This window comes from Streptomyces sp. NPDC031670, from assembly GCF_055580545.1.
This window is the reverse complement of the sequence record NZ_JBVILC010000006.1, coordinates 1-55729: the sequence shown is the minus strand read 5'-3', so window position 1 is coordinate 55729 and position 55729 is coordinate 1. Positions and strand designations below refer to the sequence as shown.

Annotated in this window: 50 protein-coding genes and 1 riboswitch (1 of these 51 cut by a window edge); of the genes, 23 read left to right on the top strand and 27 right to left on the bottom strand. The window is 73.7% G+C overall.

The genetic code is table 11. The features are described 5' to 3' along the window. On the bottom strand, positions 1 to 253 hold the 5' end (the start) of the coding sequence (locus ACZ5ID_RS13620; RefSeq protein WP_468897046.1) for a pyridoxal-phosphate-dependent aminotransferase family protein. Its footprint begins 845 nt before the window's first position; only the first 253 of its 1098 coding nucleotides appear in the window; it begins with the start codon at positions 251 to 253; its stop codon lies off the left edge, out of view. 89 nt (positions 254 to 342) lie between these two features. Here ACZ5ID_RS13620 and ACZ5ID_RS13615 point away from each other — a divergent pair, with 89 nt between their 5' ends. Together ACZ5ID_RS13615 and ACZ5ID_RS13610 are read left to right on the top strand one after the other, a co-directional pair. Continuing rightward, positions 343 to 1434 carry an amidohydrolase family protein gene (locus tag ACZ5ID_RS13615; protein WP_468897044.1) on the top strand — a complete coding sequence of 364 codons (1092 nt, stop codon included), beginning with the start codon at positions 343 to 345 and terminating at the stop codon, positions 1432 to 1434. A 350-nt stretch (positions 1435 to 1784) separates the two neighbouring features. Then, the gene (locus tag ACZ5ID_RS13610) at positions 1785 to 2732 is read left to right on the top strand and encodes an SCO1860 family LAETG-anchored protein (protein ID WP_468897042.1); all 948 of its coding nucleotides are present in this window, start codon (positions 1785 to 1787) and stop codon (positions 2730 to 2732) included. Positions 2733 to 2885: 153 nt separating this feature from the next. Here ACZ5ID_RS13610 and cobC read toward each other — a convergent pair whose 3' ends face one another. Genes cobC through cobM form a run of 6 tightly spaced genes read right to left on the bottom strand, consistent with a single transcriptional unit; the run spans position 2886 to position 9275 of the window. Next, on the bottom strand, positions 2886 to 4001 hold the full coding sequence (gene cobC, locus ACZ5ID_RS13605) for an Rv2231c family pyridoxal phosphate-dependent protein CobC (protein WP_468897040.1): 1116 nt from the start codon (positions 3999 to 4001) through the stop codon (positions 2886 to 2888). Further along, entirely contained in the window at positions 3973 to 4884 is a 912-nt protein-coding gene (locus ACZ5ID_RS13600; protein WP_468897038.1) for a sirohydrochlorin chelatase, read from the bottom strand. Before ACZ5ID_RS13600 ends, cobC begins: the two co-directional genes overlap by 29 nt. Then, complete coding sequence (locus tag ACZ5ID_RS13595) at positions 4881 to 5477, bottom strand: precorrin-8X methylmutase (protein WP_468897036.1); 597 nt, start codon at positions 5475 to 5477, stop codon at positions 4881 to 4883. The genes ACZ5ID_RS13600 and ACZ5ID_RS13595 overlap by 4 nt, the downstream gene beginning before the upstream one ends. Next, positions 5474 to 7186, bottom strand: a complete 1713-nt coding sequence (gene cobJ / locus ACZ5ID_RS13590; protein WP_468897034.1) for a precorrin-3B C(17)-methyltransferase — start codon at positions 7184 to 7186, stop codon at positions 5474 to 5476. Before cobJ ends, ACZ5ID_RS13595 begins: the two co-directional genes overlap by 4 nt. Beyond that, entirely contained in the window at positions 7183 to 8442 is a 1260-nt protein-coding gene (gene cbiE, locus ACZ5ID_RS13585) for a precorrin-6y C5,15-methyltransferase (decarboxylating) subunit CbiE (RefSeq protein WP_468897032.1), read from the bottom strand. The genes cobJ and cbiE overlap by 4 nt, the downstream gene beginning before the upstream one ends. Next, positions 8439 to 9275: a precorrin-4 C(11)-methyltransferase gene (gene cobM / locus ACZ5ID_RS13580; protein WP_468897030.1), complete on the bottom strand. Its 837-nt coding sequence runs from the start codon at positions 9273 to 9275 to the stop codon at positions 8439 to 8441. The genes cbiE and cobM overlap by 4 nt, the downstream gene beginning before the upstream one ends. 77 nt (positions 9276 to 9352) lie before the next feature. Here cobM and ACZ5ID_RS13575 point away from each other — a divergent pair, with 77 nt between their 5' ends. Beyond that, complete coding sequence (locus tag ACZ5ID_RS13575) at positions 9353 to 10072, top strand: ZIP family metal transporter (RefSeq protein ID WP_406555371.1); 720 nt, start codon at positions 9353 to 9355, stop codon at positions 10070 to 10072. Positions 10073 to 10113: 41 nt separating this feature from the next. Here the strand turns inward: ACZ5ID_RS13575 and cobI are convergent, their stop codons facing one another. The 9 genes from cobI to ACZ5ID_RS13530 form a co-directional block, all read right to left on the bottom strand. Next, entirely contained in the window at positions 10114 to 10842 is a 729-nt protein-coding gene (cobI, locus tag ACZ5ID_RS13570) for a precorrin-2 C(20)-methyltransferase (RefSeq protein ID WP_468897028.1), read from the bottom strand. Next, entirely contained in the window at positions 10839 to 12287 is a 1449-nt protein-coding gene (locus tag ACZ5ID_RS13565) for a cobyrinate a,c-diamide synthase (protein ID WP_468897026.1), read from the bottom strand. Before ACZ5ID_RS13565 ends, cobI begins: the two co-directional genes overlap by 4 nt. Then, positions 12281 to 12883: a cob(I)yrinic acid a,c-diamide adenosyltransferase gene (cobO, locus tag ACZ5ID_RS13560; RefSeq protein WP_468897024.1), complete on the bottom strand. Its 603-nt coding sequence runs from the start codon at positions 12881 to 12883 to the stop codon at positions 12281 to 12283. The genes ACZ5ID_RS13565 and cobO overlap by 7 nt, the downstream gene beginning before the upstream one ends. Then, complete coding sequence (locus ACZ5ID_RS13555; protein WP_468897022.1) at positions 12883 to 14889, bottom strand: putative cobaltochelatase; 2007 nt, start codon at positions 14887 to 14889, stop codon at positions 12883 to 12885. Before ACZ5ID_RS13555 ends, cobO begins: the two co-directional genes overlap by 1 nt. After that, complete coding sequence (cobN, locus tag ACZ5ID_RS13550; RefSeq protein WP_468897020.1) at positions 14886 to 18539, bottom strand: cobaltochelatase subunit CobN; 3654 nt, start codon at positions 18537 to 18539, stop codon at positions 14886 to 14888. The genes ACZ5ID_RS13555 and cobN overlap by 4 nt, the downstream gene beginning before the upstream one ends. Continuing rightward, complete coding sequence (locus ACZ5ID_RS13545; RefSeq protein WP_468897018.1) at positions 18536 to 20068, bottom strand: cobyric acid synthase; 1533 nt, start codon at positions 20066 to 20068, stop codon at positions 18536 to 18538. Before ACZ5ID_RS13545 ends, cobN begins: the two co-directional genes overlap by 4 nt. Beyond that, entirely contained in the window at positions 20065 to 20994 is a 930-nt protein-coding gene (locus ACZ5ID_RS13540) for a cobalamin biosynthesis protein (RefSeq protein WP_468897016.1), read from the bottom strand. Before ACZ5ID_RS13540 ends, ACZ5ID_RS13545 begins: the two co-directional genes overlap by 4 nt. Positions 20995 to 21050: 56 nt before the next feature. Then, a riboswitch (cobalamin riboswitch) is annotated at positions 21051 to 21247 on the bottom strand. A gap of 106 nt (positions 21248 to 21353) precedes the next feature. Then, positions 21354 to 21578: a hypothetical protein gene (locus tag ACZ5ID_RS13535; RefSeq protein ID WP_468897014.1), complete on the bottom strand. Its 225-nt coding sequence runs from the start codon at positions 21576 to 21578 to the stop codon at positions 21354 to 21356. 28 nt (positions 21579 to 21606) lie between these two features. Beyond that, entirely contained in the window at positions 21607 to 22866 is a 1260-nt protein-coding gene (locus ACZ5ID_RS13530) for an inorganic phosphate transporter (protein ID WP_468897012.1), read from the bottom strand. 232 nt (positions 22867 to 23098) lie between these two features. Between ACZ5ID_RS13530 and ACZ5ID_RS13525 the strand changes: the two genes are divergently transcribed. The 3 genes from ACZ5ID_RS13525 to ACZ5ID_RS13515 all read left to right on the top strand — a co-directional run bounded on the left by ACZ5ID_RS13525 (position 23099) and on the right by ACZ5ID_RS13515 (position 26639). Beyond that, a complete protein-coding gene (locus ACZ5ID_RS13525; protein ID WP_468897010.1) occupies positions 23099 to 23758 on the top strand; it encodes a class II aldolase/adducin family protein in 660 nt (219 codons plus the stop codon). 75 nt (positions 23759 to 23833) lie between these two features. Continuing rightward, positions 23834 to 24958, top strand: a complete 1125-nt coding sequence (locus tag ACZ5ID_RS13520) for an alpha/beta hydrolase (protein WP_468897008.1) — start codon at positions 23834 to 23836, stop codon at positions 24956 to 24958. A gap of 361 nt (positions 24959 to 25319) precedes the next feature. Further along, on the top strand, positions 25320 to 26639 hold the full coding sequence (locus tag ACZ5ID_RS13515) for a hypothetical protein (protein ID WP_468897486.1): 1320 nt from the start codon (positions 25320 to 25322) through the stop codon (positions 26637 to 26639). Positions 26640 to 26684: 45 nt separating this feature from the next. Here ACZ5ID_RS13515 and ypfJ read toward each other — a convergent pair whose 3' ends face one another. After that, the gene (gene ypfJ / locus ACZ5ID_RS13510; protein ID WP_468897006.1) at positions 26685 to 27578 is read right to left on the bottom strand and encodes a KPN_02809 family neutral zinc metallopeptidase; all 894 of its coding nucleotides are present in this window, start codon (positions 27576 to 27578) and stop codon (positions 26685 to 26687) included. 98 nt (positions 27579 to 27676) lie between these two features. On the opposite strand from ypfJ, the gene ACZ5ID_RS13505 reads away from it, so the two are divergent. From ACZ5ID_RS13505 to ACZ5ID_RS13490, 4 genes are all read left to right on the top strand, one after another. Then, positions 27677 to 28375, top strand: a complete 699-nt coding sequence (locus ACZ5ID_RS13505) for an outer membrane protein assembly factor BamB family protein (RefSeq protein ID WP_468897004.1) — start codon at positions 27677 to 27679, stop codon at positions 28373 to 28375. Between the two features lie 184 nt (positions 28376 to 28559). Beyond that, the gene (locus ACZ5ID_RS13500) at positions 28560 to 30158 is read left to right on the top strand and encodes an ABC-F family ATP-binding cassette domain-containing protein (protein WP_406555730.1); all 1599 of its coding nucleotides are present in this window, start codon (positions 28560 to 28562) and stop codon (positions 30156 to 30158) included. A gap of 347 nt (positions 30159 to 30505) precedes the next feature. Further along, on the top strand, positions 30506 to 30727 hold the full coding sequence (locus ACZ5ID_RS13495; RefSeq protein ID WP_067157635.1) for a helix-turn-helix domain-containing protein: 222 nt from the start codon (positions 30506 to 30508) through the stop codon (positions 30725 to 30727). Between the two features lie 144 nt (positions 30728 to 30871). Next, positions 30872 to 31663 (top strand): enoyl-CoA hydratase/isomerase family protein, encoded by a 792-nt coding sequence (locus ACZ5ID_RS13490; protein WP_468897002.1) that lies wholly within the window; start codon positions 30872 to 30874, stop codon positions 31661 to 31663. A 164-nt stretch (positions 31664 to 31827) separates the two neighbouring features. Here the strand turns inward: ACZ5ID_RS13490 and ACZ5ID_RS13485 are convergent, their stop codons facing one another. After that, positions 31828 to 32460 carry a nucleopolyhedrovirus P10 family protein gene (locus ACZ5ID_RS13485; RefSeq protein WP_468897000.1) on the bottom strand — a complete coding sequence of 211 codons (633 nt, stop codon included), beginning with the start codon at positions 32458 to 32460 and terminating at the stop codon, positions 31828 to 31830. A gap of 94 nt (positions 32461 to 32554) precedes the next feature. On the opposite strand from ACZ5ID_RS13485, the gene ACZ5ID_RS13480 reads away from it, so the two are divergent. From ACZ5ID_RS13480 to amaP, 5 genes are read left to right on the top strand one after another with little or no spacing between them, the layout of a single operon-like run. Then, positions 32555 to 33061 (top strand): Asp23/Gls24 family envelope stress response protein, encoded by a 507-nt coding sequence (locus tag ACZ5ID_RS13480; RefSeq protein WP_468896998.1) that lies wholly within the window; start codon positions 32555 to 32557, stop codon positions 33059 to 33061. 48 nt (positions 33062 to 33109) lie between these two features. Beyond that, a complete protein-coding gene (locus tag ACZ5ID_RS13475; protein ID WP_358831983.1) occupies positions 33110 to 33301 on the top strand; it encodes a hypothetical protein in 192 nt (63 codons plus the stop codon). A gap of 9 nt (positions 33302 to 33310) precedes the next feature. After that, positions 33311 to 33709, top strand: coding sequence for an Asp23/Gls24 family envelope stress response protein (locus ACZ5ID_RS13470; RefSeq protein ID WP_468896995.1), 399 nt, complete (start codon positions 33311 to 33313; stop codon positions 33707 to 33709). Continuing rightward, the gene (locus ACZ5ID_RS13465; protein ID WP_468896993.1) at positions 33706 to 34425 is read left to right on the top strand and encodes a DUF6286 domain-containing protein; all 720 of its coding nucleotides are present in this window, start codon (positions 33706 to 33708) and stop codon (positions 34423 to 34425) included. The genes ACZ5ID_RS13470 and ACZ5ID_RS13465 overlap by 4 nt, the downstream gene beginning before the upstream one ends. Positions 34426 to 34428: 3 nt before the next feature. Continuing rightward, complete coding sequence (gene amaP / locus ACZ5ID_RS13460) at positions 34429 to 35007, top strand: alkaline shock response membrane anchor protein AmaP (RefSeq protein WP_468896991.1); 579 nt, start codon at positions 34429 to 34431, stop codon at positions 35005 to 35007. Positions 35008 to 35241: 234 nt separating this feature from the next. On the opposite strand, the gene ACZ5ID_RS13455 is transcribed toward amaP, so the two are convergent. From ACZ5ID_RS13455 to ACZ5ID_RS13430, 6 genes are all read right to left on the bottom strand, one after another. After that, positions 35242 to 35997, bottom strand: a complete 756-nt coding sequence (locus ACZ5ID_RS13455; protein ID WP_468896989.1) for an SDR family oxidoreductase — start codon at positions 35995 to 35997, stop codon at positions 35242 to 35244. A gap of 4 nt (positions 35998 to 36001) precedes the next feature. Beyond that, positions 36002 to 37783 (bottom strand): glycoside hydrolase family 15 protein, encoded by a 1782-nt coding sequence (locus ACZ5ID_RS13450; protein WP_468896987.1) that lies wholly within the window; start codon positions 37781 to 37783, stop codon positions 36002 to 36004. A gap of 106 nt (positions 37784 to 37889) precedes the next feature. Then, a complete protein-coding gene (locus tag ACZ5ID_RS13445) occupies positions 37890 to 38681 on the bottom strand; it encodes an SURF1 family cytochrome oxidase biogenesis protein (protein ID WP_468896985.1) in 792 nt (263 codons plus the stop codon). A gap of 56 nt (positions 38682 to 38737) precedes the next feature. Continuing rightward, positions 38738 to 38971, bottom strand: a complete 234-nt coding sequence (locus ACZ5ID_RS13440; protein WP_266991763.1) for a hypothetical protein — start codon at positions 38969 to 38971, stop codon at positions 38738 to 38740. Between the two features lie 53 nt (positions 38972 to 39024). Next, a complete protein-coding gene (locus ACZ5ID_RS13435; protein ID WP_468896982.1) occupies positions 39025 to 40011 on the bottom strand; it encodes a DEDDh family exonuclease in 987 nt (328 codons plus the stop codon). A gap of 40 nt (positions 40012 to 40051) precedes the next feature. Beyond that, complete coding sequence (locus ACZ5ID_RS13430; protein ID WP_468896980.1) at positions 40052 to 40723, bottom strand: TetR/AcrR family transcriptional regulator; 672 nt, start codon at positions 40721 to 40723, stop codon at positions 40052 to 40054. A 74-nt stretch (positions 40724 to 40797) separates the two neighbouring features. Here ACZ5ID_RS13430 and ACZ5ID_RS13425 point away from each other — a divergent pair, with 74 nt between their 5' ends. The 5 genes from ACZ5ID_RS13425 to ACZ5ID_RS13405 are packed head-to-tail and all read left to right on the top strand — an operon-like array spanning position 40798 to position 45785. Beyond that, positions 40798 to 41595, top strand: a complete 798-nt coding sequence (locus ACZ5ID_RS13425) for an acetoacetate decarboxylase family protein (RefSeq protein WP_468896978.1) — start codon at positions 40798 to 40800, stop codon at positions 41593 to 41595. After that, positions 41595 to 42479: an SDR family NAD(P)-dependent oxidoreductase gene (locus ACZ5ID_RS13420; protein WP_468896976.1), complete on the top strand. Its 885-nt coding sequence runs from the start codon at positions 41595 to 41597 to the stop codon at positions 42477 to 42479. Before ACZ5ID_RS13425 ends, ACZ5ID_RS13420 begins: the two co-directional genes overlap by 1 nt. A gap of 18 nt (positions 42480 to 42497) precedes the next feature. Next, a complete protein-coding gene (locus ACZ5ID_RS13415; RefSeq protein ID WP_468896974.1) occupies positions 42498 to 43811 on the top strand; it encodes an amidohydrolase family protein in 1314 nt (437 codons plus the stop codon). After that, positions 43808 to 45037, top strand: a complete 1230-nt coding sequence (locus ACZ5ID_RS13410) for an amidohydrolase family protein (protein WP_468896972.1) — start codon at positions 43808 to 43810, stop codon at positions 45035 to 45037. Before ACZ5ID_RS13415 ends, ACZ5ID_RS13410 begins: the two co-directional genes overlap by 4 nt. Positions 45038 to 45062: 25 nt before the next feature. Next, positions 45063 to 45785 (top strand): VIT1/CCC1 transporter family protein, encoded by a 723-nt coding sequence (locus ACZ5ID_RS13405; RefSeq protein WP_468896970.1) that lies wholly within the window; start codon positions 45063 to 45065, stop codon positions 45783 to 45785. Between the two features lie 6 nt (positions 45786 to 45791). Here ACZ5ID_RS13405 and ACZ5ID_RS13400 read toward each other — a convergent pair whose 3' ends face one another. Continuing rightward, on the bottom strand, positions 45792 to 48875 hold the full coding sequence (locus tag ACZ5ID_RS13400; RefSeq protein WP_468897484.1) for an NACHT domain-containing protein: 3084 nt from the start codon (positions 48873 to 48875) through the stop codon (positions 45792 to 45794). A 189-nt stretch (positions 48876 to 49064) separates the two neighbouring features. Between ACZ5ID_RS13400 and ACZ5ID_RS13395 the strand changes: the two genes are divergently transcribed. Then, positions 49065 to 50108, top strand: a complete 1044-nt coding sequence (locus ACZ5ID_RS13395; RefSeq protein WP_468896968.1) for a zinc-dependent alcohol dehydrogenase family protein — start codon at positions 49065 to 49067, stop codon at positions 50106 to 50108. A gap of 47 nt (positions 50109 to 50155) precedes the next feature. On the opposite strand, the gene ACZ5ID_RS13390 is transcribed toward ACZ5ID_RS13395, so the two are convergent. Further along, positions 50156 to 51703 (bottom strand): S8 family serine peptidase, encoded by a 1548-nt coding sequence (locus ACZ5ID_RS13390; protein ID WP_468896966.1) that lies wholly within the window; start codon positions 51701 to 51703, stop codon positions 50156 to 50158. Between the two features lie 95 nt (positions 51704 to 51798). Further along, entirely contained in the window at positions 51799 to 53319 is a 1521-nt protein-coding gene (locus ACZ5ID_RS13385; protein WP_468896964.1) for a S8 family peptidase, read from the bottom strand. Between the two features lie 314 nt (positions 53320 to 53633). On the opposite strand from ACZ5ID_RS13385, the gene ACZ5ID_RS13380 reads away from it, so the two are divergent. Together ACZ5ID_RS13380 and ACZ5ID_RS13375 are read left to right on the top strand one after the other, a co-directional pair. Next, positions 53634 to 53999 (top strand): DUF485 domain-containing protein, encoded by a 366-nt coding sequence (locus tag ACZ5ID_RS13380; RefSeq protein ID WP_468896962.1) that lies wholly within the window; start codon positions 53634 to 53636, stop codon positions 53997 to 53999. After that, positions 53996 to 55630: a solute symporter family protein gene (locus ACZ5ID_RS13375; protein ID WP_468896960.1), complete on the top strand. Its 1635-nt coding sequence runs from the start codon at positions 53996 to 53998 to the stop codon at positions 55628 to 55630. The genes ACZ5ID_RS13380 and ACZ5ID_RS13375 overlap by 4 nt, the downstream gene beginning before the upstream one ends. Positions 55631 to 55729: the final 99 nt, after the last annotated feature.

The window sequence follows — 55729 nt, the reverse complement described above, 5'->3', positions numbered from 1 at the left end:
CCAGATCGACCACGCGGGCACCGCAGTCCCGCAGCCAGTCGCCGAAGGTCTGGCCGTACGGGCCGGTCACCACGTTCAGCGCGGTGGAGCCCGGGTGCGCGGCGCCCCGGATGCAGCCCTCCAGCGGCAGCAGCGCCTCGCCCTGGGTGATCACCACGTCCTGCTCGGTGGCGAGGAGCGCCGCCACCCGCCGCTCGATGGCCGCGAAACGGGCGGCGGTCAGCGGGGGCAGATCGAGGAACGGGTGCGTCACAGCGGTGCCTTCTTCACATCAGGGGGTGCTCGGGTGCCCGGGTGGGTGTACCCGGTCGAGGGTACCCAGCGCCTCGTACAGTGCTGACCATGAGCGATCACGTGGTGCTGCATGTGAAGGGGCGGGTGCTCGTCGGCCCGGAGGAGGTGCGGGACGAACTGTGGGCGGTGGACGGCCGGATCACCTACGAGCGTCCGCCGGGCGCGGTGGACGCCGTCACGGTCACCGGCTGGGCGCTGCCCGGTCTGGTCGACGCGCACTGCCACGTCGGGCTCGACCGGCACGGCCCGGTCGACGACGAGACCAGCGAGAAGCAGGCGCTGACGGACCGGGAGGCGGGCACCCTGCTGCTGCGCGACGCCGGCTCGCCCTCCGACACCCGCTGGATCGACGACCGCGAGGACCTGCCGAAGATCATCAGGGCGGGCCGCCACATCGCGCGCACCCGCCGCTACATCCGCAACTACGCCCATGAGATCGAGCCCGGCGACCTCGTCGCGTACGTGGCCCGCGAGGCGCGGCGCGGTGACGGCTGGGTGAAGCTGGTCGGCGACTGGATCGACCGCGAGGTGGGCGACCTCGCGCCGTGCTGGCCGCGCGGGGAGGTGGCGGCGGCGATCGCCGAGGCGCACCGGCTGGGCGCCCGGGTGACGGCCCACTGCTTCGCGGAGGACTCCCTGCGCGACCTGGTCGAGTCGGGCATCGACTGCGTCGAGCACGCGACGGGGCTCACCGAGGACACCATTCCGCTCTTCGCCGAGCGGGGCGTCGCCATCGTCCCGACCCTGGTCAACATCGCCACGTTCCCGCACCTCGCGGACGGCGGGGAGGCCAAGTTCCCCCGGTGGTCGGCCCATATGCGCCGGCTGCACGCCCGCCGCTACGACACCGTCCGCTCGGCCTTCGACGCCGGTATCCCCGTCTTCGTCGGCACCGACGCGGGCGGCTCGATGGCGCACGGCCTGGTCGCGGCGGAGGTCGCGGAGCTGGTGAAGGCCGGCATCCCGCCGGTCGAGGCCCTTTCCGCCACGGCCTGGGGCGCCCGTGCCTGGCTGGGCCGCCCGGTCCTGGAGGAGGGCGCTCCGGCGGACCTCGTGGTGTACGAGGGGGACCCGCGGGCGGATGTCCGGGTGCTCGCGGCGCCGAGCCGGATCGTGCTGAACGGGCGGATCGTGGGATGACGGGAGCCGGTGCCGGGAGTTGACGCGGAGGGTGACGGTCCGGACGGCGGCTCGTTATGGCTTCTTCGGCCACATTGGCGCGTACGCCGGTACGGGCCACCGGCGTACGCCGCGAGGGGGACGGGCCCGCCCCGGTGCGGGAACGGATGCGCGAGGGAAGTCGAACGGATGGCTGGTCCGACCCCCCTTGGGGTGAACTGACGTCACGTAGCCGCCGTTTCACTCTCCGTGCGTAAAGATTCCGGTGTCTCCAGTCACCGGCGCGCCCCTGACTCACGTGAGTCCCACGAGTCCCCGTGGGAGGGCGCGCGCCGGTGACGGCTCATGTCTCCCGTGGGGGTTCCACCACCGTGAACACGATCAACTTCCGCCTGCCCGTACACACCTCGGCCGCACTGGCCCTGACGCTCGGCTCCCTGGCCCTCGCGACGCCCGTCCCGGCGTACGCGACGGGCGGGGGTCCGGGGCCGGGCACCGGTACGGGCGCGGTCGCGGCCACGGGCGGCGGCCAGGGCCGGGCGAGCGCGGTGGTGCTGCGCACCGGCCTGGACGTGTCGCTCCTGAACAAGACGGTCGACATCCCTCTGAAGGCCACGCTCAACGAGGTCCGGGCACCGGCCGGTTCGGGCACCGCGGGGAAGACGGCGCTGGAGGTGAAGCTCGACGGCGTGGAGAAGGGCCGGCCGGTGAACGTCCTGAAGGCGGACGTGGCGACCGCGACGGCGACGGTGGGGGCGGGCCGGGCTGAGGGCACCGCCCGTCTGCTCCACGCCCGGCTGCACGTCCCCGGTCTGCCGCTGCTGTCCCTGGTGGAGGTCCAGGACGTGACCTCCAGGGCGGTCTGCGCGGCGGGCGCGCGTCCGGAGGCGTCGTCCAACCTGCTGGGCGGTGTGACGGTCCTGGGCAGGAAGCTGACCCTGACCACGGGCGGGACGACGCGGGTGGCGGTGCCGGGAGTGGGCGAGGTGACCTTGGACCTGTCGTCGACGCGCACGACGTCGCGGACGGCGGCGGCGACGGCGCTGCGGCTGCGGGTGTCGGTGAACCCGCTGAAGCTGAACGTGGCGGAGGTGGAGGGCGAGGTGACGCTCGGGGAGGCGACCTGCGAGTCCCCGACCCCGGCGCCGGCCCCCGCCCCGGTCGCCCGTACGTCGAGTACGGAAGTGCGGACGCAGACGGCGGCGGAAACCGAGCTGGCGGAAACGGGCGGGAGTTCGTCGACGGGCTATGTGGTGGGCGGGGCGGTCGTGCTGGTGGCGCTGGGCGGGGCGGGGGTGGTGCGGGCGCGTAGGGGGTAACGGGTTTTGCCCCCGCCCCGCCCCTTCCCGAAACCCTCCGGGGGACGCTGTGCGTCTGCGGGCTGGTGGGGGCTTGTCGCGCAGTTCCCCGCGCCCCTACTACCCAGGGGCGCGGGGAACTGCGCGGCAACCACCCCTCCTGGCCCCTGCGTCCTACCCGGGCAACTCGGGAAGGGGCGGGAGAGAAGCTGGGCCCCCGCCCGCCGATGCCAGCGTCAGTGCCTGGTCCAGTGCCTGGAGGAAGCGGTTCGTCGTCGCACGGTCGCGGACCGCCAGCCGCAGCCACTCCGGGCCGAGGCCCGGAAACGTGTCGCCGCGCCGCGCCAGAAAACCCAGCCCCCGCAGCCGCGCCCGCACCTCCACCGCCGCGTCCATCCGGACCAGTACGAACGGCCCCTCGGCCGCCTCCACGACCCGTACCTCCTCGAACTCCCCCAGCCCCGCCACCAGATGCGCCCGGTCGGCGGCGAGGCGCTGGGCCGCCTCCTCGGCCTCCGCCAGCGCCCGTGGCGAGACACACGCCTCCGCCGCCACCAGGGCGGGCGTGGAGACGGGCCACAGCGGCTGGGCCCGGGACAGCGCGGCCACCAGCGACGGTTCGGCCAGGACGTAGCCGATCCGCAGGCCCGCCAGGCCCCATGTCTTGGTGAGGCTGCGCAGGACCACCAGGCCCGGCACGTCCGTACGCCCCGCCAGCGCCTCCCGCTCGCCCGGGACCGCGTCCATGAACGCCTCGTCCACCACCAGCGTCCGGCCGGGCCGGGCCAGCGCGGCGACGAGGCCGCCGGGGTGCAGCACCGACGTGGGGTTGGTGGGGTTGCCCAGAACGACGAGGTCCGCCTCCTCGGGGACGGCCGCCGGGTCGAGCCGGAAGCCGTCCCGCGGACGCAGCAGGACCCGCCCGACCTCGTGCCCGGCGTCCCGCAGCGCCGCCTCGGGCTCGGTGAACTGCGGATGCACCACCACCGGGTGGCGGACCGGGAGCGCCCGCGCGAGCAGCACGAACGCCTCCGCCGCCCCCGCGGTGAGCAGCACCCGCTCCACCGGCAGCCCGTGCCGCTCCGCGACCGCCGCCCGCGCCGCCCGCCCGTCGGGGTAGGCGGCGAGCCCGGTCAGGGACGCGGCGATCCGCTCCCGCAGCCACTCCGGGGGAGTGTCCGCCCGTACGTTGACCGCGAGGTCGGTCAGACCCGCGCCGGCGTCACGGACCTCCGCGTCCCCGTGGTGGCGCAGATCGTGCTCAGTGATGTGCGTGCGCATGGCTGCCATGGTGGTGATGATGCTGGCCGTCGTCGTCCGGGTGGAAGTGGGGCTGCTGGGGCATTCCCACCTTGTCCTCGAATCCGGGCAGCGCGATCCGGTAGACGCAGGAGTCGCAGTTCATCCGCAGGTCCCCCTTCACCGCCTCCTCGTACCGCTCCATGACCAGCGCGTGCAGCTCCTCGGCCGCGCCGATGACGTCGGCGGAACGCACGTCGAGCGCGGGGTGCGCCGCCGCCCACTCCTCGGTCTGCTGCCGCACCCGGTCCGGCAGGATGCCGGTGAAGAGGAAGTACGGCAGGACGACGATCTTCCGCGCGCCCAGCTTCTCGCAGCGGTCGAGACCGGTCGGCACGTCCGGTGCGGCGAGCGAGACGAAGGCCGTCTCCACACCCGCGTAACCGCGCCCCTCCCAGAACAGCCGGGCCGCCTTGTGCACCTCGGAGTTGGCGTCGGGGTCGGTGGAGCCCCGGCCGACGAGGAGGACCGTCACCTCGGAGCGGTCGAGGCCGTCGATGACCTCGTCGACCCGGCGCTCCAGGACCGCGAGCAGCGAGGGGTGCGGCCCGAGCGGGCGACCGTAGGTGTAGGAGATGCCGGGGTGGCGCTCCTTCTCGCGGGTGAGCGCGGCCGGGATGTCGCCCTTGGCGTGCCCGGCCGACACCAGCATCAGGGGCACCGCCGCGAACCGCTTCACACCCTGCTCGACGAGCGCGGTCACGGCCTCGCCCAGCGGCGGCGGCGACAGCTCGATGAAGCCGCCCTCGACGGGCAGTTCGGGGTTGCGGCGGCCGAGCTCCTCGACGAACGCGCGGAACGCCTCGGCCCCGGCGTCGTCCCGGGTGCCGTGCCCGGCGATGAGCAGGGCGGGCTTGGTCTGGGGGGTGGTCACTGCTTCTCCTTGGCGAGGGGGTGGTACAGAAGGGCGTTGAGCGCGGCGGAGGCCACCGCCGAGCCGCCCTTCTCGGAAACGTTGCTGACTGCGGGCAGGCCGCTCTCCCGCAGTGCCTGCTTGGACTCGACGGCTCCGACGAAGCCGACCGGAAGCCCGATCACCAGCGCGGGCGCGGCATCGAGGGTGAGGAGCTCCTCCAGAGCGGTGGGCGCGTTGCCGATCACCCAGAGCGCGCCGGGGCCCACCTCCTCGTACGCGAGCCGGATGGCGTGGGCCGAACGCGTCAGGCCGGGGCCGGACTCGGCGTCCCTGAGCCGGCAGACCGTCTCGCGCCGGGTGATCCCGGCCGCGACCATCTCCACATCGGTGACGACCGGCGCCCCGGCGTGCAGCGCCGCATGGGCCTTCACCAGCGCGTCCTCGTCCATGACTAGGTCCGTGGCGTAGCCGGGGTCGGCGGCGGAGTGGACGACCCGCTCCACCACGGCCCTCGTCAGCGGCGCGAGGTGGGAGGTGTCGAGGCGGGCGCGCATCCGCCGGTACGACTCCACCTCGATGGGGTGGACCGTACGCTCCCATGGCCGGTTCACCGGGCCTCCCCGGGGGCGGAGGTCTGCCACCGGTAGCCGCGCGGCGTCACCATACGGCCGGCGATCTCCCGGGTGGCCGTGTTGCCCACGGTCACCACGGTCATCATGTCCACGGTCGCCGGGTCCAGCGTGCCGAGCGTGGTCAGCCGGCTGCGCTCGTCGGGGCGCGAGGCGTTGCGCACCACGCCGACCGGGGTGTGCGGGGCGCGGTGCTCGGCGAGGATGCCGAGCGCCTTGGGCAGCTGCCAGTCGCGGCCCCGGCTGCGCGGGTTGTAGAAGGTGACCACGAGGTCCGCCTCGGCCGCCGCCCGGACGCGGCGCTCGATGACCTCCCACGGCGTGTGCAGGTCCGAGAGCGAGATGGAGACGTGGTCGTGGCCGAGCGGGGCGCCCAGGATCGCGGCGGCGGCCAGCGCGGCCGTCACGCCCGGCACGCCCACCACGTCGATGTCGTCGGCCGCCTCGGCGAGCGCGGGCGACGCCATCGCGTACACCCCCGCGTCGCCCGAGCCGATCAGCGCGACCGCGTGCCCGGCGCGCGCCTGGGCGACGGCGGTACGGGCCCGCTCCTCCTCGGCGCCGAGCCCCGACTCCAGGACCGTGGTGCCGGGCCGCAGCAGATCGCGGATCTGGTCCACGTACTGGTCGAGCCCGACGAGCACCGAGGCCCGCCGCAGCTCGTCCCTGGCGCGCGGGGTGAGCAGGTCCCGGGCGCCGGGCCCGAGCCCGACGACCGCGAGCCGTCCGCGCGGAGCGCGCCGGACCACCGCGCAGGTGGCCATCGCGGCCCGCCCCCCGGGGCTCGACTTCCGCTTGGGCACCAGCAGTTCGCCCCCGCCCGCGAGCGCGGCGGCCTCCGCGACGCTCGGCGTCCCGACGGCCTCCAGCGGCGCGTCCGAGGGGTTCGGCACCTCGATCCCGGCGAGCTCCTCGGCGCTGTACGTGGTGAGGGGCACCCCGAGCCGGGAGGCGGCCTCCACGATGCCCGGCTCCCCGGACTTCGCGTCCACGGTGGCCAGCGCCGCCACGCTCAGCGCGCTGAGCCCGGCGTCCGCGAGGGTGTCCTCGATCAGGCCGAGCACCTCCTCCACGGGGGCGCCCTTGGACGCGCCGACGCCGACGACCAGGGACTTCGGCCGCAGTACGGCCTCGTCCCGGCCCGGTTCCAGCAGCCGGTCGGTGAGGTGGAGCGCGGCGGGGCCCTCGGCGTCGGGGCGCACGTTCGGCGGGAGGGCCGGCAGCGGCCACACCCCGTCCGCCCGCAGCGCCACCGGCGAGCCGTCCAGCACCGCGCGCGAGACCGCGGCCACCGCGCCCTCGACGGGCAGGCCGAGGGTGTCCAGGCCCGGTACGCCCACCGCGTCCGTCGCCGTGGTCACCACCGGCGTACAGCCGAGGACTTCGGCGACCTCGTCGGCCAGCGCGTTGGCGCCGCCCCCGTGGCCCCCGAGCAGGGAGACCGCGAAACGCCCGGCCTCGTCCACGCAGACCACACCCGGGTCGGACGCCTTGTCCGCCAGGAGCGGGGCGAGCAGCCGGACCGTGGCACCGGTGGCGAGGAAGCACACCAGCGCCTCGCACTCGGCGAAGGCCTGCCCGACGGCCTCCCGCACGGGTCCTTCGTACACCCGGACCCGGCCGGGCCAGGCCGCGGCCAACCGGTCGCGGGCGGTGGCGCCCGCCGCGGTGGCGGAGATCAGGCCGATCACTGAACAGCTCCTTCGACAACCGATACAGCAGAGGGTGCGGGGCGGTCGCCCCACAGCAGGAAGACGGGGTTGGCGGCGGCGAGCCGGGTCACATCGCCGGGCAGCGGCGCGAGCCGCGAGGCCTGGAGCAGCACCCCGTCGGTCTCCAGACCGGCCCCGGCCAGCGCCGCCCGCACCGCCGGAACACGGTCGAGGGCGGCCAGCGCCACCACCACCGTGCGCCGGGCCCGGCGGGCGCAGGCGGTCACGATCGCGGGCAGCTCGCCGCCGCCCCCGCCGATGAACACCGCGTCCGGATCGGCGAGGTCCGACAGGACCGTGGGCGCCGCGCCGTGCACCACCCGCACGTCCACGTGGTGCGCCGCCGCGTTGGCCCGGACGTGCTCGCAGCCCTCGGCGGTCTTCTCGACCGCGACCGCCGCCGCGCCGAACCGGGCGCACTCCACGGCCACCGAGCCCGAGCCGGCCCCTATGTCCCAGACCAGATCACCGAGGCGCGGGCCGATCCGGGCCAGCGCGAGGGCCCGGACCTCGGCCTTGGTGATCATCGAGTCGCGGTGGGCGAACGCGCTCTCCTCCAGCGCCCAGCGGTCGGGCGTGGCACGGCCGCCCGCGACCGTGCGCAGCGGCGAGAGCACCTGCTCCTCGTCCAGGCAGAGGATCACACTGACCGCGTCCCACTCCCGGGCCGCGGCCTCCGCCGGGGTCACCCGCACCAGCCGCTCCCGGCGCGGGTCGCCCAGGGCCGACGCGACCACGAGGACACGCTCGGGCGCCCGGCGGGCGAGCTCCGCGCCGAGCTCGGCGGGTCCGGCTCCGGGCCCGGTGAGCACCGCGGTCTTGGGGTGCGCCCGGCACACGTTGGCGGCCGTCCGCAGGTCCCGGCCGTGCGCGCTGACCACCAGCGCGTCGTCCCAGGGCAGCCCCAGCCGGGCGAAGGCGACCGCCACCGACGCGGTCCCCGGCCGTACGTCCAGCTCACGCGGCCCGAACCGCTCGGCGAGCGCCCGGACGATCCCGAAGAACCCGGGGTCGCCGGAGGCCAGCACCACGACCCGGCCGCCCCGCTCGCGGTGCTCGGCGATGGCGTCGAGGGCGGGCGCCAGCGGACCGAGCACCACCTGCTTGGCGCCCGGCGGGACCTCGGCCGCCGCGAGATGGCGGGCCGCGCCGGTGACCAGCGTGGCCTCGGCGAGCGTCGCCAGGGCGTCCGGGGCCAGCGGCGCGCCCGTCCCCGTACCGATGACGGTGATCATGACGGGGAGCGCTCGGTCTTCTCGGCCTTCTCCGCCTTCAGCGCGCGCCGGGCCGCCGGATCGGCCCGGCGGAAGCCGTGGAAGTGGCCCGGGTGGTAGAGGTGCGAGCGGGTGCCGGAGGCCGACAGGGCGGGGCCCACCAGGAAGAGCGTGTGTTTCCAGAGCTTGTGCTCCTTGACGGTCTCCTCCAGCGTGCCGATCGTGCAGCGCAGCACCAGCTCCTCGGGCCAGGTCGCCTGGTACGCCACGACGACCGGGGTCGAGGTCGGGTAGCCGCCCTCCAGCAGCTCCTCCACCAGCTGCCCGGAGCGGGCCGCGGACAGGAAGACGGCCATGGTCGTGCCGTGCCGGGCGAACTCGCGCACCTCCTCGCCGGGCGGCATCGGCGTCTTGCCGCCGCCCAGGCGGGTGAGGATCACGGACTGGGCCACCTCGGGGACGGTCAGCTCGCGCTGCGCGATGGCCGCGACCGCCGAGAACGAGGAGACGCCCGGGATGATCTCGACCTCCAGGCCCAGGCCCGCCACCCGGTCGAGCTGCTCCTGGGTGCCGCCCCACAGCGCCGGGTCGCCGGAGTGGATGCGGGCGACCTTCAGGCCCTCGCGGGCGGCCCGCTCGTAGACGCCGACGACGTCCTCCAGGGACATCGCCGCCGAGTCCAGGATCTCGGCGCCTTCACGCGCGTGGTCCAGGACCTCGGCCTGCACCAGGCTCGCGGCCCAGATGACCACATCGGCCTCGGCGATCGCCCGGGCGGCACGGAACGTCAGCAGGTCCGCGGCGCCGGGGCCGGCGCCGACGACGGTCAGCCTGCCGGTGGGGGCATCGGCCATGGGAGGGGTCCTCTCGTACGTCACACAGTCGGTAAAGCGAAATGCGCGGGGGTGGGTCAGTCGGTTAGCAAGGGCGCATGGTGGTGATCGTGGCGCTCGGCGCCTTCCTGATGACACTGGTCGGCGGCTGGACGGCCCAGCGCGTCACCGACCGGCGCCATCTGGTGCTGGGACTGGCGGGCGGCCTGATGCTCGGGGTGGTCGGGCTCGACCTGCTGCCGGAGGCGCTGGACGCGGCCGGCGACGACGTCTTCGGCGTACCGGCCGCGCTGCTGCTGTTCGTGGGCGGCTTCCTCCTCGCCCACCTGGTGGAACGCCTGCTGGCGGTGCGCCGGGCGGCCCACGGGGCGGACGAGAGGGCGCCGCAGGTGGGCCTGACGGCCGCCGCGGCGATGGTCGGGCACAGCCTGATGGACGGCATCGCGATCGGCGCCGCGTTCCAGGTCGGGAGCGGGATGGGGGCGGCCGTGGCGGTCGCGGTGATCACCCATGACTTCGCCGACGGCTTCAACACGTACACGATCACCAGCCTGTACGGGAACGAGAAGCGCAAGGCCGTGGCCATGCTGGTCGCGGACGCGCTGGCTCCGATGGCCGGCGCCGCGTCCACCCTGCTGTTCACCCTTCCGGCCGAGCTGCTCGGCGGCTATCTGGGCTTCTTCAGCGGGGTGCTGCTGTACCTGGCCGCCGCCGAGATCCTGCCCGAGGCCCACCACGACCACCCGGCCCGCTCGACCCTGCTGTGCACGGTCGCGGGCGTGGCCTTCATCTGGCTGGTGGTGGGCATCGCGGGGTGAGCCCGCCGGGCGCCGGGCCGGGGGCAGGGGCGGCGGCGGGGTCACAGCTTGCCGCCGCGTCCGCCCTCGCGCCGCGCGGGCGCGATGAGCGTCGAGAGGTAGGGCAGTGCGCGGCCGTCCAGCTCGGCGGCCGGGCTGATGAGCTCCTCGTCCAGGCCCAGCGCCGAGCCCCACACCGCGTCGTCGATCCGCCCGGTCGCCCGCAGCGCCGCCGCCACCTCTCCGGCCTGGCGGCCGAACTTGTACGCCACGACCGTGCCGGGCCCCTCCAGCGCGTCCTTGAGCACGGTCGCCCCGGCGGTGACGGGGACCAGGGTGAGCGGCTCCGTGCCTTCGGTGAGCACGGCGCCCGAACGCGCGGCGAGGTCCTGCATCGCGGTGATCCCCGGCACGGTGTCGATCTCCGTGCCCGGCACCAGCTCGGTGATGGTCTGGGCGAGGTAGGTGAAGGTCGAGTACACGTTGGGGTCGCCGATGGTCGCGAAGGCGACGCGCTCGTGCGCGCGCAGCAGCGCGGCGACGGTCTCGCCCGCCGCGTCCCAGGCCGCCTGGCGCCGGGCGTGGTCGGTGCGCTCGTTGAGCGCGAAGACGACCCGGACGACCTTGGCGCCGTCCACGTAGTGGAGCACGGTCGCCTCGGCGCGACCGCGCTCCCCGGTGTCCATCACGGGCACGACGACCGCGTCGGCGGCCTGGAGCGCCTTGACGCCCTTGACGGTCACCAACTCCGGGTCGCCGGGCCCCACTCCGACTCCGACCAGCTTGCTCATTGCGGGCACCTCTCGACGAACCGACGGGCGATGGTGGGCCGGGCGGCCCAGTGCGTGTGCAGATAGCTCGCGTGCACGCCCTGCTGTACGAACCCTTCGACCCGGCGCTCCGGGTGCACCAGACCCCACGCGGGCGCGGGTCCGGCCCCCGGGTCGAGGACGGTCCGGTGGAACTCGTGGCCGCGCAGCCGGGTGCCGGCCTCGGCCAGGCAACTGTCGCCCACGGCCACGGCTTCGCGGTACCCGAGTGTCAGCCGTTCCGTCATCCGCGCGTCGGCGTCCAGGACGCCGCACATCGGCTGTCCGTCGAGCGAACGCGCCAGATAGAGCAGCCCGGCGCACTCGGCCGCGACGGGCGCCCCCGACCGCGCCAGCTCGCCGACGGCCTTGCGCAGTGGCTCGTTGGCACTGAGCCCGGCGGCGTAGACCTCGGGGAAGCCGCCGCCGATGACGAGCCCGGCGGCGCCCTCGGGAAGCGCCTCGTCCCTGAGCGGATCGAACACCACGACGTCCGCCCCGGCGGCGGCGAGCAGTTCGGCGTGCTCGGCGTACGAGAAGGTGAAGGCGGGGCCGCCGGCGAGGGCGACGACGGGGCGCGGCCCTGAGCCCGGTGTTCGTCTGCGGGCAGTCTGTGGCTGGTCGCGCAGTTCCCCGCGCCCCTCAAGGGCACCTTCCCCCGCCCCCGGAGGGTTCAGGGAAGGGGCGGGGTGGGGGAGCAGCGCCGCCGCCGCGTCCCACGGCCCGCAGCCCAGGTCCGGCGCCGAGCGGGCCAGCGCCACCAGCGCGGCCAGATCGCAGCCCCGCCGCACCTGCTCCGCCATCGCCGCCACCGCGGCCACCGCGTCGGCGCGCCGCTCGGCCACCGGCACCAGGCCCAGGTGGCGCGAGGGGGTCGACAGCGGAGCCGCGCGGCGCAGGGCCCCGAGCACGGGGACGCCGGACTCGTCCAGCGCCTCCCGCAGCAGCGCCTCGTGCCGGTCGGAGGCCACCTTGTTGAGGATCACCCCGCCGATCCGCACCCCGGGATCCCAGGACGCGAAGCCGTGCACCAGCGCCGCCACCGACCGCGACTGCGAAGACGCGTCGACGACCAGGACCACCGGCGCCCGCAGCAGCTTCGCCACCTGGGCGGTGGAGGCCAGCTCACCGAGCCCGGCCGCCCCGTCGTACAGCCCCATCACGCCCTCGACCACCGCGATGTCGCACCCCCGCGCCCCGTGCGCGAACAGCGGAGCCACCAGCGGCTCCCCGCACAGGTACGCGTCGAGGTTGCGCCCCGGGCGCCCCGTGGCCAGGGCGTGGTAGCCGGGGTCGATGTAGTCGGGGCCGACCTTGTGCGGGGACACGGTCAGCCCGGTCGCGGCGAGCGCGGCCATCAGGCCCGTCGCGACCGTGGTCTTCCCGCTGCCCGACGAGGGGGCCGCGATGACGAGACGTGCTACCACTCGATGCCCCGCTGCCCCTTCTGGCCGGCGTCCATCGGATGCTTGACCTTGGACATGTCGGTCACCAGGTCCGCGAAGTCCACCAGCTCCCGCGGGGCGTTGCGCCCCGTGATCACCACGTGCTGGGTGCCGGGACGGTCCCGCAGCACCGCGACGACCTCGGCCGTGTCGATCCAGCCCCAGTGCATCGGGTAGGCGAACTCGTCGAGCACGTACAGCTGGTACGTCTCGGCCGCCAGGTCCCGCTTGACCTGCTCCCAGCCCTCGCGGGCCTTCTCCTCGTTGGTCGAGTTGTCGAGGTCGCGCTGGACCCAGGACCAGCCCTCGCCCATCTTGTGCCAGGCGACGCTGCCGCCCTCGCCGGAGGCGCCGAGCACCTTCAGCGCGTTCTCCTCGCCGACCTTCCACTTCGCCGACTTGACGAACTGGAACACCCCGATCGGCCAGCCCTGGTTCCAGGCCCGCAGCGCGAGCCCGAAAGCGGCCGTCGACTTGCCCTTGCCGATGCCCGTGTGGACCACGACCAGCGGCCGGTTACGCCGCTGGCGGGTCGTCAGGCCGTCCTCCGGCACCACACTCGGCTGTCCCTGCGGCATCAGGCGGCCCTCCTGTTCGTCCCCTGTACGTCCTTGACCAGACCCGCGATCGAGTCGGCCCGCAGCTCGTCGAGCGTCACCGCCGGGCCGCCCAGCTCGCGCGCCAGCTCCGCCGCGAGCCCCAGGCGCACCGCGCCCGCCTCGCAGTCCACGACCACCGACGCGACTTTCTCCGCCGCCAGCAGCCGGGCCGAACGGCCCGCCAGCGCCACCGGGTCGACACCGCCGGTGGCCCGCCCGTCCGTCACCACCACGAGCAGCGGCCGGCGCGACGGATCGCGCATCCGCTCCACGCGCAGCACGTCGTGCGCCTTCAGCAGTCCGGCCGCGAGCGGGGTGCGCCCGCCCGTCGGCAGCGTCTCCAGCCGGGCCGCCGCCGCTTCCACCGACGACGTCGGCGGCAGGGCCACCTCCGCGTCCTTGCCCCGGAAGGTGATCAGTCCGACCTTGTCCCGCCGCTGGTACGCGTCGAGCAGCAGCGACAGGACCGCGCCCTTGACCGCGCCCATCCGCTGCCGGGCCGCCATCGACCCCGAGGCGTCGACGACGAAGAGCACCAGATTGCCCTCGCGGCCCTCCCGGGTCGCCTGGCGCAGATCGTCGCGCCGGACGACCAGGCCGCGCCCCGAACGCCCGCGCGCCCGCTGGTGCGGCGCGGCTGCCTGGACCGTCGCCGCCAGGTGCAGCTTGGTCAGCGCGCCCTGGGGGCGGCGGGCGCCGGTGGTGCGCCCGTGCGCCGTGCGGGCCCGCGAACGGCGTCCGGCCGCGCCCTCGCCGAGGCCCGGCACGCTCAGCGTCTTCGTACGGAACGGCTCACCCGCCCGGACGGCCTGCTGCTCGCCCGCGCCCGACGGCTGCGGCTCGCCGCCCTCGCCCGCCTCGGGGCGCGCCGGGGTGTCGCCCGCGCCCGCCTCCGGCGTGGGGCCGCCGTCCCGCGGGGGCTGTCCGCCTCCGCCGCCCGGCCCGTCCGGGTCCGGGTCGTCGTCCTCGCCCGTGTCCCCGAACTCCTGGAGCGTGTCGTCGAGCTTGTCCTCGTCCAGGCCCGGGGCGTCGAACGGATTGCGCCGGCGGCGGTGCGGCAGCGCCAGCAGCGCCGCCTGCCGGACGTCCTCGGCGAGTACCTCCTCACGCCCCGCCCAGGCGGCCAGCGCCGTCGCGGTGCGCGCCATCACGATGTCGGCCCGCATCCCGTCGACCTCGAAGGCCGCGCAGGTGGCCGCGATCTGGCGCAGCGCGCCGTCGCCGAGCCGGACCCGGGGCAGCAGCGCCCGCGCGGCGACGATCCTCGCCCGTACCGCGCTCTCCTCGTCGGCCCAGCGCGCCGCGAACGCGGCCGGCTCGTCGTCGTACGCCAGGCGCCTGCGGACCACCTCGACCCGCTGGTCCGGCTCCCGGGACGCCGAGACCTCCACGGTCAGCCCGAACCGGTCCAGGAGCTGCGGCCTGAGCTCGCCCTCCTCCGGGTTCATGGTCCCCACCAGCAGGAAGCGCGCGGCGTGCCGCACGGAGACACCCTCGCGCTCCACGTACGAGGCGCCCATCGCGGCGGCGTCGAGCAGCAGGTCGACCAGGTGGTCGTGGAGGAGGTTGACCTCGTCCACGTAGAGGATGCCGCGGTGCGCGTGGGCGAGCAGTCCGGGCTCGAAGGCCTTCACGCCCTCGGCGAGCGCCCGCTCGATGTCGAGCGCGCCCACGAGACGGTCCTCGGAGGCGCCGACCGGCAGCTCCACCATCCGGGCGGGCCGGGCGGCCCCGGTCCCCGCCTCGTGCGGCCCGTCGGGGCACGCCGGGTCGGGCGCGGCCGGGTCGCAGGAGAACCGGCAGCCCGTGACCACCTCGACCTCGGGCAGCAGCGCGGAGAGCGCCCGTACGGCCGTCGACTTCGCGGTGCCCTTCTCACCCCGGACGAGGACACCGCCGACGGCGGGACTCACCGCGTTCAGCAGGAGGGCCAGGCGCAGATCGTCCTGACCGACGATCGCGGTGAACGGATAAGGCGTGCTCATGCGTCGTCACCCTCCAGGTCGCCCTCAAGCTGCAGATAGGTCGCGCGGAGCTGCTCCAGCGTCTCCGCGTCCGGTTCGGCCCACAGGCCGCGGTCGGCGGCCTCCAGCAGCCGTTCCGTGATGCCGCGCAGCGCCCAGGGGTTGGACTTCTTCATGAAGTCCCGGTTCGTCTCGTCGAACACGTACTCGGCGCTGAGCTTCTCGTACATCCAGTCGTCGACCACGCCCGCCGTCGCGTCGTACCCGAACAGGTAGTCCACGGTCGCGGCCATCTCGAAGGCGCCCTTGTAGCCGTGGCGCCGCATCGCCGCCATCCAGCGCGGGTTGACCACGCGCGCGCGGAAGACGCGGTGGGTCTCCTCGCCCAGGGTGCGGGTCTTGATCTGGTCGGGAGTGGCCGAGTCGCCCACGTACGCCTCGGGCGACTCGCCCGTCAGATGGCGGACCATGGCGACCATGCCGCCGTGGTACTGGAAGTAGTCGTCGGCGTCGACCAGGTCGTGCTCGCGGGTGTCGACGTTCTTCGCGGCCACCGCGATCCGGCGGAACGCCGTCTCCATGTCGCCGCGCGCCGCGCGCCCGTCGAGACCGCGTCCGTACGCGTAGCCGCCCCACACCGCGTACACCTCGGCGAGGTCGGCGTCGCTGCGCCAGTTGCGCGCGTCGATCAGGGGGAGCAGACCCGCCCCGTACGCCCCCGGCTTGGAGCCGAAGATACGGGCCGTGGCGCGGCGCCGGTCGCCGTGCTCGGCGGTGTCCTCGTCGGCGTGCGCCCGGACGTAGTTGGACTCGGCCGGCTCGTCCAGCTCCGCCACCGTCCGCACCGCGTCGTCGAGCAGCCCGACCACGTGCGGGAAGGCGTCCCGGAAGAAGCCGGAGATGCGGACCGTCACATCGATACGGGGACGGCCCAGCTCCGCGACCGGGACCACCTCGAAGCCGGTGACGCGGCGGGACGCCTCGTCCCACACCGGACGGCAGCCCAGCAGCGCCAGGATCTCGGCGATGTCGTCGCCCTGGGTGCGCATCGCGGAGGTGCCCCACACGGTGAGGCCCACCGACTTCGGGTACGCCCCGGTGTCCGCCAGATAGCGCGCCACCAGCGAGTCGGCGAGCGCCTGGCCGACCTCCCAGGACAGCCGCGAGGGGATGGCCTTGGGGTCCACCGAGTAGAAGTTGCGGCCGGTCGGCAGGACGTTGACCAGACCCCGGGTGGGGGAGCCGGACGGGCCCGCCGGGACGTAGCCGCCGTCGAGCGCCCGCAGGATGTGGGTGATCTCGTCGGTCGTGCGCGCCAGGCGCGGCACCACCTCGCGGCAGGCGAACTCCAGCACCGCCACCGCGTCCGGCAGCTCGGCGCCCAGCACCTCGGCCACCAGCGGGCCGCACGCCGGCACCGACCAGCCGCGCTCCTCCATGCCCTCCGCCAGACGGCGGCACAGGTGCTCCAGCAGGTCGATCGTGTCGGCCGCGGTACGCGCGGGGCCCTCGACCAGGTCGGTGAGCTCCACCGGGACCTTCACCGGCGCGCCCGGCTCGGCCAGCAGCTCCTTCTCCACCAGGCCGAAGTGCTCGGCAAGGGAGGCGCGCAGACCGGGCAGCGCGTTGGCCTGACCGCCCCACACCTGGGAGGCGCGCAGCACCGCGAGCACCAGGTTGACCCGGGGCTCGGCCTCGGGGCCGCCGCCCAGGATGTGCAGGCCGTCGCGGATCTGGACGTCCTTGATCTCGCAGAGGTAGCCGTCGATGTGCATGACGAACTCGTCGAAGTCGCCGTCGTCCGGCTGCTCGTCGACGTGCAGGTCGTGGTGGAGCTCGGCGGCCTTGACCAGCGTCCAGATCTGGGCCCGCACCGCCGGGGCCTTCGTCGGGTCGAGGTCGCTCACCAGCGCGTACTCGTCGAGGAGCTGCTCCAGTTTGGCCAGGTCGCCGTAGGTGTCGGCGCGGGCCATCGGCGGGACGAGGTGGTCCACGACCGTGGCGTGGCCGCGCCGCTTGGCCTGGGTGCCCTCGCCCGGGTCGTTGACGATGAACGGGTAGACCAGCGGAAGGTCGCCCAGGACCGCGTCCGGGCCGCAGCCCGAGGAGAGCCCGAGGCCCTTGCCGGGCAGCCACTCCATGGTGCCGTGCTTGCCCATGTGGACGATCGCGTCGGCGCCGAAACTGTTCTCCAGCCAGCGGTAGGCGGCCATGTAGTGGTGCGAGGGGGGCATGTCCGGGTCGTGGTAGATCGCGATCGGGTTCTCGCCGAAGCCGCGCGGCGGCTGGATCATCACCACGACGTTGCCGAACTGCAGGGAGGCGAGCACGATCTCGTCGCCGTCCACGTACAACTGGCCCGGGGGCTCGCCCCAGTGCTCCAGCATGCCGTCGCGCAGCTCCGGCTCCAGCTTCTCGAACCAGGCGCGGTAGTCCGCGAGCGGCACGCGCGCGGGGGCCGCCGCGAGCTGCTCCTCGGTGAGCCACTCCACGTCGTGGCCGCCCGCGTTGATCAGCCGGTGGATCAGCTCGTCACCGTTGTCCGGGTGGCCCTCCACCCGGTAACCGGCGTCCCGCAGCGCGTCCAGGACGCGGACGGCGGAGGCGGGGGTGTCCAGACCCACCGCGTTGCCGACGCGCGAGTGCTTGGTGGGGTAGGCGGTGAAGACCAGCGCCAGCTTCTTCTCCGCGTTCGGCTTGTGCTTCAGACGGGCGTGGCGCACCGCGATCCCGGCCACGCGCGAGGCCCGCTCGGGGTCGGCGACGTAGACCGGCACCTCGTCGGGGCCCTGCTCCTTGAAGGAGAACGGGACGGTGATCAGCCGGCCGTCGAACTCGGGGATGGCGACCTGCATCGCCGCGTCCATGGGGGAGAGCGCCGCGTCCGAGGCCTCCCAGGCGGCCTTGGAGGAGGTGAGGCAGAGCCCCTGGAGCACCGGCACGTTCAGGTCGGCCAGGGCGCCGATGTCCCACGCCTCCTCGTCGCCGCCCGCGCTCGCCTGCGAGGCGGTGGTGCCGCCCGCCGCCAGGACGGTGGCGATCAGCGCGTCCGCCCGGCCCAGCGTCTCGTAGAGCGCCGGGTCCGCGCCGCGCAGCGAACCCACGTACACCGCGAGGGCGTTGGCGCCCTGGGCCTCGATGCGGTCGCACAGCACGTCGACGAAGGCGGTGTTCCCGGAGAGCTGGTGGGCGCGGTAGAAGAGCACGCCGACCGTGGGGCGGCCCTCCACGTACGCGCGCGTGCCGTGCACGCCCCACTCGGGCATCTTCTGCGGCTCCGCGAAGCCGACGCCCGTGAGCAGCACGGTGTCGGAGAGGAACCGCGACAGCTCCACGAGGTTGCCGGGACCGCCCTCGACCAGATAGCGCAGGGCCTCGGCGACCACGCCGGCCGGGGCCGAGGACTCGGCCATCAGCTCCGCGTCCGGCACGGACTCGCCGCCCAGCAGCACCGTGGGGATGCCGGACGCCTTCAGCGCGGCGAGCCCGTCCTCCCAGGCGCGCTTGCCGCCCAGCAGGCGCACGACGGCCACCGACGCGCCCTTGATCAGCGCGGGCAGCTCCTCCGCCACGTCGATACGGGTGGGGTTGCCGATCCGGAAGGGCGCCCCGGAGGCCCGGGCCGCCAGTAGATCCGTGTCGGCGGTCGACAACAACAGCACAGTGCTCATGCGGGTGCTCCAGGTGCGATGAAGGGAAGTCCTGCGGGCGCGCCCTGCTCGATCAGCCGCAGGAGCGCGTCCGTGTCCGCGTGTTCTTCGATGAGGTCGCCGAGGCGGTCCAGCTGCTCTTCGCGCAGCACCCCGAACGACGTGTCGGGGGCGGGCACGAAACGCCGGCCGGCGGCGCTCGCGACCCGCTCCAGGAACCGTCGTCTGAATCCGTCGCTCTCCAGTGCCCCGTGCCAGTGCGTCCCCCAGACCGCACCGACCCGGCATCCGTCCAGGCCGTTTCCGTCGTCATCGCAGATGAACCGGTCCCCGCCCAGCACTTCGGCGACGCCGTGGTGGATCTCGTATCCCTCCACGCGCTCGCCCAGCGCCTCGCCGGCCGGCCGGGCGAGGGTCTTCTCGGCCGCGAACCGCACCCGCACGGGCAGCAGTCCGAGACCCGTCACGGAACCCGCCCGTGACTCGACCTCGTCCTCGATGTGTTCGCCGAGCAGCTGGTAGCCGCCGCAGATCCCCAGCACCGGGCGCCCCTCGGCCGCCCTGCGCGCCAGCTCCCGCGCCAGCCCCCGTTCCCTCAGCCACTCCAACGCCCGGACCGTGCCCCGGGTTCCCGGCACCACGACCAGATCGGCGTCGGCCAGCTCCTCGGGCCGGTCCACGAACCGTACGATCACGCCCGGTTCGGCGGCGAGCGCGTCCACGTCCGTGAAGTTGGACATCAGCGGCACCGCGCACACCGCGACCCGCAGCACGTCCTCGCCGACCGGCGGTGCCACCACGGACTCGCGCACGGCGCCGCGCAGCGACACCCGCAGGCCGTCCTCCTCGTCGATGCCGAGCCCGTGCGCGAACGGCAGGATCCCGTACGTATGCCGCCCGGTGAGCCCGCGCAGCATGTCGATGCCGGGCTGAAGGAGCGAGACGTCGCCGCGGAACTTGTTGACGATGTACCCGGCGACCAGCGCCTGGTCCTCGGGGCTCAGCAGCGCCGTCGTACCGAAGAACGAGGCGAACACCCCGCCCCGGTCGATGTCGCCGACCACCACCACCGGCAGCCTCGCGGCGCGCGCGATGCCCATGTTGACGATGTCGGTGCGCCGCAGATTGATCTCGGCCGGGCTGCCCGCCCCCTCGCAGATCACGGCGTCATATGTGCCCCGCAGCCGCTCCAGGCAGTCCACGACCGTGCCCAGAAGCGCCTCCTGGCGTCCGCCGTGGTAGCCGCGGGCGCTCAGCTCGCCCACCGGTCTGCCCATCAGCACGACCTGGCTCGAACGGTCGCTCCCCGGCTTGAGCAGCACGGGGTTCATCAGCGCGGACGGCTCCACGCGCGCCGCCTGCGCCTGCATCGCCTGCGCGCGCCCGATCTCCGCGCCCTCGCGCGTCACGAAGGAGTTGAGGGACATGTTCTGTCCCTTGAAGGGCGCGACCTTCACACCCCGGCGCACCAGCCACCGGCAGATCCCGGCGGTGACGACGCTCTTGCCCGCGTCCGACGTGGTGCCCGCGACCAGCAGTCCACCGCTCATGTCCGTACCTTCCTCACCGCGATCGCCACACCCAGCGCCAGCCAGCCCACCCGGCGCGACAGCCGCACCGCCCGCTCGATGTCCGCCACTTCCACCGCGCGGCCGTCCCCGTTCAGCACCGGCCGGTGCTCGACACGGCCGCCGTACGAGAGGGTGCCGCCGAGCCGTACGCCGAGCGCCCCCGCGAACGACGCCTCCACGGGACCGGCGTTGGGGCTCGGGTGCTTGGCCGCGTCCCGCCGCCACGCGCGCGTGGCGGCGCGCGGCGCGCCGCCCGCCGCGACCGCGAGCGCGGCGGTCAGCCGGGCGCCCGGCCAGCCCGCCACGTCGTCCAGGCGCGCCGAGGCCCACCCGTACCGCAGATGGCGCGGCGAGCGGTGGCCGACCATCGCGTCCAGGGTGTTGACCGCGCGGAACGCCACCAGACCCGGCACGCCCGCGAGCGCCCCCCACACCAGCGCGCCCACCACGGCGTCCGAGGTGTTCTCGGCGACGGACTCGACGACCGCGCGCGCGATGCCGGGCGCGTCCAGGGACTGAGGGTCGCGCCCGCACAGGTGCGGCAGCCGCGCGCGGGCCGCCTCGACGTCGCCCGACTGGAGGGCCGCGCCGATCGCCCGGGCCTCCCGGCCCAGCGAAGTGCCGCCCACCACGGCCCAGGTGGCGGCGGCGGTCAGCGCGATGGATGCGGCGGGCCGGCGGCGTACGGCACGGGTGGCGAGCAGCGCGGCGCCCGCGGCGCCTCCGGCGCACACAGCGGTGTGCAGCGCGCCCCAGCCACGGTGGTCGCGCCACAGCGCGCGCTCGACGGCCGCCGCGGCACGGCCGAACGCGGCGACCGGATGTCCGCGGCGGGGGTCGCCGAGGAGGAGGTCGCCGAGGAGACCGGCGGTGGCGCCGTACGCGAAGGTGCGATCGGCACGCATGGGATCAGCCCGCCGCAACGCCGCGGGGAGCTCCGGTACGTGCGGGAGGTGCCGGCAACAGGCAGGCGCGCATGGCGGTATGTCCTCACTCAGGGTGTCCGCGCCCTGGTATGACGTCGACCGGCGGTGAGAGTTCCTGGCTCACGGGGATCATTCCCCGATGACAGTGGCGGGACCGCGCCGGATTCGCACCGGCTTCCTCTTCTGCCGCCGTAAATGGCTCGGGCAGTCCACCATGCCCGGGAACGCCCGTCAACTCGCTGCTGACCTGCGACGGGAGAGTGTGCGCAGGCACACAGGAAACCGCCCCCCGGCAGGGCCGGAGGGCGGTCGTTGAGGGTGCGGCGCTGCTCGCCGGCCTACTTGGCGACGATCAGGTTGATGCCGTACGCGACGGCCGCCGCGCAGAGCGCGAAGCAGAGGTAGGCGGTGGTGCGGGCCACGGTGACGGTGCCCTTGCCGGTCGCGGCCGACTGCTGCTTGCTGAGGCCGACGATCCCGACGGTGAACAGGCCCACCAGGCCGACGGTGACGATGAGGCTGACACCGAAGACGGTGCCGAGAGCTGCCCAGTCGATGTGCATGACGATTCCTTCGGGGAGCGCTGCCGGGTCAGACGACGGCCGGGCGGGCCGGGTCGGCGGGGGCGGGCGCCGGGATGGTGGCCGTCAGGTCGACGGCCACGGCGGCGGCGGTGGGCGGCGGGGTGACCGCGGCCATCGCGGTCGTGACGACACCGGCGGGCTCGGCCGGGGTGGCGGCCGGGACGTTGGTGACGTCGTTGTGGTCGACCGGCCGGCGGCGCGACAGCTTCCAGATGAAGCCGGAGCCCGCGAGCAGCAGGACCGCCACGAGGACGATGCCCCAGGTGCCCTGGCCGGTGAGGAACTCGGCGCCGGCGCCGACCAGGCCCGCGGCGGGCAGGGTCAGGCCCCAGGCGATGAACATCCGGGTCGCGGTGGACCAGCGGACCACTCCGCCCTTGCGGCCGAGACCGGCGCCCATGACGGAGCCGGAGCAGACCTGGGTGGTGGAGAGCGAGAAGCCGAGGTGCGAGGAGGCCAGGATGACGGTCGCGGCACCGGACTGGGCGGCGAAGCCCTGCGGCGGCGCCAGCTCGGTCAGCCCCTTGCCCATGGTGCGGATGATGCGCCAGCCGCCGAGGTAGGTACCCATGGCGATGGCCATGCCGGCCGAGACGATGACCCACAGCGGGGGGTTGGCGCCCGGGTGCAGCACGCCGCCGGTGACCAGGGCGAGGGTGATGATGCCCATGGTCTTCTGCGCGTCGTTGGTGCCGTGGGCGAGCGAGACGAGACCGGCGGAGGCGATCTGTCCGGCCCGGTAGCCCTTGGCGGTGGCCTTCTCGGCCGCCGGGTCGGCGTGCCGGTTGATCCGGTACGTCAGCCGGGTGGCGAGCGTCGCGGCGACGCCCGCGACGATCGGGGCGGCGACGGCGGGGAGCAGCACCTTGGTGACGATGGTGGAGCCGTTCACCGAGGACCAGCCGGCCGACATCACGGCCGCGCCGATCAGACCGCCGAACAGGGCGTGGGAGGAGCTGGACGGCAGACCGAGCAGCCAGGTCACCAGATTCCACAGGATGGCGCCGACGAGCGCCGCGAAGATGACCTCTGTTCTGAGGCCCTTCTCGTTGATGATCCCGCCGGAGATCGTCTTGGCGACCTCCACCGACAGGAACGCGCCGACCAGGTTGAGCGCGGCCGACATGGCGACCGCCGCTTTGGGCTTCAGGGCGCCGGTCGAGATGGTCGTGGCCATCGCGTTGGCGGTGTCGTGGAAACCGTTCGTGAAATCGAACACTAGAGCTGTCACGACCACAATGGCGAGCAGCAGCGTGATGTGTTCCATTTACCCAGGCAATCGTTCGACGTCAGTGGCTGGACGAACGTAAGCAACCTGAATGAACGGAAGGTGAACTGAGCCGGACCACACGGTGTATCCCGGCGCTTCTTGGCCGGGTTTTGGGGCGACCAGGGCCGGACAGACCGCGCATATCCGTCATAGAACCCATTGAAGAGATTCCGCTCACCTCTCCGCTCACCCCTCCGCCCCCGGCGCGGAGCCTGCGAGGATCACTCCCATGGGAGAGCCGAACGACAGCGCGGCGACCGCCCCGGCCTGGGCCGAGCTGATCGCTACCGCGCGCCGCACCGCCGACGAGGGACTGGTCGTGGGGACCTCGGGCAACGTCTCCGTACGCGTCGGGGACCTGGTGCTCGTCACCCCCAGCGGAGTGCCGTACGAACGCCTCGGCCCCGATGACACCGTCACCGTCGACCTCACCGGGCGCCAGCTCACCGGCACCCTGCGGCCCACCAGCGAACTCCCCATGCACCTGGCGGTCTACCGGCACACCGACGCCCGGGCGGTCGTCCACACCCACGCCGTCCACGCCACGGCCGTCTCCACCCTGGTCACCGAGCTCCCGCCGGTCCACTACATGACCGCCGCGCTCGGCGGCCCGGTCCGGGTCGCGCCCTACGCGCTGTACGGGACCGAGGAGCTGGCCGCGAACATGCTCCGCGCCCTCGACGGCCGCACCGGCTGCCTCCTCCAGAACCACGGAACGGTCACCTACGGAGCCACCCTCTCCCAGGCGTACGACCGCACCGCCCAGCTGGAATGGATGTGCCGGCTCTGGCTCGCCGCCTCCTCGGTGCCCGGCCGCACCCCCTCCCTGCTCTCCGCCGCCGACCTCGGCCGGGCCGCCGAGCAGTTCCGGGGATACGGGCAGCACTGAAGCCCCGTACGCCACACGTGTCCCGGTGGGCCCCGTCCACTGGCCGTGAGGCCGCATACTGCCGACACTGGAACGGTGCGCCCGGCTACAGCGACGGCAGCGGCCGTCACCACACTCATCGGCGTCGGCGCGGCAGCGGTGGCCGCCGGACGGTACGCGAGCGACGCGGCCCTGAAGGTGCCACCCGGCCGCCCGCTGCCCAGCGACCCCGAGCTCACCGTGCACGCCACGGCGCCCGGACGGATCGCCCTGACCCGCTGCCTGGCCTCGCTGCGGCCCGGCCTGTACGGCATCGAGGGCCCCGGCATCCACGCCGTGGTCGGTGAGGTCGTCGACGTGCCGCACGCCGCGGACACCGTGGTGCGCCGCCTGGAGCGGGTCACCCGGGGCAGCCCGCAGCCCGGGGACCGGGTCCGGCTCACCCCGCAGGTCCACCACGGCACCCCCGCCGAGGCGCTGGGCCTGCCCCACGAGGACGTCGAGATCCCCGCGGAGCTCGGGGCGCTGCCCGCCTGGCTGGTGACGGGCGCCCGCGGCACCTGGGTGATCACCGTGCACGGCCTGGGCACCACCCGCGAGCACCCGCTCAACGTCATGGGGTTCCTGCACCGCCACCGGCTGCCGGTGCTCGACCTCGCCTACCGGGGCGACGCGGGCGCCCCGCGGTCCCCGGACGGCCTCGGCCACCTCGGCGACTCGGAGTGGCGCGACCTCGACGCCGCGATCCGCTACGCCGTGCGCTCCGGCGCCCGCGACGTCATCCTGCACGGCTGGTCCACCGGCGCCACCATGGCACTGCTCGCCGCCGCGAACTCCGGGATGCGCGACCGCGTCCGGGGCGTCGTCCTGGACTCGCCGGTCCTCGACTGGGAGAGCACCGTACGCGCCCTCGCCGTCGCCCACGGCGCCCCGAGCGCGCTGCTGCCGCTCGCCGTCCGGGCCGCGCAGGGCCGCACCGGCCCGCACGGCCGCCATCTGCGCGAGGCGGCCGACCCGGCCGCCCTGTCCGTGCCGACCCTGGTCTTCCACGGCCCCGGCGACACCCTGGCCTCCTGGCCCCTCACCCGTGAACTCGCCGCCCGCCGACCCGATCTGGTCACCCTTCACACGGTGACCGACGCCCCGCACGCCTCGATGTGGAACGCCGACCCCGACCGCTACGAGGAGGCCCTGCGGCGGTTCCTGACCCCGCTCATGTGACACGCGGTACCGGCGCGCGCCGCCGACAGGGGCCGCTGACGCCCGCTGACAGGCGCCGCCGGAGTGCCCCAGGGGCGCACGAGGCCCGCGGCGCGCCCCGGGGCGGCTGTTCCGCTTCGGCTTTCGGCCCGTCACCCGCGGTGCCCCCCTCCCCGGTGCCGGGCCCCGCGTGCCCCCGTCCCCGGCCCGTGCGGAAGACAGGCACCGGCCATTCCGTTTGGGCTTTCCGCCCGTCAACGGGAAGACTGCATCCGTGACGTCCCGGAAGCCTGAAGAGAAGTTGCCGCGAGACTCCAGACTGCGGCTTGTCCGCGCACCGCACGCGAAGGACGCCCGGCCCCTCGCCAGCGCCCGCCGCGCCGTGAGCGACCGCCGCTCCCGGGCGTCCCGGCCGCCCGAGGGCACCCCGGCCCCCGCCGAACTCGCCCGCCAGGCCAGAGCGGTGCTCGCCGACGCCGTACGCGTCGCCCGCTGGGCCGACGCCGAGCGCGCCCGGGGCAGCGCGCCGCGCCCCGCCCCGACGGGCACCCTCTCCGGCGCCGCCGCCGAACAGGCCGCCGCCACCCTGGGCCTGACCCCTGCCCAGGTGCGGGCCGGCTGGGACCGCGCCCGGCTCGCCGGCCTCGTCGAGCTGCACGGCGGCACCGCCCGCCCCGGCTGGCGGCTGCGCGCCTGGGACCGCGACGACGCGGCGGTGCTGCGCGGCTGGGTCGCCCTCTTCGACGCCTGGTCGATCGTCCACCCCGCCCCGGCCGCCATCGCGCCCGCCGCCGTGGCCGAGGTCGTCGAAGCCGTCCCCCAGGTGCTCTCCCTCCTCCAGCTCTCGGCCGGCCCCGTCCTCGTACCGGCCCTGCTCGACCTGCTCGGCCAGCGCGTCGCCGAACTGCGCGACGAACGCTGCGAAGTGCCCGACGGCACCGGCGCGGACGCCCCCGGCGGGGACCGTCCGGCCTCCCTCGCCTTCCTCTCCCTCCTCCTCGACTGGGTCCTCGCCGGGCTCGCCGCGGTCGGCGCGCTCACCCTCGGCGAGGGCTCGGCCACCCTCACCCCGCTCGGCAACTGGGCGGTGTGGGTCAAGCTGGAGCAGATCTGCGTCGCCGCGCAGAGCCCGGCCGGCAACATCGAGCAGTCCGCCGAGGACATGCTGCGCGGCTGCGCCCGGCTCACCCCCGGCCCGGCCCGCGCCGAGTACCGCGCCTGGCTCGCCGCGCGGCCCGTGGGCAGCGCGGTGACCGAACTGCTCGACGCCGCCCGGGGCGAGGACGCCCTGGTGCGCGGGCTCGCCTTCGAGGCGCTCCGGGTCGTCGGCGCGCCCGCCGAGCCCGAGGTGCGCGCCGCCGCCGACGAGATCTTCCTGCGCCCCTACGCCCTGCTGTGGCTGGCCGAGCACGAGGGGACCGACCCCGAGGACGTCACCGCCGTCCTCACCCGCGAGGAGTCCACCTGGCTGTGGGTCGACACGGCGGCTGCCGTCGCCGACCACGGCGAGGTCGACCTGATGGTGCGCCACCTCGACTCCGCCGTGCAGGGCACCGTGCCCGCCCTGCTCGACGAGGTCAGGGCCGTCGGCCACCCCCGGACCGTCCAGGTCCTGGTCGCCCTGGCAGCCGCCCATCCGGACCCGGCCCTCGCCAAGGCCGTGCGCCGCGCGGCCTTCCAGGTCCACACCGGCGGGGTGTGACCGGGGGCAGACGGGACTCTCGATGCGCGAATACGCCAGTACGCCCTAGCGCGCGAAGGTGTCGCAGCGGGCCGGATCGCCCGTCCCGAACCCGGTGCGGAACCACTGCTGACGCTGCTGGGCCGAGCCGTGCGTCCAGGACTCGGGGGTGACCCGGCCCTGGAACCTCTCCTGGATGCGGTCGTCGCCCACGGCCGCCGCCGCGTCCAGGCCGTCCCTGATGTCCTGGTCGCTCAGCCGGGTCAGCAGGGGCCTGCCGGTCCTCGGGTCCGGTGTGGTCGTCGCGTGGTGCGCCCACACCCCGGCGTAGCAGTCGGCCTGGAGCTCGACCTTCACGGAGCCGCTGTCCGCGCCCTGCCGTCCGTCCTGGGACCGGGCGAGAGTGCCCATCAGGTTCTGGACGTGGTGCCCGTACTCGTGCGCCACCACGTACGCCTGGGCGAACGGACCGCCCGTGGCGCCGAACTTGGTCCGCAGGTCGTCGAAGAAGCCGAGGTCCAGATAGACCTGCCGGTCGCCCGGGCAGTAGAACGGCCCCACCGCCGAGGTCGCCGTCCCGCACGCGGTGGGGACGCGGCCGGTGAAGAAGACGGTCTGCGCGGACGTGTAGCGCCCGCCCCGGCGCGGGAGCTCCCGCGACCAGTAGTCCTGCACGCTGTTGACCACCGCCAGGACGCGGCAGTCCTCCTTGGTGTTGGCGTCGCGTCCCTTGCGGCAGCTCGCCTGCACCTGCCCCTGGGCCGACACCGAGGTCGCCGGGGCGGAGTCGCCGGAGGAGAGCCCCAGCTGGTCCGGCCCGACCCCGAAGAGCAGACCGAGCACGAGCGCGACGATCCCGACGAGGCCGCCGCCGATGGTGGCCCTGCCGCCGGGGACCCGGCTGCCCCGGACGTCCTTGACCTCGGACGTGTCCAGATCGGCGTCGTCGTCGAACTGCACGGTCCACCACCCTCCGTCACGCGGTATCACCCCAGAGTATTGAACAGGTCATGGCGTTGCGCCGGTTTCGCCACGGCGGCCGGTACGCTCGGCGCCTCATGGACCGGAACCGTCTCGCGCTGGCCGCCGTCGCCGCCGTACTGGCCCTTCCCCTCGTCACCGCGGCCCGCCAGGCCCGGCCCGCCCCCTACGGCGACCGTCTCACCGTGCTGCCGGCCGCCGCGCAGGGCCGTCCCGCGGTACGGGTGCGGGGCGCGGCCGTCGAGGCGTACGACCCGAGGAGCGGGGCGCGCAGCTGGACCTACCGCCGCGAGGGACGCCGCCCGCTCGCGGTGCGGGGCGCGCCCGGGCACGCCTTCGCCCTGTGGAGCGACGGCATGGTCACCGACACCGCGCGCGTGCTCTCCGTCGACGCGGTCCGCTGGCACCGGGCCGTCCCCGGTCTCGCCGGCTGGCTCGCCGGGCGCCCGGCGCGGGCCGCGGGCGTCCTCCAGCAGCTCGCCCCGGCCGCCCGGGGCGACGGGATGCTGGCCGTCTTCACCCCCGAGCGCGTCGCCGCGTACCGCACCGCCGACGGGGACCTGCGCTGGACGCTGCCCGCCCGGCCGGGGTGCGCCTTCGACCCGGGCCGCGTCGCGCGCGTGGCGGGCGTGCTGATCGTCGCCCAGCCCTGCGCCGACCGGGACGTGTGGACCCAGGAGCTGGTGGCGGTCGACACCCTCGGGCCCGTCGCGCCCGGCCGCACCCCGCTGGGCAACGAGCTCCCCGCGCGCGTGGGCGCGGCCCGGGGCGTGTGAGGCGGTCCGGGAGGGCGGTCACGGCGCCCCGCGGACGACCTTGCCCAAGGGATCACCGCACGTAAAAGCAGTTGCACACCACCGCTAGAATTGGCTTCATGGCAATTCTCCTTGTGCATTAGACGGCGTCGACGCTCCTCGACCCCCGTCCACCCCGCCGTCCATACCGCCCTGGAGTATTTCCGTGATCACCGCCACCGGCATCGAGCTGCGCGCCGGCGCCCGCATCCTCATCGAGAACGCTTCCTTCCGTGTCGCCAAGGGCGACCGCATCGGCCTCGTCGGCCGCAACGGAGCCGGCAAGACCACCCTCACCAAGTGCCTGGCCGGCGAGGGCATCCCGGCCGGCGGCACCATCACCCGCTCCGGTGAGGTCGGCTATCTGCCGCAGGACCCCCGCACCGGCGACCTCGACGTCCTCGCGCGCGACCGCGTGCTCTCCGCGCGCGGCCTCGACGAGGTGCTGCGCAAGATGCGCGAGAACGAGGAGCGCATGGCGAACGGCAAGGGCGCCACGCGCGAGAAGGCGATGAAGAAGTACGAGCGCCTGGAGACGGAGTTCCTCACCCGGGGCGGGTACGCCGCCGAGGCCGAGGCCGCCACCATCGCCGCCGCGCTCGGCCTGCCCGACCGGGTGCTCGGCCAGCCGCTGCACACCCTCTCCGGCGGTCAGCGCCGCCGCGTCGAGCTCGCCCGCATCCTGTTCTCGGACGCCGACACCCTGCTCCTCGACGAGCCGACCAACCACCTCGACGCCGACTCGATCGTCTGGCTGCGCGACTACCTCAAGTCCTACCGGGGCGGCTTCATCGTGATCTCCCACGATGTGGACCTGGTCGAGACGGTCGTCAACAAGGTGTTCTACCTGGACGCCAACCGCTCCCAGATCGACGTCTACAACATGGGCTGGAAGCTCTACCAGCAGCAGCGCGAGGCCGACGAGAAGCGCCGCAAGCGCGAGCGCCAGAACGCCGAGAAGAAGGCCGCCGCCCTCAACTCGCAGGCCGACAAGATGCGCGCCAAGGCGACCAAGACGGTGGCCGCGCAGAACATGGCCAAGCGCGCCGAGCGGCTGCTCTCGGGCCTGGACGCGGTACGCGTCTCCGACAAGGTCGCCAAGCTGCGCTTCCCCGACCCCGCGCCCTGCGGCAAGACCCCGCTGACCGCCGAGGGGCTGTCCAAGTCGTACGGCTCGCTGGAGATCTTCACCGACGTCGACCTGGCCATCGACAAGGGGTCGAGGGTCGTCATCCTCGGTCTCAACGGCGCCGGCAAGACGACCCTGCTGCGGCTGCTCGCGGGCGCCGAGAAGGCGGACACCGGCCAGGTGACCCCGGGTCACGGCCTCAAGCTCGGCTACTACGCGCAGGAGCACGAGACGCTCGACCCGGACCGCACGGTCCTGGAGAACATGCGTTCCTCCGCCCCCGACCTCGACCTGGTCGAGGTCCGCAAGACGCTGGGCTCGTTCCTGTTCTCCGGCGACGACGTGGACAAGCCCGCGGGCGTGCTCTCCGGCGGCGAGAAGACCCGGCTGGCCCTGGCCACGCTGGTGGTCTCCTCCGCCAACGTCCTGCTGCTCGACGAGCCGACCAACAACCTGGACCCGGCCAGCCGCGAGGAGATCCTCGGCGCGCTGCGTACGTACAAGGGCGCGGTCGTTCTAGTGACGCACGACGAGGGCGCGGTCGAGGCTCTACAGCCCGAGCGCATCATTCTGCTGCCCGACGGCGTCGAGGACCTGTGGGGTCCGGACTACGCGGATCTGGTCGCCCTCGCGTGACGCTGCGCGACTGATCCACTTCATATGGATCATTCGGCCTACGCGTGATCCTCAATCTGAGTGAGGGCGTCTCGTACCCCGGCGTGTCATGCACGGGATCAAGAGCCCGTGGGCACGGGACGCGCCCATTCCGGAGTGTGACCCCGAGCACACCTCTGACCAGCGAGTTCTTCGCTCGCTCGGATCAGAGGTGGTTCCGAGGCCGTGCGGAATTTTTCATTCCGGCCTGACTTCGCTGCGTCCTGCGCCGAAACCCGCGTGCACCGACCTTGCCGAATGGGTGGCCAGGAAGCCCGCGAGGGGTGATCATGAGAAGTCCAGAGCGCACTTCCCATGAGGAGGCACGGGTGGCCGAGACTCTGAAGAAGGGCAGCCGGGTAACCGGCGCCGCGCGCGACAAGCTCGCGGCAGACCTGAAGAAGAAGTACGACTCCGGTGCGAGCATCCGGGCGTTGGCCGAAGAGACCGGCCGCTCCTACGGATTCGTCCACCGGATGCTCAGCGAGTCCGGGGTGGTACTGCGCGGACGCGGCGGAGCGACACGCGGCAAGAAGACCGCCTCGGCCTGACCGGGGCCGGGCGGGTCCGGGGCCGGCCCTTCGGGGCCCGGCTCGGGGCTCGCCGGGTCGGGTTGCCACCCGGTAGGCCACGCGGTCGACCGGGTGGTTACTGTGCAGTCACTTATTTGACTGCACCCGACCCGGAGGCGCTCCATGGCTTCGCCCGACCCCGTACTCGACAAGGACGGCGTCCGGCTCACCGTCGACGACGCTGTCGCCACGGTGACCCTGACCAACCCGGACAAGCGCAACGCCCAGTCTCCCGCTCTGTGGCGGGCGTTGGCGACCGCCGGTCAGGAGCTGCCCGGCACCGTCCGGGTCGTCGTACTGCGGGGAGAGGGCAAGTCCTTCTCCGCCGGGCTCGACCGTCAGGCCTTCACTCCCGAGGGCTTCGACGGCGAACCGTCCTTCCTCGACCTCGCGCGCGGCTCCGACGAGGAGCTGGACGGGGTCATCGCCGAGTACCAGGAGGCGTTCACCTGGTGGCGCCGCAACGACATCGTGTCGATCGCGGCGGTCCAGGGGCATGCGATCGGCGCGGGCTTCCAGCTCGCGCTCGCCTGTGACCTGCGCGTCGTCGCGGACGACGTGCAGTTCGCCATGCGCGAGACCAGCCTCGGCCTGGTGCCGGACCTGACGGGCACCCACCCCCTGGTGAGCCTGGTGGGCTACGCCCGCGCCCTGGAGATCTGCGCGACCGGCCGCTTCGTCGGAGCGGAGGAGTCGGAACGGATCGGGCTGGCGAACCTCGCGGTGCCGGCGGGCGAACTCGACGCGGCGGTAGGGGACCTGACGGCTGCGCTCGTCGCGGCGCCGCGGGACGCGGTGATCGAGACGAAGGCGTTGCTGCGGGGGGTGGCGGGGCGGTCGTACGAGGAGCAGCGGGTGGCTGAGCGGGGGGCTCAGGCGCGGCGTCTGCGGGACCTTGCGGGGCTGTCGGAGTAGCTCATGCTGCCGGGGGCTCCGCCCCCGGGCCCCCGTGACGCGGGGCTCCACCCCCGCGCCCCGGCCCCTGGTGACGTGCGGGCCGGTGGGGGCTGGTCGCGCAGTTCCCCGCGCCCCTGGGTGGGGCCTTCGGCCCCCCACCGGCCCGCGCCCGGGAACGCATCTCACCCCACCCACGTCACCAGCACCCCCACCCCGCCCCCCACCACCTCGCGGACCCCCCGCGCCACGTCCACCGCCCGGTGCCCCGCCGCGACCGCCAGCTCGACCCAGGCCGGATCGTCCCCGGCCCCCAGTGAGCCCGGCAGCTCCGACGTCAGCCCGGCCACCCCGGGGACCGTCCGCAGTGCGGGGTCGGAGGGCGGGTGTACCCCGGGTGGGGGAGTCGGGGGAGCCGGGGTGGCGGGGGTGTCCAGCAGGGCCGTCACCCGGATGTCGACCCGGGACACGCGCAGGCCCAGGCGCACCTGCGACGCCGCAAGGACCGCCTCCCGTACCTCCTCCGTCCGAGGGCGGTCCCCGCCCCACACCGCCACCTCCGCCACCGCCCGCAGCTCCCCGGGCGGCAGCCCGCTCGGCGGCGGCGCGACCACCGGGACACCGGCCGCCGCCGGGTCCGCCAGGGACAGGCGCAGGGACGTCACGGCCACGCCCGGCACCGGCGCGCAGGCCGCCCGCAGCACCGCCCCGGCCGCCCGTTCCGTCACCCACGCGCCGTCCGCCGCGTCCCCGAGCGGCAGCAGCCTGCCCAGGGCGAGTCGGCGGCGTACCTCCGTGCTCCATGCGTCTGGGGTCATTGCTCCACCCTGCCGCATCCCGGGCGCGAGACGGGGCAACCGCGCTTAGTGTGGGCATCTGAGGGGAGGGGGAAAGCCGAAAGGGATGAACGCGATGAGCGACACCATGGGAAGCAGCCGCCCCGAAATGTCCGGCCCGGGTGACCGGGAGTCCGAGGGCGGGATCGGCGGGACGAGAAAGAGTTCCCCCGCCAGGCGTGGCGGAGGCGACCCCGGCACGCGCGGGCGCACCACCATCGCCGACGGCGTGGTGGAGAAGATCGCGGGGCTCGCGGCCCGCGAGGTCGACGGTGTGCACGCGATGGGCAGCGGGCTGTCCCGTACGTTCGGCGCGGTGCGCGACCGGGTGCCGGGCGGCGGCAAGGCCGCGGTGGCGCGCGGGGTGAAGGCCGAGGTCGGAGAGGTCCAGACGGCGCTCGACATCGAGATCGTCGTCGATTACGGCGTGTCGATCTCGGATGTGGCCCGTGCCGTACGGGAGAACGTGATCGCGGCCGTGGAGCGGATGACCGGTCTTGAGGTCGTCGAGGTCAACATCGCGGTGAGTGACGTGAAACTGCCGGACGAGGAAGAGGACGAGCCGGAGCCGCGGCTCCAGTGAGGCCCCGGTGCGGCCCGGCCCCGACGAGGAGCGACTGAGGAGCTCAGAATGAGCATGGCGGTGATCGGACTGGTGGCCGGCATGGCGCTCGGCTTCGCCGGATACTTCGGCGGATTCGGGGCGTTCCTGCTGGTCGCGGCGCTGGGCGCGATCGGGTTCGTGGTGGGCAGGTTCCTGGAGGGCGATCTCGAACCCGGGGACTTCTTCCGTCCCCGGGACCGCGGCGACCGGCTGAGGTGACGCGCTCCGATGACGGTGTCGACGGTGTCGCCGGGGTCCGACGGCTCCGGCGCGCCCGCGCGGGCCACGCCCCCGGCTCGGATCGTGCCCGCCGAGCGCGGGGCGACGCGGATCGCCGACCGGGTGGTCGCGAAGATCGCCGCACAGGCGGCGCGCGAGGCGCTGGGCACGCCCCCTGAAGGCGGCAGCGCGCCCCACGCGGCGGTCACGGTGCACCAGGAGGTGGCCCGGGTCCGGGTCAGCCTGGAGCTCGGCTACCCCTCCGACCTCGGCGCCCAGTGCGGCGCGGTGCGTCGGCAAGTGGCCGATCGGGTAAGGGCGTTGGCGGGCATGGAGGTGCCCGAGGTGGCGGTGCAGATCGAGCGCCTGCACGCGGCGCACACGGGTGACCGGGGGAGGATCGCATGAGCGAGACCGGCGGGCCGGGACGGGACGACGCGTACGGCGGTGACGACGGCGCCACCCGGCCGCTGCCCGTCGTCATGGAGAAGACCCCGGGGACGGGCGACGGCGGCCTCGACCAGTCGCGGTCGTCCGCCGCCTACGACCCCGTACCGGTCCTCGCCGAGGGCGAGGGCAGCCGGGCCGGGCGCTTCTGGTCCGCGCGGCGGATCCCCGCCACGCTGGTGGCCCTGGTCGTCCTGGCCGCGTCCGGGCTCCTGCTGTACGACATCGCGGCGGTCCGCGCGGACCGCCCCGCGATGCGCTGGCGCCGCGAGCTCGCGCACTGGCTGGCCCGGCACACCGTGGACGACGTGGTGGTGCTCATCGGCGCCGGGGTCGCGGTGGCCCTCGGGCTCTGGCTGGTCGTGCTGGCGCTGACACCCGGGCTGCGGGACGTACTGCCGATGCGGCGCACCTCGTCCGGCGTGCGCGCCGGGCTCGACCGCTCCGCCGCCGCGCTGGTGCTGCGGGACCGGGCGATGGAGGTCCCGGGTGTGCAGTCGGTGCGGGTCAGGACGGGCCGCGCCAAGGTCGCCGTACGGGCCGTCTCGCACTTCCGCGAACTCGACGACGTACGGGCCGACCTGGACGCCGCGCTCGGCGCGGGCATCAAGGAGCTCGGGCTCGCCGGACAGCCCGGGCTCTCCGTACATGTGGGCCGTGCCGCCAGGAAGAGGTGACCCATGCTCAGGACGGTGAACCGGGTGCTGATCGGCCTCGCCGGGCTGGCCCTGACGGCGGTGGGCGGCGCGGTCCTCGCGGCCGGGGCCGGTCTGCCGGTCCCGTCGTGGTGGCCGTGGACGGACACCCACGACGTCCTGCTCGACCGGGCCCGCCGGGAGCGCTGGCACGACCACGGCTGGTGGTGGCCGACGGTGATCGCGGCGCTGGCCGTCCTGCTCCTGCTCACCCTGTGGTGGCTGCTCGCCCAGATGCGCCGGGCCCGGCTGGCCGAGGTCCTGGTGGACTCGGGCGACGGCGAGGGCGCGCTGCTGCGGGGCCGCGCGCTGGAGACGGTGCTGGCGGGCGAGGCGGAGGCGCTGCCGGGCGTGGCCCGCGCCCAGGCGACCCTGCACGGCCGCCGCACCACCCCCGCGGCCCGCGTGGCGCTGCTCCTGGAGCCCCACGCGGCCCCCGCCGAAGCCCTCTCCCGCCTCACCGCGGAGTCCCTGGCCCACGCCCGCGACTCGGCGGGCCTCGCGGCCCTTCCGGCCGAGGTCCGGATGCGCGCGGTCAAGCACCGGGCCCACCGGGTGACCTGACCCCGGAACACAGCGGACCGCCCCGGTCCCGCTCCAGCCTTCGCCGGACCCGCGCCGCCCGTCTCGACACCCGGCGAGCCGTAGGTGCCGGGCCGGGCGGTGGCCAGCCCCTCGGCCAGGGCCAGGACGTCGGCCGAGGCGGCCAGCACCTCGTCGTACCGGGTGGTGAACTCCGGCTCCGCCATGAGGTGTTCCTACCGCCTCGCGGAGCCGGGCGCCAGAAGCCGGCCGGTCTCAGAACCCGTGCCGGGCCCCGCCGTCCACCGGCAGCATCACTCCCGTCAGATACGAAGCGGCGGGCGAGAGCAGGAACGCGGCCGTGCGGCCGAACTCCTCGGGCGTGCCGTAGCGGCGCAGCGGGATCCGGGACTCGTTGGCCGTGCGGGCCGCCTCCGCGTCGCCGGAGAGGGCGTCCAGCTCGCGCACCCGGTCGGTGTCGATGCGGGACGGGAGCAGCCCGACCACGCGGATGCCGCGCGGGCCCAGTTCGTCCGCGAGGGACTTGGCGAAGCCCGCCAGGCCCGGGCGCAGGCCGTTGGAGACGGTCAGGCCGGGGATGGGTTCGTGGACCGAGCCCGACAGGACGAAGCCGATCACCCCGCCCTCGTCCAGCTCCTCCGCCGCCGTGCGCGCCATCCGCACCGCGCCCAGGAACACCGACTCGAAGGCCGTGCGCCACTGCTCGTCGGTGTTGTCGGCGACGAAGCCCGGCGGCGGGCCGCCCACGCTGATCAGCACGCCGTCGAAACGGCCGAACCGCTCGCGGGCGGTGGCGATCAGCCGGGAGGCGGCGGCGGGGTCGGCGTTGTCGACGGCCGCGCCCAGCGCGTTCGGGCCCAGCTCCCCGGCCGCCGCGGTCACCGCCTTCTCGTCGCGTCCGCTGACCACCGTCTTCGCGCCGTCGGCCGTGAGCGCCCGCGCGGCGGCGAGGCCGAGGCCCCGGGAGGCGCCGGTGACGACGTAGACGCGGTCCTTCAGTCCAAGATCCATGCGCCTATCCTGCCTCCAGCCCCATCGCGGTCGCCACCAGTCCGATGTGGCTGAAGGCCTGCGGGAAGTTGCCCAGCTGCCGGCCGGCCGCCGGGTCGTACTCCTCGGCGAGGAGCCCCACGTCGTTGCGGAGCCCGAGGAGCCGGTCGAACAGCTCCCGCGCCTCCTTCTCGCGGCCGGTCAGCCGCAGCGCGTCGGCCAGCCAGAACGAGCAGACCAGGAAGGTGCCCTCGTCGCCGGGCAGCCCGTCGACCGTGGCGCCCTCGGTGGTGTAGCGGCGTACGAAGCCGTCGTGGCCCAGCTCGGCGCGGACCGCGTCGACCGTGCCGATCACCCGCGGGTCGTCGCCCGGCAGGAAGCCGACCCGGGGGATGAGCAGGGTCGCCGCGTCCAGCTCCACGGACCCGTACGACTGGGTGAAGGTGTTCCGCTCGGCGTCGAACCCCTTCTCGCACACCTCCCGGTGCACCTCGTCCCGCATCCGCCGCCAGCGCTCCGCGTCCCCGCGCCGGGACGGGTCCGACTCCAGGGCCTTGACCGCGCGGTCCGCGGCCACCCACGCCATCACCTTGGAGTGCACGAAGTGGCGGCGCTCCCCGCGCACCTCCCACAGCCCCTCGTCCGGCTCGCGCCAGCGCGCCTCCAGGAAGCCGAGCAGGCTGAGTTCGACGTTCCAGGTGTGCCGTTTGGCGGCCATACCGGAGGTGCGGGCCAGATGGAGGGAGTCGATGACCTCCCCGTACACGTCGAGCTGGAGCTGTTTGACGGCGGCGTTGCCGATCCGGACCGGCGCGGAGTCCAGGTGGCCCTTGAGCCAGGGCAGCTCGATCTCCGGCAGCCGCCGCTCACCGCCGAGGCCGTACATGATCTGGAGGTCGGCCGGGTCGCCCGCGACCGCGCGCAGCAGCCAGTCGCGCCAGGCCGCCGCCTCTTCGAGGTAGCCGGCCGAGACCAGCGCGTCCAGCGTCAGCGTCGAGTCGCGCAGCCAGCAGTAGCGGTAGTCCCAGTTGCGCACGCCCCCGATCTCCTCGGGGAGCGAGGTGGTGGGGGCGGCGACGATGCCACCGGTCGGCGCGTAGGTGAGGGCCTTGAGGGTGATCAGGGAGCGGACGACGGCGTCCCGGTAGGGACCGCAGTCGCGGCACTTGCCGGCCCATTCGCGCCAGTCCTCAAGGCTCTGCTCCAGCGCCTCGTACGGATCGACTATCGACGGACGGGGCTCGTGCGAGGGGTGCCAGGTCAGCACCATCGCGACCTTCTCGCCGGCGCCGACGGTGAACGAGGAGCGGGTGCTGAGCTGCTGTCCCCAGGTCTTGACCTCGGGTTCGGTGCGCAGCCAGACCGAGTCGGGCCCGGCGACCGCGACCCGGTGGCCGTCGGCGCGGCGCACCCAGGGCACCACCCGGCCGTAGTCGAAGCGCAGCCGCAGCACGGAGCTCATCTCCACGCTGCCGCTGATCCCCTCGACGATCCGTACGACATCGGGCGCGGTGTGGCGCTGGGGCATGAAGTCGAGGACGCGTACCGTCCCGCCGCGGGTCTCCCAGACGGACTCCAGTACGAGCGAGTCGTCGAGGTAGGCGCGGCGCGTGCAGTCCCCGGCACCCGCCGGGGCGATCCGCCAGTGGCCGTTGTCGTCGTCGCCGAGCAGCGCCGCGAAACAGGCCGCGGAGTCGAAGCGCGGCAGGCACAGCCAGTCGATGGAGCCGTCCCGGCCGACGAGGGCGGCGGTCTGGAGGTCGCCGATGAGGGCGTAGTCCTCGATGCGTTGGATGCGTCGCGTCACGCTCTGGCGTGTTCCCGCCCGGTGGAATTGTCAATCAGACAGGTACGTCACTCCGTACGGCCGGACGCTTCCGACAGGCGCGGGCGGGGGCGCGGCGGCGCGCGTGTCAGACCGCCGCGGGCGCGGGCGCGGCCGTCCCGTCCTTCGCCGCGGCCTCGGCCCGGTCGCGCTTCTCGCGGCGGACCAGGATCACCCAGCCGACCGGGACCCCGGCGGTGAACAGCCACCACTGGACGGCGTACGCCATGTGCGGCCCGATGGAGGAGTGGTCCGGGGCCGGGATCAGCTCGGGGGAGTTGCCGGGGGGCTCGGGCGCGGTCTGCTCGATGTAGCCGCCCAGGACCGGGCGGCCGAGCGCCTTCTGCTGCTGGGCGCTGCTGATCAGCATCACCTGGCGGGGCGGCAGGCCCTTGACGTCCTTGATGCCGCTGGCCGCGGTCGTCTGGTCGGCCATCAGCCGTCCGGTGACCGTGACCTCGCCCCTGGGCGGGGCCGGGATGCGCGGGAACTCCGTCTGGCTGCCGTTGTCCGCCACCCAGCCGCGGTTGATCAGCACGGTGGGCCCGCCGTCGAGGACGAACGGGGTGAGGACGTGGTAGCCGACCCGGCCGTCGGCGGCGGTGCGGCGGCGCACCACGACCTCGTGGGCGGCGTCGTAGGTGCCGGTGGCGGTGACCCGGCGCCAGTACTGGGCGTGCGGAACGGTGTGGCCCGGGGAGGTGAGTTCGGTCACCGGGACCGGCTTCGCCTTCAGGTTGTCCGCGATGACGGTGTTCTGGGCCACGCGGTGCTGGTGGCGGTGCAGCTGCCAGAAGCCCAGCTCGATCATCGTGGGGATGAGGACGAGGGCGAGGAGGGTGACGAGCACCCACTGCCGGGACAACAGGAAGCGGTACACCCCACGACGGTACAACTCCGGCGCGGGGTGTTCTCACGGGGGTCGGGGTACGCGGGTCAGACCTTGTCGACGATGCCCACCTGGCCCTCCGCTCGGGCGCAGTGCCCGCCGCAGTACCAGTGCCCCTCGACCTCGACGCCCTGGCCGATGATCTGGACCCGGCAGTGTTCGCAGATGGGCGCCATGCGGTGGATGGCGCACGAGAAGCAGTCGAAGACGTGCACCGCGCCCTGCGCGTGCACCTCGAAGGACATCCCGTAGTCGTTCCCGCAGACTTCGCAACGTGCCATGCGCCACAGGGTGGAGCGCGCCGCGCCGTAACGCCGGGCGGCACGCCCGGCGGTCACCCGTCTGCCGGAGCCACGTCCCGCAGCAGCTGGGTGAAGGCCGCCTCGTCGATGACCGGGGTGCCGAACGCCTTCGCCTTGACGGTCTTGGAGGTCGCCGAGTCCGGGTCGTTGGTCACCAGCAGGCTGGTGAGCCGCGAGACGCTGCTCGCCACGTGCAGCCCGGCCTCGGTCGCGCGGTCCTCCAGGAGGTCGCGGTCGATGGAGGTGTCACCGGAGAACGCCACCCGCATGCCCTGCTTGAGCGGTTTGTCCGCTTCGTAGCGACCGGGGTTGGGGTACGGGCACGCCGGCCGCTTGCGCGCGGGCCGCCAGCTCGAACTCCGTCCGTACGGCCCCGTCGCCTGGTAGCCGATGCGCGGGGCCGCCGGGCCGTCCGACCACTCGGTGAGCGGGCGGCATTCGAGCAGCGGCAGCCGCGCCCCCACCCGCGCCGCCTGGTGCAGGCTCGGGCGGAACGCCTCGGCCAGCACGCGCGCGTCGTCCAGCGCGTGGTGCGCGCGCTGCTGCACCACTCCGTAGTGCGCGGCCAGCGACTCCAGTTTGTGGTTGGGCAGCGGCAGCGCCAGCTCCTTGGAGAGCGCGATGGTGCACAGCCGCTGGCGCACCGGCGCCGCGCTCTTCGCCCGTGCGTACTCCCGCGCGATCATCTGCCAGTCGAAGATCGCGTTGTGCGCGACCAGGACCCGCCCGTCCAGCCGCTCGGCGAACTCCCCGGCGATGTCCGGGAAGAGCGGCGCGCCCGCGAGGACGTCGGTGGTCAGGCCGTGGATCCACACCGGACCCGGATCACGCTCGGGGTTCACCAGCGTGTACCAGTGGTCCTCGACATTGCCCTGGGCGTCCAGGCGGTAGACGGCGGCAGAGATTATCCGGTCGTCGCGGGCGAGGCCGGTGGTCTCCACGTCGACGACCGCGTACCCCTGCGGGTAGGCGGCCGGCCACGTGGCTGCTGCTGTCGTACGGTCGTCGAGCATGGTCACAGAGAATACGGGTCCGCACTGACAGTCCGACCGGCGCCCGTCAACGCGGCTGTGCGAGCAGGCCGTCCACGAGGGCCCGCACCGAGGCGGCGAACAGCCGTTCCGCGTCCGGCGGCCGGGCCAGCGCGCGGGCGAGCTCCGGGTCCTGCCCGGCGGGCGCGGTGTGCCAGAGCTCCTCCTCGCCGGGGTGCTGGGCCGGGGCGCGTTCGCGGTAGCGCTCGACCAGGACATGGCCGACGACCTGGAACTGGACGGCCCGCACCACCCGCGCGGCCGAGGTCCCGCGCAGCCCGGCCGTGTGCACCTCGTGGACCAGCGCCTGCTGGGCGGGGAGGAACATCCGCTCGGTCAGGCCGCGTTCGTGGACCATCGCGATCAGATGGGGGCGCGCGCGCAGCTCCCGGCGCAGCGCCGTGGCGACCGAGACGATACGGGCGGCCGGGGTGCGCCCGCGCGGCCGGATCTCGCCCAGCTCCCGCACGGTCCGCTCGACGAGCGCGTCGAGCAGCGACTCGCGGTTGCCGACGTGCCAGTAGATCGAGGTGACCGCGGTGCCGAGCTCCGCCGCCAGCTTGCGCATGGTCAGGGCGGCCGGGCCGTGCTGTCTGACCAGGGCCCCGGCCGCCACCAGGATCTCCTCACGGCTCAGAGACGTACGCGTCACTGCCCGCGCCTCCCAACTCCGGTTCCCGCACGGCTCTTTACCCTTCATCGGGCTCGGTGTAACTGTGTTACAAACCCGGGGGACCCGCACTGCGAGGCACGACCCAGGAAGGGTGGTACGCCATGGCACGCGTACGGTACGGCGCGCGGACCGAGGATGAGATCCGGGCCGCGCGCACCGCGAGCTCACGTCTCCCCGACATCTGGTCCACCGGTGTGGTGGCCGTCTGGGAGAGCGACCCCGACGCGGTGGCGGCCGTGCTGCCGCCGCCGCTCAAGCCCGCCGGGGATTCACTCGTACGGGCCAATATCAGCCGGGTCGACCTGCCCGGCCATCCGCTCGGCGCGGGCTCCGTGGCGGTCTCGGCCGTGCACGACGGGCAGCCCGGCTGGTATCCGCTGGTGATGCCGATGACCCATGAGCGGGCGCTGATCGGCGGCCGGGAGGTGTTCGGCGAGCCGAAGAAGCTCGGCGAGGTCACCGTCGAGCGCGACGGCCTGGTCGTACGGGCCGCGCTCGCCCGGCACGGCATCGCCTTCGTGGAGGTGCGCGGCGCGGTCGACCGGGCGCTGCCGCTGCCGGAGCCGGCCGAGAAGGTCGACTTCTACTTCAAGTTCCTGCCCGCCGTGGACGGCGAGGGCTTCGACGCGGACCCGGTGCTGGTGCACTGCGTACGCAACGAGAAGGTCCGCAGACTGGAGCGGATCACCGGCGACGTGGTGCTGCGCGAGTCCATGTACGACCCCGTGGCGGACCTGCCCGTGCGCCGCGTCGTGGAGATCACGATCGGCGAGAAGACCACCGACCAGCGGGGCCGGGTGGCGGAACGGGTCAGCGCGCGCGACCTGTTGCCGTACATCCACCAGCGCTACGACGACCCGGCCCAGATCCTCGACGGACCGCCCGCGGGGAGCGTGTGATGCGCCTCGCCGAGGGACAGGTCGCCGTCGTCACCGGCGCGGCGAGCGGGATCGGGCTCGCCCTGGCCCGCCGGTTCGCCGCCGAGGGGCTGCGGGTGGTCCTCGCGGACGTCGAGGAGGCGGCCCTGGAGAAGGCGGCCGGGGAACTGCGCGCTGAGGGGGCGAGAGTCCACGCGCGCGTGGTAGATGTCTCTGAACGCGCGTCCGTACAGGAGCTCGCGGACGCGGCGTACGACACGTTCGGCGCCGTCCACGTCCTGTGCAACAACGCGGGCGTCGGCTCGGGCGCCGAGGGACGCATGTGGGAGCACGAGGTCAACGACTGGAAATGGGCCTTCGCCGTCAACGTGTGGGGCGTCTTCCACGGCATCCAGGCGTTCGTCCCCCGCATGATCGCCTCCGGTGAGCCCGGCCACGTCGTCAACACCTCCTCCGCCGACGGAGGGATCGCGCCGCTGCCCACCGCGTCCGTGTACGCGGTCACCAAGGCCGCCGTCGTCACCATGACCGAGTCGCTGTACGCGCATCTGAAGGCCGAGCACGCGCGCGTGGGCGCGTCCGTGCTCTTCCCCGGCCCGCACATGCTGCGCACCGGACTGTGGGAGTCGCACCGCAACCGCCCCGCCCGGTACGCCAAGGAGCGCCCGCGCAGGGCGCCCTACCGCAGCCTCGGCCAGTGGGAGACGGCGATGCGGGAGGCCGGGCACGAGGTCGCGTTCACCCCCGTCGAGGAGGTCGCCGCGACGGTCGTCGACGGCATCGCCGCCGACCGCTTCTGGATGCTCCCGCCGAGCGAGCACAGCGACCGGCAGATCAGGGCGAGGGCGCGCTCGATGCTGGACCGGTCCGCCCCGTCGTACCTGGAGAGCTTCATCCTGGACTGAGGGACAGAGGAATCCGCCATGCCGCAGAACAGCACCCACGAAGGCGAGCACCACGAGCCCTATCTGATCATCTCCTCCGACTGCCACGCCGGGCTCCCCACCGAGCGGTACCGGCCCTACCTCGACTCCCGCTTCCACCGGGACTTCGACGACTTCCTCGACGGGCGCGAGCGCCGCCGTGAGGAGATGACCCGGCTCGGCGTCCGCAACGAGGCCTTCGCCGAGAAGTGGTTCGCCGACAACGAGGAGGGCCTCCAGGGCGGCTGGGACGCCGCCCGCCGGCTCAAGGAGCTCGACGGGGACGGGGTGGCCGCAGAGGTCGTCTTCCCCGACGCGGACGCCGTCGACAGCCGCACCGCCGCGCCCTTCGGTGTCGGTCTCGGCCTCTCCGGCGACCAGGACCCCGACCTCGGCATGGCGGGCGCCCAGGCGCACAACCGCTGGCTCGCCGAGTTCGTCGGCGGGGACGCCGACAACGCGGCACGGCACTGCGGGGTGGCCCTGCTGCCGGTGACCGCAGACGTCGACCGGGTGGTCGCGGAGATCCACCGGGCCAGGGAGTCCGGGCTCGGCGCGCTGATGATCCCCTCGATGTGGGTGGACAAGGCCCCCTACCACGACCGCCGTTACGACCCCGTCTGGGCGGCAGCTGCCGAGACCGCGATGCCGGTCCTCACCCACTCCGGCGCCGCGCCCCGCCACGAGTACGGCGACCACCTCGGCATCTACGTCAGCGAGGTCACCTGGTGGCCCGCCCGGCCGCTGTGGTTCCTGCTCTGGTCCGGCGTCTTCGAGCGCCACCCCGGGCTGCGCTTCGGGGTGGCGGAGTCGGGCTGCTGGTGGCTGCCAAACCTGCTGTGGTTCATGGACCGGCTCTATCTGGGCGCGCACGGCGGCAAGAAGCTCTCGCCGTTCGCCGAACTCAAGCGCCCGCCCAGCGAGTACCTGGACCGCCAGATCTTCGTCTGCGCCACCAACACCAAGCGGCGCGAACTGGCCCAGCGCTACGAGATCGGCGTCGACAACATCCTCTGGGGCTCCGACTTCCCGCACCCCGAGGGCACCTGGCCGCACACCCGGGAGTGGCTGCGCAGAACGTTCCACGACATCCCGGTCAGCGAGACGCGCCGGATGCTGGGCCTCGCGGCGGCGGAGGTCTTCGGCTTCGACACCGCGAAGCTGGCCCCGCTGGCCCGCCGCATCGGCCCGACCCCGGCCGAACTCGGGCAGAGCGAGGACCAGTCGGCCGTCGAGGCGTCCTGGGCGCGCTCGCGGGAGGTGGGGCGCCACTGGCTGACCGACCACGACTTCCCGGCCCTGGGGGTGTCATGAACGCCGACCGCTACACGGTGATCTCCGCCGACTGCCACGCGGGCGCCGACCTCCTCGACTACAAGCCGTACCTGGAGAAGCGGTACCACGACGACTTCGACGCCTGGGCCGCCACCTACGTCAACCCGTACGAGGACCTGCTCGCCGACACCGCCGACCGCAACTGGAACTCCGCCCGCCGACTGGCCGAGCTGGAGGCGGACGGGATCGTCGCGGAGGTGGTGTTCCCCAACACCATCCCGCCGTTCTTCCCCTCCGCCTCCCTGCTGGCGCCCGCGCCCACCCGGGCGGAGCTGGAGCAGCGGTGGGCCGGGCTGCGGGCGCACAACCGCTGGCTGGCCGACTTCTGCGCGCTGGCGCCGGGCCGCCGGGCGGGCGTCGCGCAGATCCTGCTGGGTGACGTCGACGCGGCGGTGGCGGAGGTCCACCGGACCAAGGAGGCGGGCCTGACCGGCGGCATCCTGCTCCCCGGCGCCCCGCCCGGCTCGGGCCTGCCCGAGCTGTACTCGGACGTGTACGACCCGATCTGGGCGGCCTGCGCGGACCTCGGCGTACCGGTCAACCACCACGGCGGCTCCGCGTCGCCGCCGCTGGGGGAGGAGCCCGCCGCCCGGGCCGTCTTCATGGTCGAGACGACCTGGTTCTCGCACCGCGCGCTGTGGCACCTCATCTTCGGCGGCGCCTTCCGCCGCCACCCGGCGCTGAAACTGATCCTCACCGAGCAGGGCTCCGGCTGGATCCCCGGGGTGATCGACATGCTCGACTACTACCACGAGCGCCTGGTGTCGGCGGCGACCCGGGCGGCCACCGCGGAGTCCAAGTTCGGCGCCGGCCTGGCCGAGTCCATGGGCAAGGGCCCCAGCCGTGTCTGGCGCGAGAACTGCTACGTCGGCGCCAGCTTCATGCGCCCCCACGAGGTGCCCCTGCGCGACCGGATCGGCCTCGACAAGATCATGTGGGGCAGCGACTACCCGCACGACGAGGGCACCACCCCATACTCCCGCGAAGGCCTGCGGATCGCCTACGCCGGACTGCCGCCGGAGGAGGTGGCCGCCATGGTGGGCGGCAACGCGGCCCGCGTCTACGGCTTCGACCTGTCGCTCCTGGACCCGATCGCGGCGGAGGTGGGCCCGACCGTGGAGGAGATCGCCGAGCCGCTGAAGGAGATCCCGGCGGACGCGACGAGCCCGGTGTTCGCGCGGGGCGGGTCGGTACGGGTGTGGTGAGGCGGGGGGTGAGACCCTTCGCCGCATGACGGAAGCGGAGACGGCCGAGGGCCACGACGAGGCCCACCGGGGCGGCCTCGGAACACGCCTGAACTGGCTGCGGGCGGCGGTCCTGGGCGCCAACGACGGCATCGTGTCCACGGCGGGCCTCGTCGTCGGCGTGGCCGGCGCGACGGAGGAGCGCTCCGCCCTGCTGACGGCCGGCCTCGCGGGCCTGCTCGCGGGCTCGATGTCGATGGCGGCGGGCGAGTACGTCTCCGTGTCCACCCAGCGCGACTCCGAGAAGGCCGCGCTGGCGATGGAGCGGCGCGAGCTGAGGGAGGAGCCGGAGGCCGAACTCGACGAGCTGACCGGCCTGTTGGAGGACCGCGGCCTCAGCGCCGAACTGGCGCGGGAGGCGGCGGAGCAGCTCACCGAGCGCGACGCCCTGCGCGCCCACGCGCGCGTGGAGCTCGGCATCGACCCCGACGAACTGGCCAACCCCTGGCACGCGGCGGGCGCCAGCTTCCTGGCCTTCACCGCAGGCGCGCTGCTCCCGCTCCTGGCCATCGTCCTGCCCCCGTCCCCGGTCCGCCTGTACGTGACGGTCGGCTCGGTCCTGGCCGCCCTGACCCTGACGGGCTGGTGGAGCGCCCGCCTGGGCTCCGCGCCGGTGGGGGCGGCGGTGCTGCGGAACGTGGGCGGGGGTGCGGTGGCGATGGGGGTTACGTATGCGGCGGGGGTGGCGTTGGGGGCGGCGGGGGTTTGAGGGGGGTCAGGGGCGGGTGCGGGTTCGGCGTAGGCGTTCTGGGGGGATGCGGTCGGCGCCGATGAGGGGCATGTCGTCGGGAACCTGAAGGGTGAGACCGGGCAGGTCGGCCAGAGGCGAGAGGTCGAGCGGGGCTCCCGTGGCTGCCCCGAAGACAGAGACTCTGCTCAACCGGGGCAGTTCACGCAACGGGCCCAAGCCGTCCGGGAGTGTGCAGTCGCCCAAGGACAGGCTCTGGAGCCGAGTGGCGTTGGTGAGTGTGCCCAGATCGAGAGGATCGAGCTGGCGCAGGCCCAGGTAGGTCAGCCGTCCGAGCACGTCTGGCATCCCGCATAGTTCTCGTAGCTGCGACTGCCCAGCGAGTGTCAGTTCGGTGAGGAGCGGCCAGCGGTCGATCCCGTCGAGACTCGCGTAGCGGATCTGGCGCTGAAGCACCAGGGTGGTCAACCGAGGGCCCAGGGGCAGTTCGCGAAGACTCTCGATGAGCGCGGGATGGCCGATCGAAACGGCTGTGAGGTCGTCAGCCTCCCGAAGGGGTGCCAGGCAGAGGTCGGGATGGAGCATGGTGAGGGCGATGCGTTCAAGTCCTGGCCTGGCGACCGGTGTCAGATCCCGCACCAACGAACACCGGTTCAGGTGCAGCCACTTCAGCTGCGGAAGCGATGCCAGGGGGCTGAGATCGGTGAGATCGAGGTTGCCGTAGAGAGAGACTCGTTCCACTTCCGGGACCTCGACCAGCGGGGTGAGATCCGCGTGGCTGCCGGTCAAATAAACGAGACGAACCTGAGGCACCAGCCGCAGGGCCTTGAGCTGCTCCTGCGTCGTGGCGGTCAGAAACACCTCGTCCCAAGCCCCCGCCGCCAGCACCTCGCGCGCGTACTCCTCCGTGTCGAACGCCCCCCAGGCGCTGGAGACCTGCTCGGCGACACGCCACCTCCCGTCGCCCCGGAACCGGGAGATCACCTCCAAGGCCGCATCCCCCCTGATCGCCGCAGCCGTCCGCACCACCGCCCCCGCCTCGTACTCATCAAGCCCCTCCGGTCCGGGGAGCAGCCCCAGCACCAGCTCCCCCACCTTCGCCAGCTCCTCCGCGTCGTCCAGACAACGCGGCGGCAGCAGCTCCCGTGTCCGGGACTGGACCGACTCGCGGGCCGCCGGGTCCAGTTCGGGTGCGTGCTCCAGGCACGCCGCCGCCAGCAGCACCAGCCGGTGGCGCAGCTTCGGTGCCCGGTCGGCACGCCGGAGCAACTGCTTGAGCAGACGGGCGCGTTCGTCCGCGCGCGCGTGGCCCACCGCCATCTGGACCACGTCGTCCCAGGTGTCGTCGTGCGCGTTGGCCGCGAGCACACCGAAGTCGCGGGACTCCACCGCCGCCTTCGCGCCCAGGTAGTCCTGGAAGGTGCGGTGCACGAACCCGACCGTCCCGGGGGCCGGTTCGCGCAGCAGGCCGCTGCGGATCAGCAGATGCGCGAAGACCTGCTCCGGAGTACCCCGTACCTGCGGCATCGCGGTGAGCCAGTCGGCGATCATCTCCCTGGCCTCGCCCTGCTCGGCCTCGACCTGGGCGTTGCGGATCAGCCAGTACGCCAGGCGCTGGAGGAGCGCGGTCTGCTCCTCGCGGGTCAGCTCGACCCCCTCCACGCCCGCGATCTCACGTTCCGTGTCCCGCCGTACGAGCAGCATGTCCAGGGCCGCGTCGTACAGCTCCTTCCTGGCGCGCGGCAGCTGCATCCGGCGGTCCCGGTTGAGCGCGCACAGCAGGGCGCACATCAGCGGGTTGGTGGCCAGCCGGCCCAGGTCGCGGCGGCTGCCGACGGCCTGCCGCAGGGACGTCTCGTACGTGGCGAGCCGCGCGCGTTCGGCGGGGCCCAGGCACTCGCCGCGCGCGGCGTCGTGCCAGTGGCCGACGAAGGTGCGGATGTCGTCGCGGTCCATCGGCAGCAGCGAGTGGGCCGCGAAGTCCTGCCGGGAGAGCCAGTCCACGGGCACCGCGGAGGGGCGGGTGGTGACGACGTACCGGGCGTGGGGGAAGGCGGCGATCAGGGACTTCAGCCAGGCCTCGGTGCGGTGGCGCAGCCGTACGGGGACCTCGTCCACGCCGTCCACCAGTACGAGGCCGCGGCCCTCCGCGAGCACCTGCTCCGCCCAGCCGGCGGGCGCCGCCCCGTGCAGCGGCACCCCGGCCGCCCGCAGGAACTCGTGGGGCAGGGGGAGTGCGTCGGCCTGGGTGAAGGCGCGCAGCCGCAGCACGAAGGGGACGCAGCGGTTCCAGTCCGCCAGCTCGCCGGTGAAGGTGCGCCGGGCCGCGTTGAGGGCCAGCCACTGCACCAGGGTGCTCTTGCCGGAACCGGCGGGGCCCCGCAGCACCAGCCGGTCGGCTCCCGCGAGCGCCTGCTCGGCCCTGACCGCGGCCTGGTCGCCCCGGGCCGGGCCGAAGTCCGCGCGCTCCCCGCTCACCGCGAGGCTGATGTAGGCCGTGTCGAGCGCCCACTCGCCGCGCGAGCGTCCCAGGGTCAGCCCGAACAGCTCCAGCCGCCCGTGCGTCTCGGTCACATAGGCCGCGTACCGCTCCTCGAAGCTCAGGGCCGCCGCCTGTGGTCGCGGGCCGAGCCGGTCGCGTACGTCCGTCATCAGAGCGTGCGTCCGCCCCGCCGCGCGCGCCTGCTCCACCGCCGCCCGGGCGGCGAACGCGGGGTGCGCGGTCAGCTGCTCGACCACATGGGCGCAGCAGAGCCCCAGCAGCTCGTCGTAGAGCGCCTCGCCCGGACCCGGGTGCGGGCGGCGGAGCCCGGCCCGCAGCCGCTCGGGGTCCAGGCCGAGGGAGAACAGGTATGCCGGAGTGAGCTCGCCCGCCGCCGCGAACGCGTCCGCCACGGCCTCGGCCGCCGCCGTCCGCTCGTGCTCCGGCAGTGCGCCGTACGCGTCGGCGAGGCGCCGCCCCAGGACCTTCGCCAGCCGCTCCGGGGAGGCGGGCCGCGGCAGCGGGCGGACGGGAGCGGCCACCAGGCCCGCGCCGGGCCTCGGGCTCAGGAGCGACTTGGCGACGGTGGAGGCCACCGTCCCGGCCAGCCGTAAGAACGCGACTTCCATGCCTGACACGGCGGTTGACCTCCCCAGGGCCCGGAGGAGGGAATCCTACGCCGGTGGCGGCGCCGGCCGCCGGGTGATCCGCGGGCCTCTCGGCGGGCGGCCACCGGCGGCACAGGCGTACGGTGAGAGACGGACTCCCCGTACGGCCGTTTCCGTACGCACCCCGACTGACCAGCAAGGATCTGCCCCATGCGCGCCACCGTCATCCACGCCCCCCACGACATCCGGGTGGAGGACGTGCCCGACCCCGTGGTCCAGTTCCCCACCGACGCGGTCGTGCGGGTGCTGCGGGCCTGTATCTGCGGCAGCGACCTGTGGGCCTACCGGGGCGAGTCCGCACGGCAGCCCGGGCAGCGCATCGGGCACGAGTTCCTCGGTGTGGTCGAGGAGGCGGGCCCGGAGGTGACCGGGTTCCGGACCGGGGACCTGGTGGTCGCGCCCTTCGTGTGGTCCGACGGCTCGTGCGAGTACTGCGCCGAGGGGCTCCAGACGTCCTGCCCGCAGGGCGGCTTCTGGGGCTCGGTGGGCTCCGACGGCGGCCAGGGCGAGGCGGTCAGGGTGCCGTTCGCCGACGGCACGCTGGTGCGGCTGCCCGCCGACGCGGCCTCCGACGAGCGCCTGCTCACCGCCCTGCTCGCCCTCTCCGACGTGCTCGGCACCGGCCACCACGCGGCCGTCGGCGCCGGGGTGCGGCGCGGCTCCACGGTCGCCGTCGTCGGGGACGGGGCCGTCGGCCTCTGTGGAGTCCTGGCCGCCCGGCGGCTCGGCGCCGAGCGGATCATCGCCCTCGGGCGCCATCAGGCCCGTACCGACATCGCGCGGATCTTCGGCGCCACGGACATCGTCGCCGAGCGCGGCGAGGCCGCCGTCGACGCCGTGCGCGAGCTGACCCGGGGCCAGGGCGCGCACGCGGTGATCGAGGCGGTCGGCACCGAGCAGTCGATGCGCACGGCCGTGGAGATCACCCGCGACGGCGGCGCCATCGGGTACGTGGGCGTCCCGCACGGCAGCGGCACCGGTCTCGACCTGAGCGTGATGTTCGACCGCAACATCGCGCTGCGCGGCGGCGTCGCCCCGGTCCGCGCCTACATCCCCGAGCTGCTCCCGGACGTCCTGTCCGGCGCCGTCGACCCCTCCCCGGTCTTCGACCTCACGGTCGGCATCGACGGGGTCCCGGGCGGCTACCAGGCGATGGACGAGCGCACGGCCCTGAAGGTGCTGATCAAGCCGTAGCGCGGCCCGCCGGGGCCGGGCGGCCTCCCGCCCGGCCCCGGTGCGTCCTAGCGCACCGCGCGGAGGGCGTTGACGATCCCCGCCCCGTAGAACCCGCTGTGGTGCCTGCCGCCCGCGCAGACCGCGTCCGCCTTGCCGTCGCCGTCGATGTCGTACGGGACGGGGCAGGCGGTCGGGTCCGCGCCCTCCTTCAGGAGTTCCTTGATCTTCCAGGCGGGCGCGTGCGGGTGCGCCGACTTGAGGAGCGCGGCCACGCCCACCACGTGCGGGGTCGCCATCGAGGTGCCCGCCATGTACGCCCACTTGCCGCCGGGCACCGGGCCGAGGATCAGCCCGCTGGTGGCCGGGGCCTGCGGCGGCTGGTAGGCCGTGGAGTCGCCGCCCGGCGCCGCCACGTCGATCACGCCCAGGCCGTAGTTGGAGAACGAGGACTTCAGGCCCTTGGCCCCGGTCGCGGCGACCGTGACGACCCCCGGCAGCTGGGTGGGGATGTCGAGGCAGGTGCGCGGGTCGACCGTCCGGTCGCCCGGGGTGGAGTCGTTGGGGCTGGCCGGGTCGGTGATCGAGTCGGCCGCGAGGTCGTAGCTCTCGTTGCCGGCCGCCGCCACATTGACCGTGCCCCGGGACTCGGCGTACCGGCTCGCCCGAGTGATCGCCTCGACCAGCGCCTTCTGGTCCGGGTCGGTCTTGCAGTTGAAGTACCAGGGGTCGGTGTAATAGCTGTTGTTGGTGACGTCGATGCCGTGGTCGGCGGCCCACATGAAGCCGCAGACGACGGCCTCCGTATAGAAGAAGCTGCCACCCTGGGTGGAGACCTTGATCGCGGCGACCTTCACTCCGGGCGCCACGCCGGTGACACCGACGCCGTTCTTCGCCGCGGCTATCTCCCCCGCGACATGGGTGCCGTGCGGGGAGCCGCCGGTGGTGAACGGCCGCCAGGCTCCGTCGGTGGTGTCCGGCTTCCCGCCGATGCAGCTCACCGACTTGGAGCGGTCGAAGTTGGGCGCGATGTCCGGGTGGGTGTCGTCCACGCCGGTGTCGATGACGCCCACGGTCACCCGTGAGCTGCCCAGGGTCTTCTCGTGCGCCTTGTCGGCCTTGATGGCCTTCAGGTCCCACTGGAGCGGCTCCAGCGGGTCCTCGCCCGCCGTCGCCCCGGCGCTCGCGGCCCGGACCTCCTCGGCGCTGAGCTCCCTGGGCGTGCCGACGTCGGTGGTCGTCTGCGCGGGCAGCGGCGCGGTCCGGGTCGCCCCGGCCGACTCCACACCCCGTACCGCCCGCATGGCCTGCGCGAAGCCGGGGGCGGCGGAGTGGGCGACGATCACGCCGATCCGGTCGTAGGACTGGACGACCGTGCCCCCGGCCGCCGTGATCGCCCTTCTGACCTTGTCGGCGTGCCCGTATCCCTTACGGAGGTTGACGACATAGCTGAGCGAGGAGGCCTCGGCAGGGACGGCCTGCGCGGCGCCGCCGCCGGGCGCGGCCGACGCGGTGCCCGGCAGGACCGCGAGCGCGGCGGCGGTCGCCATCACCACGGAGACGGCGAGGGCGCGGTTCTTGCGGGAGAGGTGCGTACGGGAGAGGTGCGACGTCATGGGTTCTCCATGTGACTGACGGATGTCTCGGTACGTACGGGAAGGAACTCCGCGGCGGGCGCGACCGCTGGGGGCCGCGCCCGCCGGTCGTCGTGCTACTCGGTGACCGCGCTCAGCGCGTTGACGACGCCGTGGCCGTAGAAGCCGTTGACGTGCCTGCCGCCCTCACAGGTGGAGTCCTGGACACCGTTGCCGTCCGGGTCGTACAGACCGGTGGGGCAGCCGGGGTTGACGGCCTGCTCCTTGAGCATCTCCCGCAGGTCGGCCGGGGACGCCCAGCGGTGCTTGGACTTCAGCAGCGCGGCGACGCCGACGACGTGCGGGGTGGCCATGGACGTGCCCTGCTTGTAGCCGTACTGGCCGCCCGGCAGCGTCGCCAGGATGCGCCCGTTCTTGTCCGGGGTGTCCGGGATCTGGTACTTGTCCCCGCCGGGCGCCGCCACGTCGATCTGGCCGAGGCCGTAGCTGGAGTAGTACGACTTGACGTTCCGCACGCCGGTCGCCGAGACCGTGACCACACCCGGCAACTGGGCGGGGATGTCCGGGCACTTGGCCGGGTCCACGGTCACCGTCGGGTGCGGGGCGGGCTGGTCGTCCGGGCTGGTGGTGTCGGTGAGGGCGTGCTTGGAGAGGTCGAAGTTCTCGTTGCCGGCCGCCGCCACGTTCAGGACGCCCTTGTGCTCGGCGTACTTGCTGGCCCGGGTCACCGCGTCGAGCAGGGCCTTCTGGTCCGGGTCGCTCTTGCAGTTGAAGTACCAGGGGTCCACGTAATAGCTGTTGTTGGTGATGTCGATGTGGTGCTCGGCGGCGAAGACGAACCCGCAGACCACCGCCTCGGTGAAGAACAGCCCGCTGCCCTGCTCGGCGACCTTGATCCCCGCGACCTTCACCCCGGGTGCGACGCCCGCGACGCCGATCCCGTTGCGGGCCGCGGCGATCTCGCCCGCGACATGCGTCCCGTGGTCGCTGCCGCCCACGTACGGCCGCCAGGCGCCCGGCGAGGTGTCGGCGACACCGCCCACGCAGTTGGCCGACTGGGAGGCGGAGAAGTTGGGGGCGAGGTCCGGATGGGTGTCGTCGACCCCGGTGTCGATGACGCCGACGGTGACCCGGCGGCTGCCCGGGTAGATCTTGGCGGCCTTGTCGGCGCCGATCGCCCGCAGGTCCCACTGGTTGGCCTCCAGCGGCTCCTGACCGGGCGCGGCAGCCGCCTTCGCCTTCGCGGCCTCGGCCGGGGTGAGGGCCTGGGTGGTGCCCTCCTCGGTGGTGGCCTGCGCCGTCAGCGGCGTGGTGCGGGTGGCACCGGCCGAGGAGACGCCCCTGGCCCGGCGTATCTCCTGCGCGAACGCGGGGTTGGTGGAGTGTGCGACGACCACGCCTATCCGGTCGTAACTGACGACGACCGTGCCGCCCGCCTTCGCTATCGCGTTGCGCACCCGGGCCGAAGTGCCGTGTCCGCCCGTGGTGTTGACGACGTACGACAGGTTCGGTCCGTCGGCGGCCGGGGCGGGCGCGGCCGAGGCCGTGGCCGTCGGGAGGAAGCCGAGCGAGGCCGTGAGCGCCAGGCCGGCGGGGAGCGCGAGGGCCCGCCGCCGTCCGGATCCCAGATGAGCCATGGGTTCTCCACATCATCCGTGAGAGCCGTCCACCCGCGGGTCACGAGTGGACGGGTACATGACCAGCGAAGCTATCGCTGATCATGCGGGCCCATCAATGAATTCGGGCGGGTTGCTCCGAGAACATCGCACCGGACGCCGCCGCGCACGGCCAGGGCACCCGTCCGTGCGGCGGTCCCGGAGAAAAACGGCCGGTCTGAACCGAGTCGCGACGGCCTCCGTGCCGTTGTCAGGGGGACCGCCATCACCCGTCCCCGACAGTGAGGTCCCCCTTGCCGTCCATCCCCACCGCACCCGCATCACGAGGAGACTCCGTGGCCACCGACGTGCCACCGCCCGAAAGCGGTATCGACACGCACCCCGCCCAGCCCCCCACCCACAAGTTCGTCGAGATGCAGGCGAGCGAGGAGTTCGCCGAACTGCGCCGCACCCACCGCCGGTTCGCGTTCCCGCTCACCGTCGCCTTCATCGCCTGGTACCTGCTGTACGTCCTGCTGTCCAACTACGCGGGCGGTTTCATGGGCCACAAGCTGTTCGGCAACATCAACGTGGCCCTGGTCTTCGGCCTCGCCCAGTTCCTCACCACCTTCCTCATCGCCTGGTTCTACGCGCGCTACGCCGCCACCAAGCTCGACCCCCGCGCCCAGGCCATCAAGTCCCGCATGGAGGCCGACGCATGAGCGCCCCCTACAGCCACCTCCCGCTCGCGGCGACCGCCACCAGCGAACACCGGCCACTGATCATCACCCTGTTCGCGGTGTTCGTCGTCGCGACCCTGGTCATCACCGTCTGGGCGGGCCGTCAGACCAGGAGCGCGGCCGACTTCTACGCGGGCGGCCGGCAGTTCACCGCCTTCCAGAACGGCCTGGCGGTCTCCGGCGACTACATGTCCGCCGCGTCCTTCCTCGGCATCGCCGGCGCCATCGCGCTCTTCGGCTACGACGGCTTCCTCTACTCCATCGGCTTCCTGGTCGCCTGGCTGGTGGCCCTGCTCCTGGTCGCCGAGCCGCTGCGCAACTCCGGCCGCTACACCATGGGCGACGTCCTCGCCTACCGGATGCGCCAGCGGCCCGTACGGACGGCGGCCGGCACCTCCACCATCGTCGTCTCGATCTTCTACCTGCTGGCGCAGATGGCGGGCGCGGGTGTGCTGGTCTCGCTGCTGCTCGGCATCACCAGCGACGCGGGCAAGGTCCTCATCGTCGCCCTGGTCGGCGTCCTCATGATCGTGTACGTGACGATCGGCGGGATGAAGGGCACCACCTGGGTCCAGATGGTCAAGGCGGTCCTGCTCATCGCGGGCACCATCCTGATCACCTTCCTGATCCTGCTGAAGTTCGACTTCAACCTCTCCGACCTGCTCGGCAAGGCCGCCGAGAACAGCGGCAAGGGCAGCGCCTTCCTGGAGCCGGGCCTCAAGTACGGCAAGACCGGCACCTCCAAGCTCGACTTCATCTCGCTCGGCCTCGCCCTGGTGCTCGGCACCGCGGGACTGCCGCACATCCTGATCCGCTTCTACACCGTCCCCACCGCCAAGGCCGCCCGTAAGTCGGTGAACTGGGCGATCGGCATCATCGGCGCCTTCTACCTGATGACGATCGTGCTCGGCTTCGGCGCGGCGGCCCTGCTCAAGCCGGGTGACATCATCGCCTCCAACCCGGCGGGCAACACCGCCGCGCCCCTGGCGGCCCTGGAGATCGGCGGCGGCAGCGGCTCCAACGGCGGCGCGATCCTGCTCGCGGTGATCTCGGCGGTCGCCTTCGCCACCATCCTCGCGGTCGTCGCGGGCCTCACCCTCGCCTCCTCGTCCTCCTTCGCGCACGACATCTACGCCAACGTCATCCGGAAGGGGAAGGCGACCGAGAAGGAGGAGGTCAGGGCGGCGCGCTGGGCCACCGTCCTCATCGGGGCCGTCGCCATCGCGCTCGGCGCCTTCGCCCGCGATCTCAACGTCGCCGGCCTGGTGGCGCTCGCCTTCGCGGTCGCCGCCTCCGCCAACCTGCCGACCATCCTCTACAGCCTCTTCTGGAAGCGCTTCACCACCCAGGGCGCGCTGTGGTCGATCTACGGCGGCCTCACCACGGCGGTCGTGCTCGTGCTGTTCTCACCGGTCGTCTCCGGCAACCCCAAGACGTCGATGTTCAAGGGCATGGACTTCCACTGGTTCCCGCTGGAGAACCCCGGCCTGATCTCGATCCCCGTCGGCTTCCTGCTCGGCCTGATCGGATCGCTCCTGTCCAAGGAGGAGCCGGACGCCGGCAAGTACGCCGAGCTGGAGGTCAAGTCCCTCAGCGGAGTCGGCGCCCACTAGGGCACCGGCACGGGTACGGGCCGGGGGGGGGGGGGGGGGGGGGGGGGAACGGGGGGGGGGGGGGGGGGGGTGGAAAGGACACCACCATGTTTGGTCCCC

What these genes read in the sequence shown, in the direction of transcription:
- ACZ5ID_RS13615 (WP_468897044.1), top strand. Translation starts at nt 343, where the DNA reads ATGAGCGATCACGTGGTGCTGCATGTGAAGGGGCGGGTGCTCGTCGGC.
- cobC (WP_468897040.1), bottom strand. Translation starts at nt 4,001, where the DNA reads ATGGCAGCCATGCGCACGCACATCACTGAGCACGATCTGCGCCACCAC.
- cbiE (WP_468897032.1), bottom strand. Translation starts at nt 8,442, where the DNA reads ATGATCACCGTCATCGGTACGGGGACGGGCGCGCCGCTGGCCCCGGAC.
- cobM (WP_468897030.1), bottom strand. Translation starts at nt 9,275, where the DNA reads ATGGCCGATGCCCCCACCGGCAGGCTGACCGTCGTCGGCGCCGGCCCC.
- ACZ5ID_RS13575 (WP_406555371.1), top strand. Translation starts at nt 9,353, where the DNA reads ATGGTGGTGATCGTGGCGCTCGGCGCCTTCCTGATGACACTGGTCGGC.
- cobI (WP_468897028.1), bottom strand. Translation starts at nt 10,842, where the DNA reads ATGAGCAAGCTGGTCGGAGTCGGAGTGGGGCCCGGCGACCCGGAGTTG.
- cobO (WP_468897024.1), bottom strand. Translation starts at nt 12,883, where the DNA reads ATGCCGCAGGGACAGCCGAGTGTGGTGCCGGAGGACGGCCTGACGACC.
- ACZ5ID_RS13555 (WP_468897022.1), bottom strand. Translation starts at nt 14,889, where the DNA reads ATGAGCACGCCTTATCCGTTCACCGCGATCGTCGGTCAGGACGATCTG.
- cobN (WP_468897020.1), bottom strand. Translation starts at nt 18,539, where the DNA reads ATGAGCACTGTGCTGTTGTTGTCGACCGCCGACACGGATCTACTGGCG.
- ACZ5ID_RS13545 (WP_468897018.1), bottom strand. Translation starts at nt 20,068, where the DNA reads ATGAGCGGTGGACTGCTGGTCGCGGGCACCACGTCGGACGCGGGCAAG.
- ACZ5ID_RS13540 (WP_468897016.1), bottom strand. Translation starts at nt 20,994, where the DNA reads ATGCGTGCCGATCGCACCTTCGCGTACGGCGCCACCGCCGGTCTCCTC.
- ACZ5ID_RS13535 (WP_468897014.1), bottom strand. Translation starts at nt 21,578, where the DNA reads ATGCACATCGACTGGGCAGCTCTCGGCACCGTCTTCGGTGTCAGCCTC.
- ACZ5ID_RS13530 (WP_468897012.1), bottom strand. Translation starts at nt 22,866, where the DNA reads ATGGAACACATCACGCTGCTGCTCGCCATTGTGGTCGTGACAGCTCTA.
- ACZ5ID_RS13525 (WP_468897010.1), top strand. Translation starts at nt 23,099, where the DNA reads ATGGGAGAGCCGAACGACAGCGCGGCGACCGCCCCGGCCTGGGCCGAG.
- ACZ5ID_RS13505 (WP_468897004.1), top strand. Translation starts at nt 27,677, where the DNA reads ATGGACCGGAACCGTCTCGCGCTGGCCGCCGTCGCCGCCGTACTGGCC.
- ACZ5ID_RS13490 (WP_468897002.1), top strand. Translation starts at nt 30,872, where the DNA reads ATGGCTTCGCCCGACCCCGTACTCGACAAGGACGGCGTCCGGCTCACC.
- ACZ5ID_RS13485 (WP_468897000.1), bottom strand. Translation starts at nt 32,460, where the DNA reads ATGACCCCAGACGCATGGAGCACGGAGGTACGCCGCCGACTCGCCCTG.
- ACZ5ID_RS13480 (WP_468896998.1), top strand. Translation starts at nt 32,555, where the DNA reads ATGAGCGACACCATGGGAAGCAGCCGCCCCGAAATGTCCGGCCCGGGT.
- ACZ5ID_RS13475 (WP_358831983.1), top strand. Translation starts at nt 33,110, where the DNA reads ATGAGCATGGCGGTGATCGGACTGGTGGCCGGCATGGCGCTCGGCTTC.
- ACZ5ID_RS13470 (WP_468896995.1), top strand. Translation starts at nt 33,311, where the DNA reads ATGACGGTGTCGACGGTGTCGCCGGGGTCCGACGGCTCCGGCGCGCCC.
- ACZ5ID_RS13465 (WP_468896993.1), top strand. Translation starts at nt 33,706, where the DNA reads ATGAGCGAGACCGGCGGGCCGGGACGGGACGACGCGTACGGCGGTGAC.
- amaP (WP_468896991.1), top strand. Translation starts at nt 34,429, where the DNA reads ATGCTCAGGACGGTGAACCGGGTGCTGATCGGCCTCGCCGGGCTGGCC.
- ACZ5ID_RS13455 (WP_468896989.1), bottom strand. Translation starts at nt 35,997, where the DNA reads ATGGATCTTGGACTGAAGGACCGCGTCTACGTCGTCACCGGCGCCTCC.
- ACZ5ID_RS13440 (WP_266991763.1), bottom strand. Translation starts at nt 38,971, where the DNA reads ATGGCACGTTGCGAAGTCTGCGGGAACGACTACGGGATGTCCTTCGAG.
- ACZ5ID_RS13430 (WP_468896980.1), bottom strand. Translation starts at nt 40,723, where the DNA reads ATGAAGGGTAAAGAGCCGTGCGGGAACCGGAGTTGGGAGGCGCGGGCA.
- ACZ5ID_RS13425 (WP_468896978.1), top strand. Translation starts at nt 40,798, where the DNA reads ATGGCACGCGTACGGTACGGCGCGCGGACCGAGGATGAGATCCGGGCC.
- ACZ5ID_RS13420 (WP_468896976.1), top strand. Translation starts at nt 41,595, where the DNA reads ATGCGCCTCGCCGAGGGACAGGTCGCCGTCGTCACCGGCGCGGCGAGC.
- ACZ5ID_RS13415 (WP_468896974.1), top strand. Translation starts at nt 42,498, where the DNA reads ATGCCGCAGAACAGCACCCACGAAGGCGAGCACCACGAGCCCTATCTG.
- ACZ5ID_RS13410 (WP_468896972.1), top strand. Translation starts at nt 43,808, where the DNA reads ATGAACGCCGACCGCTACACGGTGATCTCCGCCGACTGCCACGCGGGC.
- ACZ5ID_RS13405 (WP_468896970.1), top strand. Translation starts at nt 45,063, where the DNA reads ATGACGGAAGCGGAGACGGCCGAGGGCCACGACGAGGCCCACCGGGGC.
- ACZ5ID_RS13400 (WP_468897484.1), bottom strand. Translation starts at nt 48,875, where the DNA reads ATGGAAGTCGCGTTCTTACGGCTGGCCGGGACGGTGGCCTCCACCGTC.
- ACZ5ID_RS13395 (WP_468896968.1), top strand. Translation starts at nt 49,065, where the DNA reads ATGCGCGCCACCGTCATCCACGCCCCCCACGACATCCGGGTGGAGGAC.
- ACZ5ID_RS13390 (WP_468896966.1), bottom strand. Translation starts at nt 51,703, where the DNA reads ATGACGTCGCACCTCTCCCGTACGCACCTCTCCCGCAAGAACCGCGCC.
- ACZ5ID_RS13385 (WP_468896964.1), bottom strand. Translation starts at nt 53,319, where the DNA reads ATGGCTCATCTGGGATCCGGACGGCGGCGGGCCCTCGCGCTCCCCGCC.
- ACZ5ID_RS13375 (WP_468896960.1), top strand. Translation starts at nt 53,996, where the DNA reads ATGAGCGCCCCCTACAGCCACCTCCCGCTCGCGGCGACCGCCACCAGC.